The organism is Malacoplasma penetrans HF-2 (assembly GCF_000011225.1).
Taxonomy (GTDB): domain Bacteria; phylum Bacillota_I; class Bacilli_A; order Mycoplasmatales; family Mycoplasmoidaceae; genus Malacoplasma; species Malacoplasma penetrans.
The window spans coordinates 922,745-980,415 of the sequence record NC_004432.1 but is presented as its reverse complement, the minus strand read 5'-3'; the positions used below and the strand labels follow the sequence as shown (position 1 = coordinate 980,415).

Here is a 57,671-nt window from a genome sequence, read left to right as displayed (position 1 = left end):
GAAAATGATGAAGGCAAAAAGATAGCTATGTTAAATTATGGTATTCCAAATGATAAACCTATTTTTTCTTTAATGGAAACAGACTTTGGAATTAATTTAAATATTTTTAAAAAATATATAAGAGACTATACAATTACACAAAATGAAAAATTAATCATAAACAAAGAAATTGATATAGCTAGAAGTTTTGAAATATTGTATCAACAATATGAATCACTGCTTCAAAACAAAGCTGAGATTAAACTATTATATGTAGCACCTGAATATCGTGGTAAATCATTAAGTAAAATTTTGATTAGAAAATTTTATGATGATTTAACAAGAACACCTTATGATAGTTTTTATTTGTTTACAACAACAGAACACAATTATAAATTTTATGAAAAACTTAAAATGAAAGCACTTGATTTGATTGTTTATGATAACAACAATGCACCAGAATATTTTAAGTACAAATTTAAATTACCTTATAAATCAATAGTTTATATGGGTAATAAAAAAGAAACAATTTTATAATTTCTTTTAATTCAAATAGTAGATTTAAATGTTTAATCTACTATTTTTATTTTTTATTTAAATTAATTAGCAATAGGTTATAAAATTTTTAATGCTTTTATAAGCAATTATTATTTATAATATTGTTTGTATAAAAAGGAGAAAATCATGGAAAAACTTACAATTGAAAATCTTCATGTATCAATTAATGAAAAAGAAATATTAAAAGGAATTGATATTGAAGTAAATAAAGGTGAGGTAGTTGCTTTATTAGGACCAAATGGTCATGGTAAATCAACTTTATTAAAGGCAATTATGCATCACTATACAACTGAAATTACTGATGGAAGTATTAAAGTTGATGGACAAGATACTGCAGAATTAGAAACTGATGAAATTGCAAGATTAGGATTATTTTTAGCACCACAACATTCTGAAGAAATCCCTGGTGTTACAATGTTAGATTTTTTAAGATCTGTATTAAATGCAAGATCAGAAGAAAAATTAAAATTATCTCAATATTTCCCAGTGTTTGAACAAAACTTAAAGAGCATGGGATTAGACAGAGAATATTTAAACAGATTTGTAAATTATGGTTTTTCAGGTGGAGAAAAGAAAAAATGTGAAATTCTTCAAATGAAAATTATTCAACCAGATTTTGTTTTATTAGATGAAATTGATTCTGGATTAGATATTGACTCACTAAAAATGGTAGTTGATCAAATTAATAATTGAAAGAGTGAAGATAAAGCTTTAATTGTAGTTTCTCATCATGAAAATCTATTTAAAAAAATTATTCCTAATAGAGTCTATGTAATTATTGATGGTAAGATCGCAATTTCTGGTGGAGTAGAAATTTATGAAAGAATTAACAGGGAAGGTTATAAATGAGTAACTGACCTAGCTTCTAAATAAATTTAAAAAGGAATTGTTATGAATAAAAAAAATAATGTATTCTTTTTAAATAAGAAAAACTACTCAAACAAAATTTATTTAGATAGCAATGAAAATTTAGAATTATCAATAATTGATATTATTAAAGATGATGTCTATGTAGACTTAGATATTTATTTATTAAACAACTCAACTTTCCATTTGGTTGTTTCATCGCTAAATGATAATTTTGATAAAACTTTTAATATTAATGTTCACCATCAAGGTAACCAATCAACAAGTATTTGTGAAGTATTTGGAATTAACAAAAATCATTCATCTACTAAATTCTATTTACAAGCTTATATTAAAGATGATTCAAAAGATAATTACTGTGAGCAAAAAATTAGAGGTGTTCTATTATCTGATCATGCAGAAATTCAAGGAAAACCTAATCTAATAATTGATACTAATAACATTAAAGCAAAACATGCTTTAGCTATTGGTAGACTTAATTTAGCTCATTTATTTTATTTACAAAATAAAGGAATTAAAAAAAGTGATGCAATCAAATTATTATTACTAAGTTACTTCAATGTTATTCTATATAAAATTGAAGATGAACACTCTAGAGAAAGATTGATGGAAAGAATCTTTTCTGAGATAGGAGATATATCTTAAGATGTTAAAAAATTTAAGAAATGAGATTGAATGATTTAAAAACAATCCAGATTATGTGTATTTAGATAGTGGTGCAACAAGTTTAAAACCAAAGTCTGTAGTAGATAATATGGTTTACTATTGCAATAATGTTTGTACTAATCCACATAATGATGATTCAACTTTTGCTCATCAAGCTCACATCGTGATGGATGACACAAAGAATAAATTATCTAAAGTATTAGGAACCAAAAAAGAGAATCTTGTTTTTACTCCTAATGCAACTTATGGATTAAATTCAGTTGCTCATTTCTTAAAACCTTTTTTTAATAAAGGTGATGAAATTGTTTTGACTAATGCTGAACATGCTTCAAATATCTTACCTTGATATGATATTTATGAACAGTATAAAGCAATTCATCAAGAAATAAAAATTCAGTATGTTGAGGTTGATTATCAATCTGATAACATTGAGAATTTTTTAAAAAAAATTAATAAGAATACTAAATTAGTTTGTTTTGCAAATGAAACAAATTTAATTGGGAATTCAATTGATGCAATTAAATTGGCATCTGAAATTAAAAAAATTAATCCAAATATTTTTATTTGTGTTGATGCAACTCAATACATGGCCCACAATAGAATGAATTTAGAAAATTCTAATATTGACTTTGTGGTTGGTTCAGCTCATAAAATGCTGGGTCCAACTGGTATTGGTTTTTTATATATTAGCAGTGATCTAATTGAAAAAATGAAACCTAATATTGTTGGTGGTGGAATGAATTTTGAAATCAAAAGAAACTACTACTCCTTATTATCAGGGACTGCAAAGTTTGAAGCTGGTACAGCAAATATAATGGCAATTTATGGTTGAAATAAAGCATTAGATTATTACTTAGATGATGATTTAGAAAATGCAAAAAACAAAATATTTGAATTAAAAAAATACTTAGATTTTGAACTTGGTAAAATTGAAGGAATCAAAGTACTAAATAAAGGCATTAATGCCTTTAATTCCATTTTTATTAAAGAGAATATTTTTAGCCAAGATTTTTCTTCATATCTTGGAAATAAAAAAATTATTGTAAGATCTGGTTTATCATGTGCAAAGTTAGCAAATGAAATTCTAAACCTTGATCATGTAGTAAGAGTCTCATATCATTTTTATACAAATAAAAGTGATATAGATAAGTTAATAAAAGCTGTCAAAGAATTTAAAAAAGGAGATATTTTAAATGGGTTACTTTAGTGATGACGAAGCTCAAAGCAGAAAACTAATATTGGACCATTATGAAATTCCAGATAATAAAATTTCAGAAGATGAAGCTTCTAAATTAAATGACATTTATGTATCTTTTAATAATAGAACAGCATCTTGTATTGATAATTTAACTTTATATTTAAAAGAAGAAAATGGAATTATAGTAGATGTAAAATTTAGTGGAATTGGATGTGCAATAAGTACTGCATCAACAGATATTTTTTGTACAATGATTAAAAATAAAAAAGTGAATGATATCAGCGATTTAATTAGAAAATATTTTAATATGATTGATGGTGATTCATTTAATGAGGAAGAGTTACAATATTTATCAGTATTCAAAAATATTAGTAAACAACTTAATAGAATAAAATGTGCGAAAGTGGGGATTGTAGCTATAGAACAATTAGTTACAAAATAAGATTATGATAGAAAAAAAAGAAGTAGATCAAGAGTATAAATATGGTTTTAGTGATGGAGAAAATTCCATCCTTAATACTAAAAAAGGTTTGTCAGTTGATGTAATTAAACAAATTTCAAAAATTAAAAATGAACCTGAATGAATGCTTGATATAAGATTAAAAGCTTATGAAAAGTTTTTACAAACTCCTAATCCTGATTGAGGTGCAGATTTATCTAATATCAATTATGATGATATTATTTATTACACATCTTCAACTAAGAAAATGGAATCATATTGAGATAAAGTTCCAGAACAAATTAAAAAGACTTTTGAAAAATTAGGAATTCCAGAAGCTGAAGCTAAGTTTTTAAATGGTGTTTCTGCTCAATATGACTCTGAAACAGTTTATAAAAAACTAGAAGAAGAATTAGTTCAAAAAGGTGTTATTTTCACCAATGTTGAAACAGCAGTTTTAAAATACCCAAAACTAGTTAAGAAATTTTTTGGAAAACTAGTTCCATATGATGATAATAAATTTGCAATGTTAAACACAGCTGTATGAAGTGGCGGATCATTTGTTTATGTTCCTAAAAATGTTCATTTAGAAAAACCATTACAAGCATATTTTAGAATTAATGGAATTTCTAGTGGTCAATTTGAAAGAACATTAATTATTGTTGATGAAGGTGCTTCAGTTCACTATGTAGAAGGATGTACTGCTCCAGTTTATAGTGAGAGTAACTTACATGCAGCAGTAGTTGAATGTTATGTTCATAAAAATGCAAAACTTAAATATACAACTATTCAAAACTGATCTAAAAATGTTTTAAACTTAGTTACTAAACGTGCTATTGTTCATGAAAATGCAAACATGTCATGAATTGATGGAAACATTGGTGCTGGAATTAATATGAAATACCCTTCAAGTGTATTGGCTGGTAAATATGCTTCAAGTGATTGTATTTCTATTGCAATTGCTTCTAACAATGTTGTTCAAGATGCAGGGGCAAAAATGATCCATTTAGCACCTTATACTAAATCAAGAATTGTTTCTAAATCTGTATCATTTAATGGTGGTGATACTAGATATAGAGGATTGGTTAAAATGGAAAAAGATGCAGTTCACTCTCATTCAAGAGTTGAATGTGACACTTTGTTATTAGATGAAATTTCTAGAAGTGATACTATTCCATTAGAAATTATTAAAAACAAACAATCATTCTTAGAACATGAAGCTAAGGTTTCAAATATTTCTGAAGAACAACTATTCTATTTCATGAACAAGGGAATTAGTAAAGATGAAGCGGAATATTTAATTGTAATGGGATTTTTAGAACCATTCTCAAAAGAACTTCCAATGGAATATGCAATTGAGTTAAACCGTTTAATTAAATTAGATATGGAAGGTTCAGTTGGATAATATCCAAGAATTTTAATTAAAAATATATTTAAAAAGGTAGAGTTAACAATAATTAACTCTACCTTTTTTATTTTTATCTATTTAACATATTTCATTTATATATCAAAAACACTATATATAGTTAATAAATAATTTTGAAAATGAAATAAAATACATATATTTTTTGCATTTTGTTTTGATTTTGTACAAATAATTATTGTTACCTCTACTTAATGATTTTCCTCTATTTAACTAGTAAATTTGTCTTTTTTAAATTTCAAATTTTGAAAGGTAATAATTATTAACTAAATATGAAAATTAAAAAAATTAAATTATTGAAAGCTCTTGCATTAACTGGGGCTTTTGGAATTGTTGCAACAGTTCCAGTAATTGTATCTTCTTGTTCTTCAACAAGTGAAAATAATAATGGAAATGGGAATGGTGGTGCAGACCAAACTCAAAAAGTTACTCCTGTATTAAAAGATGATGTTTCTTTAGAAGGGGCATTAAATAAAATTTATGATACTTCTACAACTGATAGAAAAAATACTAACACTTTGATAGCTGATGATATTAAAGCAAACCCTGAAAATTATTTCACTAATGGAGCAGAATTAAAAAATGTAATTAGTGATGCAACAGTTACTGTAGATGGGAAATTTTCAAATGCAAGTTGAGCAAGTGGATTGTCTTATGATGCAACTACAGGAAATTGAAAAGATGATACTACTACAGTAACTATTCAAGATTCTAATAAATTAGTTTATGCATCAAGTTCTAAACAAATTAATATTACATCACTAGATGGATTAAAAACCGAATTAGAGAAAACAGATGTTTTAAAAAATGCTTTAGAAGCAGCAGGAGCAACTACTATTGCTAGTGGAACAACTTTAACAGTTGAAAATAAATTAGGTTTTACTAATGATGATTTGATTCACATTAATGTTAAAGCTACACCAACAAGTGGTGCAGAAACAAACTATGATCTTCAAATTCCTACTTCTGACATTAATTTATCAGTTACTGATTTAAGTGTTACAGTAACTGGAAATAATATTGAAGCAGCAACAAAAACAACTACTAACTTTACATACAACATAGGGATTGACTCTGAAGTTCACTTTAACCAAGGAGCTAATTTAACTGCTGCAAGTGAAGATGATGCTAAAGATGTAAATAAAGTTTTAGAGCAATTAAAATATGGTTCAACAACTGGAAGCACTTTCTCTTTAGACAATAATGCAATAATAAAAGGGTTAGGAATTTATAATGTTAATTTTTCAAATCCATCTATTCAAGAAAAAACAGTTTCTAGTAGAGCAACTTCAGAAAAAACATATACTATTACTCTTGATGCAAAACCACAAAGCAGTGAGTATGTTTGAGCTGATGGTTCTGATGTAAACACAGCTAAGAAAATATCTTTTGATGTAAAAATTGATGTTACTACTCCTTAAAAATTTAAAAAGCTTTAGAAATTAAAAAATAAACAATAAATAAAAAAGGTAGAGTTAATTGAAATTAATTCTACCTTTTCATTTTTTCATTTAACACACCTTATTAATAAGTCTTTATATTTTCAAAACTGGTAATAAACAATTATTAACAACAAATAAAATACATTTATTTTAGGTATATAAAATCTAATTTTTCATACTTTTAGTAAAGATAATTTCAATTACCTCTCCTTTTAAATAGTTTTTATTTAACCAATAAATTTGTCTTTTTTATATTCCAAAATTTGAAAGGTAATAATTATTAACTAAATATTATGAAAATTAAAAAAATTAAATTATTGAAAGCTCTTGCATTAACCGGGGCTTTTGGGATTATTGCAACAGTCCCTGTAATTGTTTCATCTTGTTCTTCAACAAGTGAAAACAATGGAGGAAGTGGAAATGGTGGCACAGGAGATAACCAAGGTGGAGGTGGTTCTGGTGGTGGAACTACTGACACTCAAAAAGTTACTCCAAAATTAAAATCATCAATTAATTTAGTTGGGGCTCTTAAAGATATTTATAATCCAGCATCTGGAAAAACAACTAAAGATTTATTAGCTCAAGAAATTAAAAATAATCCAAGTTTAGCTTTTGAAGATTCTGAAAAATTGAATGGTAAAAACTTTGATGTTTCGGTAGAAGCTACTTTCTCAAGATCTTCTTGAACAGATAAAACTTATGATACTGAAAAAAAAACAATGAGATGGTGTATCAATAGATGAAACAAATAAACTACATTATTCTTATAATTCGCCTCAAATTGATATCAAATCTTTAGATGATCTTAAAACACAATTAAGTGATCAAACTAAATTGAAAGATGCATTAAAAGAAGCTGGTGCAACTGTTGATGAAACTGCAACATATACAATTAAAAATCAACCAGGTCTAACTGATGATGATTTAATTCATGTTAATGTTGAATCTTCAAAAGCTAGTGCAACTGCAACAAATTATGATTTACAAATTCCTGCATCAGATATTAACCTAGTTATTTCAGATTTAAATGTTAAAGTTTCAGGTGCTGATGTTACTGAGGTAAATGAAAAAGTAAACTTAAATTACAACATTGCAATTAAAGATGAAACTTCTTATACAGGTCCAGCAGATATTAAGAAAATGAATGCAACACCTACTGAAGATTCAGTAATGCAAGAATTAGGGTTTAAAGCAACTACTAGGACTAAAAGAAGTACTGATGCTACACCTGCTGCAACAGTTGCGCTAAATAGTGAAAAAATAGGTGAAACTTTAGGTGTATTTAATACAGAGTTTTCTAATCCTGTATTAGAATTAGATAGCACTAATAACCCAAGCTCTACTAATAACTTCTTTACATATAAAATTACTGTTACAGGAACACCAAAGGAGGGATATCACTTTGAGGGTGGAGAAACTTCTAAACAATTTTCTTTCCTTGTTAAAATAACTGAAGTTACTGCTTCATATAGCACTACAAACATTGGTGAATATAATAAGTTGAGTTTTGCTTGAACAAATTCAGGAGTAAATAACCCAACTACATCAAATAAAAATACTTTAAATACCAAATTACAAAATCATGCAAATGGTACTGCAACAGATGCTAATATACAAAAAATGTTAGATGAAATGACATCTAAAGCAAAAGAGCAAAAAATCTTGGAAAATGCTGACTTTTATTTATCTGATGATGATAAAACAAATGGCTATATTAAGTTTGAATCAAATAAATGACAAGTTAGAGTTATTGCTAAAGTTAAAGCAGGATATGAAGCAAAAACTGGAATTGATTTTACTAAAATGAAATTATGAATAACAATAACATTTGCTCAAGCTAGTTAATTTTCTTTAAACTAATAAAAACAACTTAAACAACTAATAAACAAACAAAAGTTAAACAACTTCAAATAATTGATTTATTTGTGGTTGTTTTTATTAATCTAAAAATTAAAGAATAATAAATTTTATAAATCTTATAGTTTTATATACCTTAATTTTCATTGCAAAATTATATGCATTTTATTTCCACTCCTGCATAAATTACAGTAAATTAGATCACTTTTCAATTTAATAATTAAATTGATATAAGTAGGTAGAACCAAGGGAAGCAAATTCTATTTACTTCTACCTTATATGTTTTTACCTTGTTTTATCAAATATTTTTTTCTTATTAATTAATAAGCAAAAATAAGAAAGGTAATAATCATTAACTGAATATGAAAATCAAAAAGATTAAATTATTAAAAGCTTTAGCCCTAACTGGAGCTTTTGGAATTGTATCTGCAGTTCCTCTAATAGTTTCTTCATGTTCTTCAACAGATAATGATGAAACTAACAATAACAATAATGGACAAGACAATCAAGGAAATACTGAAAATCCACAAAATCAAAAAGTAACACCTAAACTAAAATCCTCTATTAATTTCTCAGGTGACTTGGGAAAAATTTATGACAGTAGTTCAGGGACTAATAGAAAAACTACTGATACTTTACTAGAAGAAGAATTTACTAAAAATCCAGATTTGATATTTACTAATGCAAAAGAATTAGAAGATAAGGATTTTAAAATAGAAGTGGATGGTGGTTTTGATACTAATAATGCTTGAACTGGGACTCCATATTCAGGAACTGGAGGATGAAAAACTTCTGTTTTAAGAAGTGTATTTTATGCAGAAAGTTTGAGTTCAATTGATATAACTTCTTTAAATGATTTAAAAACAAAATTAGATAATGCTACTATTTCCAAAATAATAACTGCAGCTAGTTTACAATTTAGTAACACAACATATACAGTTCAAAATCAGTTAAGTTTAGAAAATGGTGATTTACTTCATGTAAATGTTTTGGGAACTATAGGGAATAGTTCTAGATCCTTCACATTAGATCTACAAATTCCAATATCAGATCTTAATTTGGTTATCCCAAATTTAAGTATCTCAGTTTCAGGAACTGATGTTGAACTAATTGATAAGCAAGAAGTAAATTTAGATTTTAATATTGGAATTAATGAAAACACTAATTTCAACCAAGGTGCTACTACACTGACTAAAGATAATGTGGTGGATGCTGACAAAGCTTTAGTTGCATTAGGATATGCGACAACTAGCAATAATGTTACTACATTAAATAATACTAAAATATCTAGTGCAATTGGAATCTATAATTGTACATTTAGTGCAAGCACAGTAGTTTTAAAATCAACTGATACTAACACATATACAATTAATTTAGTAGCAAAACCAAATACTGAATATGTTTGAGAAGATGGAACTAATACTTCTAAAATAATATCTCTTGATGTAACAACCAGTTAATTATTGTTTATCATTTTTTATTTATAAACAGGAATTAAACTAATAGGTTTAATTCCTGTTTTTTATATTCAAGGTAATAGATAAATATTATTTTTATCCCATTATTTTTGTTGCTAAAGTTAATTTTTTATAAAAATCATTGCATTTTTTATGACATTGGCCTCAAAAATTAACATTAATATAGTGTATTGATATAGGATAGAGCAGCAAAGCAATTTTCCTAATTGTTTACTTTGGTGCTTATCTTTATTGATGGTTTTAAAAAATGTTTTTATGATATCCATCATTAGTCTTTGATGTTTTAACTAAATTAAATTTAAAAGATTTGTGTCAATACAAAATCCATATTATTAAAGTTTAATAACCTTTAGGGTCTTCATTTGAAAAATCATGATTTTTTTTCAATCTACAAGCACACATTATATGATTTGTAATTTATAATTAGTTTATATATTTACTAATTTCTTTACAAACCCAATTATGTGTCTTAAGAAGTCTCTTAAAGTTGGTTGTTAAACAGAAAGGTATTTATATGAAAAATGATTTGAAAAAAAGCATTAAAACTAATGCTGAAAAAACAAATAAAAATTTATTTTATGACTCTTTCAGTGGAAATATGAAAACAAGCGCTTTCATCAGTAGAATTAGAGATTCTGAAACTGTAAATCTTAAAGATTATAGTGAGAAAGTGATTGATTCTTATATTGATCAAGAAACCAATGAAAGAGTTAAGACGGTGAAATTTAAAGCAAAATCAATTGAAGGGAATATCATGATTAGAGAAAACAACCCATCTCCAGATATTTTGGAAGAAATTCTTAAACAACTTAAAACAATAAGCAGTGATGTAGCTCAACTGAAAACTGATATGGTTGAAGTTAAGGCAGACATTACTCAGTTAAAGAAAGATGTTTCTAGAATCATGAAGTGTCCAACAATTGTAAGAGAATTAGCTGAAATAAACTAATTAATCGGCACCCAATTTATTGGGTGTTTTTTTATTGCTGGTGATTTAGTTTTATGAAAATTGTTGAAAATCATATTGATTAATTAAGGTGTATTAACATATTATTTAATAGAATATCTATTTTTAAAAAACGAATTTATATTATGACTCTTTCAATGGAAATATGAAAACAAGTGTTTTCATCAATAGAATTAGAGATTCTGAAACTGTAAATCTTAAAAATTATAGTAAAAGGTGATTGATTATTATATTGATCAAGAAACTAATGAAAGAGTTGAGACAGTGAAATTTAAAGCAAAAACAATTGAAGGGAATATCATGATTAGAGAAAATAATCCATCTCCAGATATCTTGGAAGAAATTCTTAAACAACTTAAAACAATAAGCAGTGATGTAGCTCAACTGAAAACTGACATGGTTCAAGTTAAAGCAGACATTGTTGAATTAAAAACAGATGTTGCTCAACTGAAAACTGATATGGTTGAAGTTAAGGCAGACATTACTCAGTTAAAGAAAGATGTTTCTAGAATCATGAAGTGTCCAACAATTGTAAGAGAATTAGCTCAAATAGACTAATTAATTGGCACCCAATTTATTGGGTGTTTTTTATTGCTGGTAATTTATTAGTTTTATGACAATTATTAAAAGTTATATTGATTTATTAATGTGTGTTAACCTATTATTTAATAGGATATTTATTTTAAAAATTTATATTATGACTCTTTCAATGGAAATATGAAAACAAGTGTTTTCATTAATTGAATTAGAGACTCTGAAACTGTAAATCTTAAAGATTATAGTGAAAAAGTGATTGATTCTTATATTGATCAAGAAACCAATGAAAGAGTTAAGACAGTGAAATTTAAAGCAAAATCAATTGAAGGGAATATCATGATTAGAGAAAACAATCCATCTCCAGATATTTTGGAAGAAATTCTTAAATAACTTAAAACAATAAGCAGTGATGTTGCTCAACTTAAAACTGACATGGTTCAAGTTAAAGCAGACATTGTTGAATTAAAAACAGATGTTGCTCAGTTGAAAACAGATGTTTCTAGAATTATGAAATGTCCAACTATTGTAAGAGAATTAGCTGAAATAGACTAGCCAAAAAGCACCCAATTTATTGGGTGTTTTCTTTTCTTTCTAGTTTATTCATTTCAACTTTGATATTTCAAAAGATTTTATTATGAAAATAAAAATCAATTTATGTATAAAAAATAACTTAATAATTAAGGGAACTATGTGTTTTAATTTTTATCTGTTTAATGCATTAAGTATTAACTGTTTAAGTTTTTTATATCCGCCATAAAAAAATGTGTTTAATAATTTTAAAAAAAATCAGTTAAATTGAAATGCCATAATTAAAAAAATAAAAAAGAGATTAATTTAAAAAAGTATAGTTAACTAAAATTATCTTCTCTTCTTTTGTTTAAAACCTTTCAAAAGAACACTAAAAATGTAAGCATATTATTAAACATCAATAAAAGAAATTCTATTATTTGTTAATTGTGCAACGCAATAATTAGGTACGTTAAATAGAAGCATGTAAAAAAGTAGAGTTAATTTTAGTTAACTCTACTTTAAATAATGCTTCTTTTTTAGCTAATGAACTTGTCTTTTTTATATTTAAAAATTCAAAAGGAAATAATTATTAATAAAATATGAAAATTAAAAAAAATAAATTGTTGAAGTCTCTTTTATTAACAGGGACTTTTGGGATAGTAATAACAATCCCAGCTATTGTTTCAGCTTGTTCTTCTATAAAGGAAAAAAATGATGGAAGTCAAAGTAATAATGGAAATAATCAAGATAATAGTAAAGATCAAGGTAGTGAAGGATCAGGAAATGGGGGAATAACAAATCAAAAAATAGTTCCTAAGATTAATTCTTCAGTTGATCTAATTGGTTCTCTTACTGATATATATGACTCAACAGGTAATAAAGATATAAATGTTTTGCTTGGAGAAAAATTGAGTAATAATGCTTCCAAAATATTTACAAATGCAGATGAATTAGAAAATAAAAATTATGCTATTGCAGTTAAGGGAAATTTTTCTAGAGATTCTTGATCTGGGGATCAGTATGATGCAGGAAATAATAAATGAGGTTCTGGTTCTAAAATAGATCCTGCTAACCAAGTTGTTTATTCATCAAAATCTAAGCAATTAAATATTTCATCATTAGACGACTTAAAATCTCAACTAACTAATGATTTTCTAAAAAAAGAATTAGAGAAGGCAGGGGTTACAGTTAATCAATCAGCAACATATGCAGTTGCCAATAAGTTAGGTTTAACTGATGATATTTTATTACATGTTAATGTTACTGAAACTGCAAGTGGTACAACATCTGTTTCTAAAAATTTTGACCTTCAAATTCCTGTGTCAGACATTAAATTAGATATAAAAGATTTAAAAGTTATTGTAAGTGGTAGTGATGTTGAACAAATCGAGTCAGATATAAATTTAAAATTTAACATTGGGATAAAAAGTAAAACAAATTATTCTCCTAGAGATATTAAAAAATTTAATGTAACCCCTAATGTTGATTCAATTATAGCAACTTTAGGGTTTAAAGATTCTTCTGTTACATCAACTGAAGGTGTTGCTCTAAATAGTGAAGCTCTTGGGAAGGCACTAGGTGTGTATAATACAACATTTAGTAAACCTGCATTAACTTTAAACTCTGATATTAAACCAGATGTAACAGGAAGTTTCTTAACATATACTGTAATAGTTGACGGAAGTCCTAATCAAGGTTATTATTTTGATGATGAAACTGACTACTCTAAAAAATTCATTTTTAATATAAAAGTTACAGAGACTACAGCTACTTGAATTACAGGGAGTGGTCTTACTGAATTTAATAAACTATCATTTAGTTGAACAAATGTTGGAATTAAACCAAACAAATCAAATGATTCAGATTTAGAAGCAAAACTTGCAGCACATGCAAATGGTGCTTCTGATGTTACAGTTGAAAAATTTTTAAAATTAGCAACTGATACTGCAAAATCAAGAACATCTAAAGTTTTAACAAATTCACACTTTGTATTAAAAAAAGATAGTTCAGATGGTTATATTAAATATTCAGAAAACAGATGACAAATAAAAATTGGTGCAGTCCCCAATGTGGGCTATGAGCAAAGCACAGCACAAGGAGCACAACAATTATCTAGTTTTGAACTTTGAATAACAGTAAGCATTACTACTTAATTATTATTTATAAAACAAACTATTAATGAATTTAATATTATTATTTCTTTAAAAATAGAGTTATTTTTGTATAACTCTATTTTTGTTTGTAACCATGTTCATTTAATTGTCAATATTGAAATGAATCTTTAAAACAAATAATATTTTTATATATTGTATAGATTGCGAATAATGATAAATAATGAATAAATTAAGTAAGAAAATAATTTTATCATCCATATGCTCAACATTAAGTGTTGGTATGGGTTTATCAATTGGATTGTCTTTAAACAATTTAAATTCTTCTTCTATTATTAATACAAAATCAATTAATCAAGCTACTTCATCAAGTGATTTGATTCCTTCTGAATCAAATGACCAAAATGCAAATTTATCAACAACAAGCGGACCTGTAACTTTTACAGGAAATAAAATTTCTGCTCTTGATTGATATGGCAATCAGTTATGAACATTGGATTTGGCTCAAAACATAGCTGATGCTAGTGGTGCAAAACCAGGTACAAGTTATAATGATGGTTCATGACAACGTGCTTGATTTAACTGAGATTATAATAGAGCAACTAATTTAATATGAGTATTAGGTTTTTGATCTAAAACAACCAAAACCCAACCAATATTAGGAATAGATGCATCAACTGGTGAGATTAAACACTCACATGATATAAGTTATTCATCTGCAGGATTAAATATAACTGCTGTTAATTCATCATATCGTTTCATTACAGCTTTATCTTCTGGGAAAGTTATGGTTTATGGCGGGGCAGCTTTTCATTATGAAGCTAAAGGTTTATTGTATGACCCTACAAGTAATTCTGTTTCTTTAGTATCTGGAGATTCAGCAGACCAAAGTATTTTACCCAAAGGAGATACAAGTTATGGTTCAAATTACAGATGATATTTTTTTAATTTAATGCCTATCGCAGATAATAAAAACATAGTAGAAGTTGTTAACTATGCAAATTCTAGTGGTTTAACTGGTGACCAAGGGAATGGATTAGCAAACTATAATACATATTTCTTGTTGGTTGATGACAGTCTAAATATGATTTCAAAAACTGATTCTACTTGATCTAAGCCAGTTAAAGTTGCTGATGGTATGCAAAATTATAGAAACACTGCAATTACACCACAACGTGATTACTACATGATGTTAGATGGGAAGGTTGTAACAGTTGTTTATAATACTGCAATTGTAATTGATGCAAGTGGTTCCAGTGTTCAAGTAGGTACATACCCAATGTCTGAAAGTAAATGAATTAAATCATGAGCATTTGATTCAAATCAAAATTTATATTTTAAATTCAAAGATGAAAAGAAAATTTATAAAGTATCTGGAAATGTGTGAAATTCTTTAAATGGTGGAACAGCAACTACAGTTACTCCAACTACATATTTGGATTTAGATGGTTTTGCTGATACTAAACCATGTGCAGATAACTTAATGATTTACAATGTGTATGGTTATACTGGGCAATTACTTTTGATAAATTCGCATTATAGTCCTTATATTAATTTAACTACCAACCCTGAAATAACTAGTGATAACAATTCTAGTAATTATGGTTTAGCTTTTGCAATTACTCAGAATAGTAATCAACAGGATAAAGGTGATTATAAGGGTACTTTAAATGGTCCTAACTCTTTCCAAAAAGCAGCTGATTTTGATATTAATGCTTCAGTATTAAACTCTAAACTTCCAAGTGAAATTACTAGAAGTGATTTGGAGTTACAAAATGGTGGAATTTTAAAAGAAGCTGATGTTGCAAAATGACCTCCTTTTACAATTTCAGAAATAAATGATGAAACAGGTACATTTAAAGTAACTGTTAACTTATATCAAATTCCTTGATTTGTAGATACTTTGCCAAGCGATGCAACTCCTAAAACTATAACTAAAAGTTTTACTGCTCAAAAGATATCTACTAAGGTTAGTTGAAAAACATTATCTGAAACTTCAGATTATGACTTTTTAAACATGAAACCATCTACTATTACTGCTCAAGATGTTACAAATTTAGATCCTTTCCAAGTTTCATTCCAATCTCAAACTATTACAAACTCACAAGGTGTTCAACTATATCCTAAAAAAACATATAGTGTTGGAACTACAAATGATGCTACAGGTGAAGTAGAAGTAAAAATTAGTTATGAATATGTACCAATGGGTGTAACTTATACAAATAGTTCATCTGTTAAAACTTATACTTCAAGTACAAAATATACAGTATTTAAAACTACTGACACTGCAACATTTAAATTTGTTGGTCAAACTGCTTCTTCTTCAAGCACAAGAATTGATGTAACTACAACTCCACAACTTAAAAATTTATTAAGTGCAAATACATTACCATCTTCATTTGATAGTTTAAATAGTTCAAACAATTCTACAAATTCTAGCTTTTTACAATTTGTAAATACTAGTGATAGTAAAGGGTATCCAATCTCTAAAATGAATTTTAGAGTAAGTTCAAATGATACAAATGGTGAACTAACAATTACTGCAACTATGCCTAGTCAGTATTCTCCAAATGGAAGTGCACAAACATTTAGTGTTACTTATACTAATTTAAATAAATCTTCTAATTATGGTTTCAACTTTAAAACAACTACTAACACAATTGATGGGAATGCATTTTCTACAATGTTGCCTTCTGTTGTAACTGAAGGGAATATTATTAATAACCTTATTGAATATACTGGTTTTAATTCAAATGATTTTACAATTACAAAGACTGCAAATGATGCAGAAGGAACATTAGTAGTTTCAATAGAACTTAATAGAAACTATGCTAGTCAAGTTGGAAATGGAAACTCTGGTTTTACAAATTATACAGCCTCATATACTTTTACTGGATTTATGAATAGTGACCAGTTTAATCAAAGATTTAATGTAAGCTTTGTAAGTGATACTAGTGAAAAATTATTAGCATTAAAACAAATGCAAGTTTCACAAATTTATAGTGATTTAACAGATGCTAACAAAACTTTAACTTTAAGTGATGGAAGCACTTATAAAGATGTAAAAGAGTTAATGGAAAAATTATTGGTTGAAAGTTTGGGAACATCAATTCCACAAAATTGATCAAGTCAATCAAGTATAAGTGCAACAATGTATGTTGATAACTCTCAAGGTACAGCAAGTTTTTATTTAAATATTCCAAAAGACTTAATTGATGGATCTGAAACAGATTTAAACTTGGTTGTAAACTATACAGGATTTGTTAAAGGTAATGTAGATAGCACTGATGACAATTTATCATTTGTTGCAAACAATATGCTAAAAAGTTTCTTGGTAAGTAATGGTAGTTTTACTGCTGAACAATTTGATAATTTAACTCCACTAGAATTCTCTAATTGATTAAAAGAGAATAATAATGAAAATGCTTTAAAATTAATTTCATATAAGAGTGGACAGTATCAAACAATCTTAAATGGAACAACTGGATATACAGTTTCTGTTATTACTAATGAAACTCAAAGAACAGTTTCAATTTATATAAATTTTGATGGTATTACAAATAGCCAATCATTATCTGAATATTCTATTCAATATAGTATTTAGTTAGTAAATTTAATTTATTTTTATTAATAATTAAAAGAAAAAAGTACTCCTTATTTATTTTAAGGAGTACTTTTTTAGTTCAAGTTAATTTTAAAAAAGATTATTTAAATATTTATTTAATATTGAGATTACAGGATATTAATCTTTTAAACAACCAATTGGAACAATATGAATATTTTCTTTGTAAGTTAATGCATCTTGCCCAGAGTGTAATACAATCAATGCACTTGGTAAATCCATTAGATGAGATTTATCTTTAACATTTTTGTTATGTTCAATAATTTTATTTTTAAGTTTCAGTAGTTGTTCACAAGCGTTTAAAGCTGAATTAAAACCTAGTTTAATTTCTATTAATGCATATCTTCCATCTTTTAAAGTTAATACAGCATCAGCTTCTAATCCATATCTATCCTTATAATAGTAAACCTTGCCATTTTGTTTAGAAGAATAGATTCTTAAATCCCTGATACAAAGATTTTCAAAAAATATACCATAGTCAATTGGTCTTTCTTCTAGTTTTTGTGGGGATAAGTTCAATGCTTGAATTCCAATAGAATGGTCAACAAATAATTTTTTTGGAGTAGATATAACATTGGTTTTAGATCTTATAGAAGAACTTCATGAAGAAGCTTCTTCAATTAAATATGAATCAATAAGAATATTTTTGTATTTATTGAAAGTTGTTCTACTTAAATTAAAATCATCTGAATTTAAATCATTAAGCATTGTTTGATTTTTGGTTAAAGTGGATACATTCCTAGAATAAATCCTTAATATTTTATTCATAATTTCAGGATCTGTATATTGATTAGATTCATTTTCTTCCAGAAAAGTTTTTCCATTGACTGTGGAACTAACAATTGTTTCCACAACATTCAATGCATATTCTTTTTTTAAAGATAAAGAACTTGGTCAACCACCACGACATGTTGCAAAAATTAAATCTTTGTTAGATAGTTCACTTTTAATTCCGGTTATTTTAAAAGAAGGATCAAATAGGGACAATAAAGAAATTGAACCATTTGATTCACCTGATTCATATAGAGACATTGGCCTCATTATTAAATCATGAATTCTCCCTATACCACTATGATGAATAAATTCTTTTCTTGTTTCTGGAGAAATCTCTTTTGACCCAGTTAAAAAATATTGATTTGGACTTCCAAAATTTCTATCAATATCTCCCCTTATATCATCTCAAATTTGAGGAAATTCTTGTCATTCATCAAACAATATAGGTTTGGGGCTTTTAAAAACTTCTAAGTAATCAAAATTGTATTTACTTATAAAAGCATCTCTAAAAGGTTTAACACCTAATTCATAGACAGTTTTAGAATGCTGTTTAGCTGTAGTTGTTTTACCTACTCATTTTGGACCTCTTAAATATATAGCACCTGATATATTTGAATAAAAATCTATAACATCATCTATAATTCTTTTTTTATAAATAAATTCCCTATTTTGCATTTCATTTTTTCCTTTTAATTAATGAAATTCTAGCATAGCTTTTCAACTTAGTTGTATTTTAATGGTCAATTTAGTTGTAATTCACTGGTCAATTTAGTTGTAATTCACTGTTCAATTTAGTTGAAACTCACTAGTCAATTCAGTTGTTACAAAATATTTACATAATAGTTTTAAAAAAGTATTTTATTTAGTTAAACAAGATTTATTAAGAATTCATATTTACTTTATTCTTTAAAATATTTAATAATAATCATAGCAAAACAAGAATGCATGCACTTTGAATCTGCAAAAATATTTAGTAAAATAGAATAACTTAATTTTTATATTTGAGGACATATGAAAAAGAGAAATAAAAAGCTAATTTTATCTTTCACAAGTGCAATATCTGCAATTGCAGCAAGTTTAGGTATTGTTTTGCCTGCTTCAAATACAGATTTAAATTCTAAAATTACTAGCATTTCAAGTACTAATCAAGCTACTTCATCAAGTGATGTTATTCCATCTGAAGTTAATGACCAAAATGCAAATTTATCTACTAAAAATGGGCCAGTTACTTTTATTGGAAATACAATTACAGCTTTAGATTGATATGGCAATAGTTTATGAAGTATTGATTTTACTAAACATGTTCCAGATGTTAATGGGAATAAAAATAATGGAAGTAATTCTGCATCACTTTCATATGATGGGGCTTGACCTCGTGCTTGATATAACTGGGACTATAATAGAAACACTAACTTAATATGAGTGCTAGGTTTTTGATCTGGAAATACTAGGAAACAACCACTTATTGGAATTAATGCATCCACCGGAGCTATTGTTTATCAACATGATCTTGATTATACTGGTTTAATAAATTCAGTTAATGTTGGTTCTGCTTATCGTTTTGTTTCTGCATTATCATCAGGTAAAGTAATGGTTTATGGTGGCGCTGGTAGTGCATATGATGCAAAAGGGATATTATATGACCCAACTACAAACACTAGAACATTATTAACAGGGAATTCTGCAAACACAAGTATTTTACCTGTTGGTAATTCAGAATTTGGTAATCAGTATAGATGATATTTTTATAATTTAATTCCTATTGGTAATAATAGAAATTTAGTCTCTGTTTTACCTTATTCTACACAAGTTGCATCTAATGATGCAGGTTATCCAAATGCGAATTATGATATCTACTTTTTATTAGTAGATGACCAATTAAATATGGTTGCTTCAAGTGGTATTTGAGCTAGCAAAGTTAAAGTTGCAAGTGGTATGGTAGGGTATAGAAATACTCAAATTACTCCACAACGTGATTACTACACAATGCTAGATGGGAAAGTTGTTACAGTAGTATACAATACTGCTGTAATAATTGATGGAACTGGAAGTAATGTAACTTTAAATTCTTATCCAATGTCTCAAAGTAAATGAATTAAATCATGAGCATTTGATTCAAATCAAAACTTATATTTTAAATTTAAGGATGAAGCAATAATTTATAAAGTTTCTGGAACCTCATGAAATAGTCAAAGTAGTAATGGGTCAAATAGTGCAATTTCTCCTACTACTTATTTAGATTTAGCTGGAATTAATGATGCAAAACAATATGCTAATAATTTAACTATTTACAATGTTTATGGTTATACTGGTCAATTGATGTTAATTAACTCTATTTATAATAATAGAGTTAATACTACAAATTCATCTACTATTACTGTAGAAAACAACCCCAATAGTTATGGGTTAGCAATTGCAGTTACTCAAAACTCCACACAACAAGATCAAGGAGATTTTATTGGGTTTTTAAATGGAACTAATAGTTTCCAAAAAGCATCAGATTTCACAATTGATAATTCAGTTTTAAGCTCAAAAATTCCAAGTGAAATTACAAAGAATGATATCACTACATTAAATAATTCATTTTTAAAAGAAAATGATAGCAATGGTTTTAAAGTAACAACAATTGATGATGTTAATGGTAGCATTACAGTTACTTGTGATTTATATCAAATCCCATGATTTTCATCTACTTTACCAAGTGATGTTTCTCCAAGAGTAATTACTAAAACATTTAATACTACTAATAAAATTAATAATAAAGTTTCATGAAAAACATTATCAACTTCAACTGATTATGACTTTTTAAATATGGTACCCTCTAAAGTTCAAGTTGCAGATATTAATGCTTTAGATCCTTTCCAAGCATCTTTCCAATCTCAAACAGTAACTAATAGCAGTGGGACTCAACTTTATCCTAAAACTACATATAGTATTACAAGTACAAATGACAACAATGGTCAAATTACAATTAAAGCAGTTTATGAATATATTCCAATGAGTGCTTCATTGAGTAATTTATCTCAAAGTGTAAAAACTTATGAAGCTACAACTACTTATACTATTTTTAATAAAAGTAATACAACACCATCATTTAACTTTATGGGTGCAAATAGCAATAACTCAACAGTAGATATTAGAAATGTAGCACAACTTAAAAATCTATTAAGTGCAAATACACTACCTTCTTCTTTTACTAGTTTAAATACTTCAAGTAGTTCTACAAATTCAGAGTTTCTACAATTTGTAGATACAAATTCAAGTAAAGGTTATCCAATTTCAAAAATGAGATTTACAGTAACTGCAAATGATACTCAAGGTACTCTAAAAATTGATGCAACAATGCCTAGCGAATATTCACCAAATAATACTAGTGAATCATTTAGTGTAACTTATACAAATTTAAACAAAGTAACAAGTTATAGTTTTGGATTTAATAATCCAACAACAGTTGGTGGAACAAATATGAATTTAATTCTTCCTTCAGCTATCACTGATGGAGACATCATTAACTCATTCATAAGCTATACTGGTTTTAGTTCAAATGATTTTACAATCACAAAAACTGCAAATGATGAAACTGGAAGTTTAACAGTTGCAATTTCATTGAACAGTAACTATGCTTCTGAAATTGGAAATGGCAATGTTGGTTTTACAAATTATGTAGCAACAAGAACTTTTACAGGATTTATGTCAACAGATGAATATAACCAAAGATTTAATGTTGAGTTTGTTGATGATAGTAGTGAAGCATTAATTGAATTCAAACAAATGCAAGTATCTCAAATATTTAATAGCTTGAATGGAAGTAGTCCTAGTTTAACTGTAGGAAGTACAACATATACAAATCTAAAAGATTTAATTGAAAACCTTTTAGTAACTAGCATGGGTAATGCAATTCCAAAAGGGTGAAAAGACAATAGTAATATAGATGCTTCAATGTATTATGATGATTCACAAGGTACAATTAGTTTCTATGTAAAAATTGATCAATCAGTAGTTGATGGATCAAACACTGATTTAAACTTGGTTGTAAACTATACAGGTTTTGTTAAAGGTAATGTAGATAGTACAAATGATAACTTATCATTTGTTTCTGACAATATGTTAAAAAGTTACTCAACTAGTAAAGGTTTTGTGAGTGAAGAAGATTTTAATAATTTCACTCCAACTAGTTTTGCTAATTGATTACAAAATAACAATTATCAATATGCAAAAGAATTGATTACTTATAAAAGTGGACAATATCAAACTATTTTAAATTCTAATAACAATTACACTTTTACTATTATTCCTAATGAAGCTCAAAGAACAGTTTCAGTTTATATTCATTTTGAAGGAATTACTAATCAACAATCATTATCTGAGTATTCAGTTCAATATAGTATTTAATTATTTATAATCTTTAAAATATTAAGCAGTTTCTGCTTAATATTTTTTACCCCCCCCTTTTTTTTGAAATTTGCTAGAATCAATTTATTTGAATGAAAGGTTTAAAAAATGGATAATAATAATTTTCAAAATATTTAAAATATGCAAAGCAATGTTTCATCAAATAAAACACTCGAAAATCAATCTAATAATTCTAAATTTTCAAACCCATTAATTTATTTTGCTGTGCATTTAAAGCATTTAAGAGAAGTTAAATATCAAGCATATACAGGTATTATTTGTTTCTTTATTCTTACTTTGTTATTGTTTGGTTTTTTAATTATGATGGCTGTCACATCTTCTGATAGCAGTAGTTCTAATTCAGATGGTGCATGATTATATATGAGTATAGCATTAGCTGTGGGGATTTATATTGTTCACGGAATTGCAACAACTGTATTTATTAAAAAAGGGTTTTTGTGAGAATGTGATAATCTTGAAGTTAATAAGCACCATGAATGAATGATAATGGTTAGTTTTTTAATTCCTATTACAGGAATAGTTGCTTACTTTTTTATAGTTATCAAATTCTGAAAACTAAAAAAAGAATATTTAGCAAATAAAGATGAAATTGAAGCAATTGTATCTGTAAGAAGAGAAAAGATTAATAGTAAATAGTTAAAAAAGTATTCTTGACCAGTTTAATATAATTGAATATTGAAATTAGTAACCAAATATTAAAAATAGTATTAAGTTTTATTGCTTAATACTATTTTTATTGTCAACAAAATTTTTTATCAATAGAAATATCTTCCAACAAAACAATATTATATTTTTTATTTTTTAAAATTTTTAATAAACATTTGTATTAATGAATAATTTAGACTTTAGTCAAAAATGCAGTCTATTAATTAGTTATATTTTCAATCACATTTAACGCTTAGTATTATTAAGTTAAAAATAATACTGAATAGAAAACCCTATTCAAACATTTAAAAACATAAGGAGAATTTTTAATAGCAAAAATCTATTAGAACTTTGGTTAAATGACTATGTTATTTTACTAGCTAATTATTATGATGCTTTAATTAAAAATTACAATTCTCTAACTTAATTTTGGATAAACTTTATTATTTTTTACTAATAGAAAAATATTGATGTGAAATTACTTAGATTAAGTTAGTCAAAATTGATGAATGGGTGTTTTAAAACTAAATAATTTTTGTCCACCTAAATCAAAATGTAAATTGTAATTCCTTTATAAGAAGGGAATCATTTTCATAAATTTTTAATTAAACATTAAATATCTAAATAGTTTTTTGTGATTAAGTTATTTAATTTAAGAATTAAAAAATATGACTTTTAGTAACAAAGAAAATTTAAACAATATAAATTCTGAGACAAATACTTTAAAGAAATCAAAAGAATTTAAAAAGATAAAAAAATATAAATTTAATAAACCAAATAATAAAACTGTTTCAATGGCTTCATCAAATAGAAATGAATCTAATATCATTGATAAGTTTTATCTTTTTTGTTATGAATTTTTCTCTAAAAAAGTAAATACCTCCAATTTAAAAGAAAAAAGCTCAGGACACTACAACCATGCTATTGAAGTAAAAAATTTGTACATGAGATATGGTAGTAAAAAGAAAGATCCCTTTATTAAAGATTGTAATTTTAATGTGGATGAAGGTGATTTTCATGTGATTATAGGTCAAAATGGTGCTGGAAAATCAACACTAATCAAAATGATTATTGGTTTAAATTTAAACTATCAAGGTGATATTTTAATAAATGGAATCAATAGAAAAAAATGTGATCCAAATCAAAAACTTACATTTGTTCCAGATAAACCAATTTTCCCAAATGAGTGAAATGTTTTTGATTATCTGTTAGAAATTTGCAGAATGTATGATTCAAGTAATATAGAAATTTTAAAGAAAAAAATAAATGGATATTTGGAAGATTTTGACTTATTAAATGATGCAGATAAAGACCCAAATAATTTATCATCTGGTCAAAAACAAAAACTTTTGATTATCAAAATTTTGTTACTTAAAAGTAAAATTATTGTCCTAGATGAACCAACTTCAAATTTAGATGCTATAACTAGGAAACAATTTTTAAGTTTGTTAAAAGAACTTAGCCAAAAAAACAAAGTAACTGTTTTTATTTCTACACATGTTTTAGAAGAAATTAAATACTATGCTAATAGTGCAACTTTTATTGATAAAGGAAAAGTGCTTTGGAGTGGCAAAGTAAGTAATGAAGAAATTGTTAATAAACATAATGAAATATTTAGGGTGTAACAAAGATGAAAAACATTAATGTAACAAAGCTATATTTCCAACAGTTAAAAAAATCCTATGTGTTTTGATTTGTTATTTCATTCTTATTCTTGATTCCGGTAACTGCTATAGTAAGTCTTTATTTTGTGAATAATAATTATTATTCAGTTCTGTATTATTATTGCTTGATTCTTTTTGTAGTAATGCTTTTAAAAATCATTCTAATGACCCATATAATATCCACAAACAATATTAGAAATTCAATTGATTTTGATTTAATTACTCAATCAGTATCTAGAAATAAAATTTTCTGATCAAAAGTACAAGTAATATCCTTTATTCAATTTGTAACTATTCTATTTAATACATTAGTTGGTGGGACTATCTCTGTAGCAATTTCTAATAATGTAGGTGAATATACAACAATATATTTAATAAACTTTTTTGGTGAAATTCTTATATCTGCATTTTTCATCTTTCTATTTCTTTTCTTAAGTTATAGAATGTCTAATATTACATCTATCATTACAAACTTTTTAGTAGTTTGTGTAATACCAGGTTTATCTCTTGTTAGTCATTTAATATTGCCAGTTAGCAATAGCATGGAATATTCAAGCTCTCAAAAATATCAATACCAAAATATAAATATTTTAGATAGCAACAGAAATATTACTAATGAGTATGTAGCTATTAAAACGAACTATGCTATTAGAGACTATTCTCAAAATTTATCATCTAACTTTAGTTCTTCAATTACACAATTAAGTTTTTGATCAAATATTAATATAGCTGATTGATTCTTCTCACCTTTTTATGTGATTGGTAAAGATCATTTAAATTTTAAAGATGACTACAACAAAATAAATAGCTTAAATAAAAATGGTTATTCTGGATCACTTGTTAGATTTGCTTTAGATGAACAAAGACTAAATAGTGAATCTTATTCTAATGACTATATTTCAAATAATAACTTTGGAGATATAAATATATTTAAATTAAGTCAAGATGAATTAAAACAAGAAATATTTAATTCACTAGATTATTTAAGTAGATTAAATTCGGTGGTGAGTTTAAATGATTCAGCACAATTAAATTCTTTAACATCAATTGTTAAAAATAACCAAATTTGAAACCAAAATTTATTTTCTTCGAATGAACTAAATACAATCTTATCTTTATATGGATATAATGAAGGAACCAATTTATTTCACTATTTGTATAAAAACAAAGAATTTGTAAGAGATCAGATACCAAATATATTTGATCTTATTTCACAAAAATATAATAGTTTCTTAAGTGACTTAATTAATTATTTATATTTTGATAACAATGCAATTTGAAATATTGATACATTTCAAGGAGTATTAACTTCTCAAGAAATGAGAGAAAAATATACTGATATCAAAACTAAAAATCAATTAGCTGCACCAGTTGTTAGTGATTTGCAATTTGTTAAAAACACATATGTTAAACATGATGGTAGTGGTTTTAAAATTTTGTCTCAAAACTATACTTATACAGATATTGATTTAACAAGAGTTGATTCTTCTATTACTAGTCAAACAGATTGGGAAAATTATGTTGATAAATTAATCTCATTAACAGATCTTGATAATTTGGTTAATACATTACAACAAATCCAACCTAATGCATATTTATTTTATTCATCAGCAAATACAAGTGATATTAATTCATATGATTTTTTTGGTTTACCAAAAAATGAAACATGATTCACTTTTTCAACAGTAATTTTTGGTTTATATATACCATCACTTTTTATTGTTTGTCCACTGTTTTGAAAGTTTTCAGTTTCAAAAAACTTTTACTAAAAAACTATATTTATCAAGGAGTCAAATATGATAAAGAAAAAAAGTTTAACAAAGGTAATACTAGCCACATTTAGTGGAGTTTTATCAGGAACTATTGTAGTTACATCCTCTACATCCTTTTTAGCATCTAACCGAGTTACATATAAGTTTGGGGATAGGGAGTTTAATAATTTAAATGAACTACAAAATTATGCTAAATCTAATCTTACTTCTCATACTGAAGAATCATTAAATAATAAATATTGATTAGTAAATAAAAATGGTACTTCTCAAAAGTTTTCTGATCCTTATTACTTTAAACAAAGTATCTCTAGCAATATAGAAACTATTCCTGTAAATTCTTCTTTAAATTTAAATGAATATATTAAAAATAATACTGACTCACTTGGGTCTACCCCAAATACTTTGGTTGGTAAATTATTACCTGCAGAAAATGAAAAAAGCAAAGAAACAACAAATATTTATAGAGGGAGAAATAATAAATATTATTTCACAGAAGAGGAAGCAAAAAAATCTTATTTAAATGTTCATAATGCTTATTACTTTAATAACATTTACTTTCCTAATAAAGAATCTTTAAATGCTTATTTATTGAATAATTATGATGAATCAAATTCAAATTTTAACTTTAAACTGTCTCAATACAAATCTTTAAAATCACCAGATGGATTTGTTAGTAATCCATTAGAGTTTTCAAGTATAGCAAGTGAAAATCAAAAGAATACTCAATTAAAAAATGATGTAAATAATTTTGTAGAGAACAATGCTAAAAAAATTTATGGGTTTAAAGATGCAAAAGACAATTACTATAACTTTGCCAATGGAATGAGTGAAAATGATTTGTTTAATAGTTTAACTATTGATAAAACAGATCCTGCTGCTTTTTATAGTAATCAAGGAATGGGTTCATATATTGTGGATACTAGTGTTACAGATGAATACAACTTATATGGTCCATATTTTTACAAAGGTTCAGCTGATATATTAAGTATTACAGATAAAAGTTTATGAAAAGAAGTATCAAGTTCAGATAGAGATTTATTAGTAAACACAAGAGAAAATCAAATGATTGGTTCATTCTTTAGTTTGTTAATAAAAGATATGGCTACATCAGATTCATTATTTGGTATAGATGAATTAAAGGATCAAACTGCTCAATATAATTCTTACATGAGTTCAAATTATCCTGAAATATGGAAAAATATTTTGGACACTAAAGATATTTTGGAAAGTGGTAAAAGATATAATAGCTTTTACAAAATCCCAATTTTGTATACTTACATTACTGAACAATTAGCATTAAATGGAGCAAGTAATAAAGCATTAACTGTAACAAAAAAATACTTCTTACAAGTATGTGAACTTTTTGATAAAACAATTAGAGTTTTCTTACCAGAAAGTATTATTAGACCATCTGATAAAACATTAGATGATAGTACAGTTGGAGATGATGGATTATTATCTATTTCAAAACTGTTTGGTTTCAAAATAAAGAACTTTGATTACAACAGTGACATTAACTACTATACAGATAAGATTAGACTGCACTATAAAAATATTATTACTGCAGGTACTATTGCTTCTTTTGCAAACCAAAACAGTTCAAATATGAATGGGTTGATAAAATACAATTCTAGTTACTTTGCTTCTTTAGTAAAATACTATGATTATTCACTTGTAAGTAGTTATCAATATATATGAGATATTTTTTCTTGTAATGATAAAGATATGATTAACAGCTTTTATCAAAAATACCAAAGCATTATTAATGTCACAAAAGAAGAATTTGAAAATATTACTGAAGGATACATTTTTAGAAATTTCTTAATCTACAATTCACTTAGATTGGAATTTGAAGACCAGTTATCAGTATACTTAAAAGATTATTCAAAAGCAAGTTCTTTAAGCTTTTTCAGTGGTTTAACAAACATTAATACTTTGTTAAATAAAACTGGAAATTCATTCCCTTTATTTTCAATCTTTAAGAATTTGAGAAGTTTTTCATTAAATCCTGATTCTAATATTTCACACAATGATCTAACAACTCTTTTCAATTCATTAGAACAAACTGGAGTTTATAACATTGACCAAATTAAATTAAATAATAATTTAACTAAAACTTCTAACGCTTCACTTTCTCCTTCTTTAATTAATTCCTTTATTTGATCTGCTAATAAAGTTAATGCAGCAACAAGCACTTCATTAGAAAGACAAGTATTTACAATTGCTGAAAGAGTTAGTGTTGCAATTAAGAATTTTAGATACGTTATCAATGATGTTGCAAAAATTAAAGAGACATATCAAAAGGTTTTTGACTCTTCTTCTAAGTTTGTAACTATTGCTAATGGGTTTTTAAAATGTGTTTACTTTTTAAACTCAGCTACAGCTTTAGGTGGGGCAGTAACACTTTTACTAGATGCTTTTGTTCCTTCTTATCAACCAAGATCTTATGTATATGAATCTAATGGTGTTAAATACATTTGAGATGGAGGTTTTAAAGAAACAATTCTATTTGGACTTGTAGAAACTAATAGAAGAACAATACAGGAAATGGATATTTTAAAACCAATTAAATTAAATGAACCAAGATCTACAAATTTCTACTATTTAAACGGAAGAAACTACAACATTAATGTAGAGACTGAAAGTTATTTAAGAGCATATGCAAAAGCACTTTCTGATGGACAAGTTGATTCAGAACAAATTAAAAAGTTCTACACTTTTTCAAATCAAAAATTTGGAAGTTCTCAAACTTTACCAAATGGAGTTTATGAAAATTTAAGTCAGTTACAAGATGAAGTTTTCAAATCTGCATTTATTAATTTTGAATCTAAATATGTAGATTCAAATACAGTTTATAAATATGCAGATGGCAAGGATTTTGTTGCTAGTTCATCTGGTAATAAAGAAGCAATTATTAATAGTATTTTGGAAAACATTAAACCTACAAAAGTTTCAATGCTTCCAAACCTAGATCAAAACAATTATCCAATTAAAAGAGATGATGATTTAAATGATGGTTCAATCAATAATTATGTACTACCTGGAACTAGTTATGATATGAAAACTGGTAAAGAAATTCCATATTCTTCAAAAGATAAAAATAACTTATTTAGGTATGTGATTATTGATCCTAATCAACAACAAAAAACTGGCAATAATAAAACAGATGTTGATGTTGATGCAGAAACTTTACTATTACAAAAGTTTTTAAGTTCATTTAATGTAGAAAATAAAACCATATATAAAACTGACACAATTGGGAATGATTTATTTACAGATTTCTCTAATCAAGCAAACTCATTTAATATATTCAAAGCAAAAACATCAGTTGGAGAAGTTAAGTATTTCTTATCACAAGAAAATGCATTCCAATGATTATTAAATAATTATGAATATGAAACATTTGTTAGCAACCAGCAGGTTGTTTATTATTCATACAATTATGAAGAAAAATTTTATTCATTAGATGATTTTTATAAATGAGTAAAACAAAACACTACAGAGTTGAGGAAATAACTATGAAATTAAAAAATAAAAAACTTATCTTATTGCCTATAGCATTAGTACCAGCAGCAGTTGCATTAGCTGCAATTCCTACAAGCTTAGTTTCAACTAAAAACAGTTCTAGTGGTGAAGTAAAAAATTCACCTTTGACTGAAACAACAAATAAAGGAATTTATTTTGATAATGCTTATTACAGTTCTTTAGATGAAGCAACTAATAGTGTTTTACTTAAAAACCAAAATATAAATGAAAAGTTTTTAATTGGTGATTTAGCAGATTCTATTCAAGATACATCTACAAAAATTTTAAATACTGAAAAACTTAAAACTTATGATGTTTCAAAACTTTCTAAAGCTTATAAAACTGCAAATGGTTCATATACTGATAATTATGATGATGCAAAAAATTCATTTGTTAACAATGGTTTAATCAGTGAGGCATATGATGATTTAAATGGAAATATCTTTTATAGTGAATCAGAAGCTAGAGAATCTTTAAGAAAACAAACTGTTGGAATTCCAACTCCGTATTATTTAGTTACAGATGAAAATGGATATGATGTTAAATTAAATCCTTTAAATAAAGATGATATTAATAGATTTAAAAAGATAGCAATCAGAAGTCTTAAGGGACAAAAGAGTAATAATAATTTCAAAATGGAATTGTATGTTAAAGATGATAATGGGAATCTAGTTAAATATAATGATAAAAATTCTAATGTCTTTAGAAGTAAAGAAGAATTTTTAAATAAGAAAAAACAAATTGATGATTCATTAAGAGAAGCTTTTAATGAAGAATTTAAAAATATCTTATCAAAAATAAAAATTAATTTTAATGTAGGTTTTAAACATTTTCCAGAAAAAAACTGAAGATGAGATTGAACATTTATTGAAAACTATAGACCAGGAAAAACAATTAACATTAATAAAACTAAAGATAATAAAGATTTAACTTTATTAGATTTATTACAAAGTAGAGAAGGACAAGCAAACACTATATATACTTTCTTAGATCCTAATGTTTTATCAAGAAGTGGAAGACATTCAGTTAGAAGAAGTCCATTAGGGTATGAATTTGCTTCAGAATATTTTGATATCAATGTTTATGGAAGTAAGTTTGATATTTGAAATATTGGTAACAACACTATTGATAGAGCTCCTGGAATTGATTTTGAATTACTTAAAAAAGGTAATACAGGTTTATACATGGGATATGATATTGGATCAACTAGATTTGATATATCTTTAACAACTGGATTGAATTTAAGAAATGAAGTAGAAAAATATTTAAGTGATAATAATAACCTAAGTACTTTGAAACAAAAATTTGAAAGTAAATTAAAAGAAAAAGATGGCGGAGAAATTGATCAAAAGCTTTTAGATAAAATTGAACTAAAAGACCTTAATCAAATATTTACTGATTTCATAAAAACTAAAAAGAATCAGTGAGATGCTTCTTATAAAACATTTAATGCAGACTACACTTATACTGCTGATAGAAATGCAAATAATGTAGCAGTAGAATTACAAAAACAAAAGCAACAATTAAATAACTTTAAAAGTTCTTTAGATTTTAGTAGTGACAGTATTAATAGTTATGATGTATTAATTCATAAATTGTATGGAGTACAAGAAACAAGTGATTCAAATTTCAAATATGATAAGGAAAAAGTTGAACTTATTATTTCTTATAATGACTCACCTGTGTTTTCTTTAAAAGACCAAGTTGAACTTAAAGAAAATGGAATCACTAATTTAAAAGATTTATTTGATGAAAACTTAGATAATTTAGTAAACAAATTAGATAATGAAGATATAGCAGTAGAAGCATGACAAAATATTTCATCTAAGGTTGTTAAAAAACAAGTAGATGGAAAACAAGTTTTAGAATATACAAATAAAAATAATAATTCAAATAATTTAATCTTTAGTTCACTAAATAAAAAGAATGGTGGAATAACTTATATTACAAAAGATGATGTTTTGAATTTATATAGTTTGTTCAATACTACTAGAGATCAATTTAAAAGAAATTTAGAAACTCAATCTAACTTAACAAAAATTTCTGAAAATGCTAAATTAAGTTCTTCTTATGGAATTGCTTTAGGATTATATAGTTATGCAAAAAGACTTGAAGAAATTGGTATAAATGAAATTAGACTAAATCCATCAAAATATAAAGATTTAATATCTAACTTTAATGATGATGTTTTAGTATTAGCAAAATCTAGTAATAATTGAAACACAATGTATTATGCAGAATACTTAGGTGGTAAAAATTCAATCAATTCTGCTTTAAGTAAAAACTATGTTTCTATTTATGAAACATATAAAGAGAAATCAAATGCTTTAAATCAAAACAATTATTTAAGACCAGCAAAAATAATTTTAATCTATGACCTAAATGGAAAGATAGTAAACATTGATACTATTGTTACTGATAACTCTAATTATGCTGATGGAAGTTATGATGATAGACAAACAGTAATAAACAATGCTTTAAATACTATAATAGTAAACCAAGGAAAAGACTTAGTTTTCTATAGTGATAAATCAAATAAAATACTAATTAAAAATGAAGTTAACCAAGTTTATGAACTTTCTATAGACAATAGAACTTATTACTTTTTAACATTTGATGATGCAAAGAACTATTTAAAAAATCATATAAAGAACTTTGCTGTTTACTCTTAATGTATAAAGCAAATTAACTAAATGAAATACTCCTTTTAATGAAGGAGTATTTTTTTATTTAAGCAATTTACTATTAAATTTATTGACAAAAAATTCTTAAAAAAGCAAGAGTATTAATAAATATTTAATATGTTTTTTAACCAATTATTATAACCACAAAAAATGCAAAAATCTTGTACTTTATAAAGTTTATATAAAATATTGTTCCACTGTTTAAATTATTTGTAGCATGGATTTAATGCATTAACTAACTGCCTTAAATAAAAACTAAACAAAAACCAATATCTAAAATATTGTATATTGAAATTAGTTTTTATTTAAAAGGAGAATTTTTTAATAATGTCAAAATTTGTAAGAACGATACTAGGAGATATTGATCCTAGTCAATTAGGGATCACAGATTGTCATGACCACTTAATTAAAAATGGTGGCCCTGAATCTCATGAACACCCTGATTTCATCATGCTAAGCGTTGACGCAGCAATTAAAGAATTAGAATCATATCACCGATTAGGAGGACGTTCTATGTGTATCATGGATCCACCTAACATCGGTAGAGATGTAGTTAAAACTTTACAAATAGCAGAAGCTTTAAGAGGTAAAGTTAACTTAATAATGTGTACAGGATTTCACAAAGCTGCATTCTATGATAAATACAGCTCTTGATTAGCTGAAGTTCCAATTGATGAAATTGTGAAATTAACAGTAGCTGAAGTTAATGAAGGAATGGATCTGTACAACTATAATGGTCCATATGTAAAAAGAGGTCCAGCAAAAGCTGGAATGATTAAAGCAGGAACAGGATATGCTGCTATTGATAAACTAGAATTTAAAGCATTAGAAATTGCTGCTAGAACTTCAATAGAAACTGGTTGTCCAATTTTAGTACATACTCAACTTGGAACAATGGCATATGAAGCTGCAAAATATATGATTGATTTTGGTGCTAACCCAAGAAAAATTCAATTATCACATTTAAACAAAATCCAGATAAATACTACTATGAAAAGATTATTTCTGAACTTGGAGTAACAATCTGTTTTGATGGTCCAGATAGAGTTAAATATTATCCAGATTCAACTCTAGCTGAAAACCTTAAATGATTAGTTGATAGAGGTTACTCTAAAAATATTACATTAGCATTAGATGCTGGAAGAATTTTATATCAAGAAAATTATGGTATTGAAAAAGGAAAATTAACTTTTGGTTTCCCTTACTTGTTTGAACGTTTCATTCCATTACTAAAAAAAGTTGGTGTGAAAAGTGAACATCTAGCAGACATGTTAATTAATAACCCTAGAGAAATTTTAACTTTTGATGAACCTAGAACTTTCAATCCTCACTTAGTAAAAGAAAGTGCTTTAGAAATTAAAAGAAAATTAAATGTTAAATAATTAAAAAAATTTAATTATTTGGAAAGGTTAAAAAATGAGTCAAAATTTAGACTTAAAAAATTCTGAAACTCCTGACATTAGTACCACGTCAGAAGAACTTTCAGAAAAAAAGAAAAAATGAAAATTCAAAGATCACTGAAAATCTATCCTTGCATGAAGTTTAGTGGTTTTAGTAATTGTTTTAGGATATGTAATTGTTGCAGCTGTTGGAGCACCGGAATATAAAAATGGGACAAAAGTAATTGCAGCAGTTGCTGGTAATTTTAGAGATGCAGGGAATGCATTTACTTGATATTTAAATGCTGTATGAATTGATAACTTCTTAGGAGTTCCAGCTATATTATTAGCTGTACTAAGTTTTATTGGATATATTGTGCTTAAACGTGGATTTGTAGATTCACTAATAGGTGCATTAAAAACAGCAATTGGTGTACTATTACTAAATGTTGGTAGTACAGCTTTAAGTGGAATTGCTTCGCCATTATTTAATGGTTTTAGAAGTTGAGGTGGAGCAACTGTGGTACCTTTAGACCCTTATCAAGGATGAAATAGTGGTCTTAACTTCTTAACTAGTTTTGCAACTGGAAATAACTATACTTCATGAGTTAGTTATGCACTTCTTGTTGGTTTTGCTTTCAACATTCTTTTGGTTTCTTTAAGACGTTGAACAAACTGTCATGCAGTGATGACAACTGGTCACATTATGTTCCAACAAAGTGCAGTTGTAGTTCCTTTTGTTTACTTATTATTCTTTGCTAACACTGCATTAAGTGGTGGAAGTATAGTAGAACCAAGTGTTGAAGTTGGAACTGTATTATTTGCTGGAATCTTCTTAGGGTCATACTGATCTGTTGGTACAACTATGACTATTAAAGCAACTAACAAAATTACTGAAAATGCTAATTTTGCAATTGGTCACCAACAAATGATGGGAATTACTGCTGCTTTCCATTTAGGAAGATTCTTTAAATTTACTAAAAAAGGTCAAGAAGTAGTAAGTGCAGAAAATAGAAAACTAAGCAAAAAATTCAGAATATTTGAAGATAATATTTTTGTTCAAAGTGTTTTAATTATCTTATTATTCTTAGTTTTAGCTGTGGTATTAGAAGTAGCAGCACCAACTGGAAGTAAATTTAGTGATATTGTAGGTAGCAACACTTGATGACCAAATGGAACTATTGGTTCATTCTGAGTAGTTAAAATCTTCATGGGTGCATTATTCTTAGTTGCTGCAATTCTTGCAATTATTACAGGGGTAAGAATGTTTGTTACTGAGTTACAACAATCTTTCCAAGGTATCTCTGAAAAAATTATTCCAGGTTCAGTGGTAGCTGTTGATATTGCTGCAGTTTATGGTTTTAGTCCAAATGCAGTAACTTATGGATTTATTTCTGGTACTATTGCACAATACATTGGTGTTGGAATTGTTATTGGGCTAACTGCAGCTGGTTTACCAACTGTTGTTGTATTCCTTTATTCATTACTTTATTCTTTAACTCTGGAGCTGTTGGGGTTAATGCAAATGTTAATGGTGGTTGAAAAGCATCAATTATTGTTCCTGCAATCTTTAGTTTCATTGAAATTATAGTAGTTGCATTTGCATTAGGTTCTGTTCAAGAATTAGCACAAGTAGCAGGTGCTAATGGTGCAGTAGCTGGAAAACTATCTGATGGTTCATACATTTCTCCAATTAGTACTGGATACAATGGAATGGTCGACTGAAACTTATTCTTTGGTTTCCCATTAATCTTTGCTGCAATGCATCCAATTGCTGCATACATTATTCTTCCATTAGAAGTAGTAATTATGCTTCTTGCAGTTCAATATGTAGATAGTGGATTAAGTAGTAAAGTACCTCCATTAAAGAAAGTTTTACCAATTAACAAATTATTTAATTTTAAAAACAAAAATGCTGAACCAGTTATGGTTTAAATAACAAACAAAAAATATAAAAATTCAAGGAGATTGAAATGCTTAAAATTGTAGCTGCTTGTGGTAACGGGATGGGAACATCTATGATTATCAAACTAAAAGTGGAAAAAATCTGTAAATCATTAAATTTAGAAGCAAGTGTAGAAGCTCTATCAATGGGACAAGCTAAAGGATTAGTTAATTCTGCTGATATCATTATTTGTTCTACACACTTAGTAGATAATTTTGATGGTTCAAGAAAAGCCAAAATAGTTGGTGTTAGAAATTTAATGGATGAAAAAGAAATAGAAGCTGCTTTATCAAAGGTTATTAATGAGTAATAAAGTAGATTTATTAGAAAATCTAATAAAAAATGATTCCATTAAAGTTGGTTTAAGTGCTTCTGATTATAAAGAGGCAATTAAGTTATCAATGCAACCACTAATTGATAAAAAAAGTAATTGATGAAAATTACTATTTATCAATTCTAGAAAGTTTAAAAAACTATGGTCCTTATTTTATCATTGCAGATCATGTAGCAATGCCACATGCTCAAAATGAAGTAGGTGTTTTTGATAATGGGTTTAGTTTAATCACATTAGAAAAAGAAATTTATTTTGAAGGTGATAATAGACCAATTGATATTCTAATAGGATTAGCTAGTGCATCTTCTGATATCCATGTAGGAGTTGCTCTTCCTCAAATTGTTTCAATTTTTGAAAATGAAGAAAATATTGAAAAAATTAGAAAAGCTAAATCAAAAGAAGAAGTTATTAATGTTATTAAATCTGTTGATTTAAAAAAATATTTATAAGGAGAAAATATATAAAAATGAGTAAACCAATGTTACAAATAGCATTAGATAATCTATCTTCAGATAGTGCTATTACCGATGCTAAAAAAGCTGCTAAATACTTAGATGTATTAGAAGTGGGAACTATTTTATTAGCATCTGAAGGAAAAAATGCTATTAAGAAAATTAAGGAAGAATTCCCAGATAAGATCATAGTTGCCGATGGAGAAATTGCAGATGCTGGAAGTGTCTTTGGAAAAATGTTTTTTGAAAATGGAGCAGATTTTACAACAGTTATTTGTGCTGCTGAAACTTCAACATTAAAACAAACTATAGAAACTTCAAAAAATTATCCTAATAAAGATGTTCAAGTAGAAATGACTACTCATTTTACTTGAGAACAAGTAAAAGAATGACAAAGTGTTGGATTAAAACAAGTTGTATGACATCGTAGTCGTGATGCTCAAAAAGATGGAGCTAAATGAGATGAAAAGAATATCAACACAGTTAGAAAATTAGCTGAAATGGGATTTAAAGTAACTGTAACTGGTGGTATTGAAAAAGAAGATATCAAACTATTTAAAGGAATTCCAATTTATATTTTTATAGCTGGTAGAAGTATTAGAGATGCAGCAAACCCAGAGCTTGCAGCTAAGGAACTTCAAGATGAAATTAGTAAATACTGATCTTAAAAAATATAAAATTGGAATCTATGAAAAAGCTATCAATACTAAATTTGATTGAGATCAAAAATTTAAAATTGCAAAAGCTGCAGGTTTTGATTTTATAGAAATCAGTATTGATGAGCAAGATGAAAGAATCAATAGATTAGATTGAAATGATCTTGAAATATACAAACTACTAGAAACAGCAATTAGAAATAGAATGTATATTAATTCAATGTGTTTATCTGCTAATAGAAGATTCCCATTAGGTAGTAAAGATGTAAAGGTTAGAAAGCATGGATTGGAACTAATTCATAAAGCTTTTATATTTGCAAAAAAACTAGGAATCAGAATTATCCAATTAGCAGGATATGATGAATACTACAATCCAAATGATGAAATTACTAAAAGTAATTTTATTGAAAGTATGAAAATAGTATGTGATTTAGCACAACACTATAGTATTCAAATTGCATTTGAATCAATGGATACTTTCTTTATGGGTGATTTAACAAGAATCTTAAATGTAGTAAACACTTTAGATTCACCAATGTTATCAATCTATCCAGATATTGGAAACTTAACTCAATTTGCAAAAGAAAACTTTGCAAGTGAAATTGAGTTGGCAAAAAATAAAATTGTTGCATTTCACTTTAAAGATACAACTCATGATACTTTCAAATGTATTCCATTTGGAAAAGGAACTGTAGATTTTGTAAAAGCATTTAAAGCTATCTTTAAGATTAACTATTGTGGTCCTTACATGATAGAAATGTGAAACAAAAATGAACCTAACCAAACATTTGAAGACAATATAAAAGAAATAAGAGATGCACATGATTTCTTTGAACAAAAATATAAAGAGGCACTAGATGACTTTAAAAGATATTAATTTACAAGAATTAAAAGAACTTAAAGAAATTGTGTATCAAGCTAATATGTTACTTTCTGAATATGGATTAGTAATCCATACTTGAGGTAATGTTAGTGCTATTAGTAAAGATAGATCTTATTATGTTATTAAACCAAGTGGTGTAAGTTATAAAACTATGAAACCAGATGATATGGTAGTAATGGATTTAAATGACAATGTTATTTCTGGAACTTTGAACCCATCAACTGATATGCCAACACATTCTATTTTGTATAAAACATTTGATAAAATACAAGCAATTGTTCATACCCACAGTCCTCATGCTGTAGCATTTGCACAAGCTGGAAAAGATATTCCTTGCTTTGGAACAACTCATGCTGATAACTTCTTTGGTCCAGTACCATGTGCAAGAGATTTAACTAAAGAAGAAATTAATTCTGAATATGAAAAAAACACTGGTAAAGTGATTATTGAAAAATTTAAATTAAATAATTTAGATTATGCAGCAACACCCGCTTGTTTAGTTAAAGAACATGGTCCATTCTGTTGAAGTTTAAAAAATGCAATTGATGCATCTAATTTAGCACTTACTTTAGAAGAAGTTGCTAAAATGGCAATTTATACAATGCAAGTTGATAATAAAGCTACAGAAGCTAAAAAAGAGCTACAATTAAAACATTATTATAGAAAACATGGTCCTAATGCATATTATGGACAAAATAAAAAGTAATAATGAGCAGTAAGAAAATAAAAATTAATTATATCAATAATTTGTTTTGATTAGCACCATCTATCTCTTCATACTTTAGAGGAAGAAGTTATGGTTATGCTCCTTTTAAAACTCTTGAAGATTTAGTTAAAGCTAAAAACTTAACAAATGATAATGTTTACTTTTCCTTTAATGGTTTATTAGACAAAAACTTTGATTTTTTCAATTCATTAAATAGAATAAAAAAATTAGAGTTTAGACTAAATAAAGAAAACTTGTATAAGATAGAACATAATCAGTTTGTAGATGATACAAGCATTAGTGAACATCTAATTATTAGATGAGACCAAAAAGCAGTTAACTGAGTTAAAAAAGGTTTTATTCCTTTTTATAGCTTAGACTGATATCTTATAAATTTTGTTAAAGATAATAGTGAAAATCCAGAAAATAAAAAAACTATTATTAAATGAAACAAAAATGATTTTGATCTTGTTGAATAAGTAAGTTAAATATAAACAATTATTGTTTAATCTTCCATTGTATATGCAGTGGAAGATTTTTTTATGAAAACAAAAAGACAGAGTAAATTAAGGCTGTAATGCAAACGGGAATAGAAATTTATTTTAATTAAAGCATTAAATAATTATCAAAGCATTAAACAATTATTTTTATAATTTTTACAAATTTGTTTGTAATTTTATTTGGCTTTCTCCTGATATTAATAATATTAAGTTAAAAAATATAAGTGTAGATATAAGTTAAATTATTTCTACTTCTTTTATGAATTATTTAAGCATCTTATCTTAGTTAACAAGATATTAAGTAAGTAATTAAAAAAACAATTATTAATTTATTACTATATAATGTAACTTAAAAAATAACTAAGAAAGGCGAAATAGAAAATGAAAATTTGAAAAAGATTATTATTAGGAACTGCAACTTTATCTGCTGCAGTTTCAGTTCCAGTTTTATTAGCTAGCTGTTCAACTTCAGCTGACAGTGGTTCTTCAGATCAATATTCTAGTGAATCTGCTGATGTTGAAGCAAGTGTAATGGTTTCAAGTGGAACAAATGATAGAACAATGAGTTCTAGTCAAAACACTACTCAACAAGGAAGATTTCAATTAGCAAGAACTGAACTTCAAACTTTACAAGGTTGAGATCTTTCAAATGCTGATGACAATACTAAATATATTGATAAATTAACTGAATTGACTAGTACAGCTATGACTATTTCAACTAAAGCCACTGATTTTAGAAATGAAGCATTAACAATAGAAAGTACTAGTGAAACTACAGAAGAAAATAATACTACAAACCAAGAACAAAATTATAATACTTTTTGAAACAAAGTAGCTCAAGAATATAAAACACAAAATATTGGTTATATGTTTGTTTCTAAAGAACAATTTTTAAGCACTTATAAAACTTCATATGTGACTCTTTTATCACTTAATAGTGATGTTGCTGGTCAAGATACAAATAATGATAATCAGTTATATAGTACATTTATCAGTGATTATTTAAATCTTGCTTCTTTAAAAGAACAACTATTAATTTATGCTTATGCTAAAAAGATGGGAACTTTAGATTCAGCACAAACACAACTCCTTATTTTGGCAAAGATTTCATAGAAAAAGAATATAGATACTTTACTCATAACATTAGAAAAGAAGTAAATGGTCTTTGATTCTTAGTTGATTATGCATTTGGTGCATAATTTAAATTATTAAATGTAATAAAAATTCTCTCTTTTATATAAAAATAGAGAGAATTTTTTCTGTACCTAATAGCTTAAGAGATAATAGTAAAAATGTTTTAACTTTGTAAGTAAATAAAATAGATAAATAAAATCACCTGCATAAAACTTAATTATTTGTAATGTAGCAAATTTTGTATAAGGTGAATTTAAAAAACATTTATATCGATGTCTTTTGCAAATAAAAAAAGGTAGAGTTAAATTAAGTTATCTCTACCTTTTCTATATTTTGTAACTTAACAATAATAATCTTAATTTATATCTAAGCAAAATTTTCATTAAATTTATAAAAAATATAAAAAAGAAAATTTTAAATATTTTGTTTATTGTTTAGTTTTCATTTTATTGTAGAGATAACTTAATTTATTTCTACTTTGTTTTGATTGTTTCAGTGTGAACATTTTTTCACATTGTTTTTGGTAAAGTTAATTCCCCACCCTTTCGGTAAAGTTAATTCCCCACCCCTTAGTATAAATGTGGGACTTAACTTTTTTTATTTAAAAGGGTTTTATTTAACATTATCCTTTCATTCAATTTCTTCTTTTAATTTTAAAGACTCATAGTTTCTATAAGATTTTCCAGCAATGCTAACAACATGGGATTTATGTAATAATCTATCCAATATTGCACTTGCTATAACTTCATCTTGGAATAGTTTTCCCCATTCTGAAAATAGTTTATTTGTTGTAATAATTGTTGAGCTTTTTAAATATCTACTATTAACCAATTGAAAAAATATATTTGCTTTTTCTTGATCCATGGGAAGAAATCCCAATTCATCAATTATCAGTAACTTGTACTTAGAATAGTGTTTAATTCTTTGAGCAAGTTGGTTTTTAAATTTTGCTTCTTGTAAATTATTTAACAACCTATTGCAGTCAATAAAATAAACACTATATTTTGACTCTGCAGCAGCAATCCCAATAGCTGTGGCAAGATGAGTTTTTCCAACCCCTGAAGTACCTTGAAAAATTATATTTTGTTTATTTTTTATAAAATCAAAATTTAAAAAATAATTAATTTGATTTTGATTTATTTGTGGTTGAAAAGTGAAATCAAATTCTTCTATAGTTTTTATTATTCCAAATCCTCCTGTTTTAACTTTTAAATATTTTCTTCTTTTAGTTTTGAAGTTTACCTCCTCTCTTAAAATTGATTTTAAAAATTCAACAATTAAAGGACTAGAATATCTTTGATCCATTAAAAGATTAAATACCTTTTCATTTGTTGTTCATTTAACTTCATTTAACAAATTTTCAATTTCTTTCATTTTAGGTCTCCTGATTTTTCTGATTAAAAACTTTTAGTCTATACTGCAAGTCTAATGACTCAACAGTTTCTTTTGCCATTTTCCTAATGACTTCTTCTGAAATATTGTCACCCCTTTTTAAAAATTCATACTTTAAAATTTCTGAATGAATTTCTGTTGTAGTAAAAGAATGCTTAGCTACTTTTAAACTGTTTTCATATGTTGCAATTATTGTTCCATTATGTTCTATGTAGACATTAGAATCATCTTGATATATTTGCACATATTCATTTAGATATAAAGGTGGTAAGTAGTAAAAATTGCTTAAAAATGCTATTTTATAGTCATTTTTTACCATTCTTGTTTCTTTTGAATTTAAATAACCTTCAATAATTTTTTTGTTAGGTAAAGGTTGAAGTGTATGCAATTCTTGTTTTAAAAAAGATTGAATTGGTTTAAACCCCACACCATTCTCACTGTTGTTGTATTTAGATTCTATGTTTTTAACAATTTCTATTAAGTGATTTTTGTTTTCAATTACTCCAGTTCAAGCTTTTATTTTTTTTGCAATTCTTACAGCACTTTCAACCTTAGCTTTTTGTTCTGGTGAAGCTGGATCACATGGAATAATCTCTATACCAAAATCTCTTTCAAAATCATTTCAATGTTTTTCTAAAATTGGCTTTTTGTTTAAATAGTTTTGGTTTTTAGAAATAATAGATTTCATGTTGTCGCAAACTAAATAAAGAGGGCTGCCTTGGAATTCTGCCAATGCAGAGACTAAAAACTTCAATACAGTTTGAGAACTCTTTTCATAAGAAACAAATAACTTCATATATCTAGAATACGAGAACTTTGTAACCAAAATATTAATTTTTAACTTTCCATCTTCCTTTGTATGAATGACAATATTTTCAGCCCAGTCTATTTCCAAAATTTTTCCAGGATAGGTTTCCTTTATTATTTTTTTTGGAGGAGTAATAGCTCTTGAAGAATAATCATAATTTTCTTTTAAAAATGATTTAAAAGTAGAATAGGAAATTTTATTTTTAAATTCAGTTTTAGATATTTCAAGCTTTGAAGGTAAGTAATCCAAGAGATGTTCATAAATTGAAAATATTGATGGTTTAGTTCCATTGGTTTTTTCTTTATAAGATTCAATTCTCTCTTCTATAATATGTTCAATTTGTGATAAAAAATTCTTAGATGGTTTTTTATATTTTCTTTTGAAGTCACAAGATTTTAATTCTGGGTTATTACTTAAAATTCTTAAATACTTCCTAACAGTTTTTCTGTCTATTTGTAAATCTCTAGATAAAGCCTTAATGTTTACTACTTGTTGATTTTTTAACAATTCTTTAATTTTATCTATCATTCTTATTTTGTTAATTTTTTTCATAATTCCCCCTATTAGAGAAATTATAAAAATCCCCATTTCTTTAGTTAAGTCCTCACGGGGGGTGGGGAATTAACTTTGCCGAAAGGTGGGGATTTAACTTTACCGATAACACACATAGAGGAATGTGTTTTTGCATTTAAAAATAATCATTAATCTTTTTATATGTAAGTGTGACTTAAAAAAGACAAATTTTAATAATTAAATATAGAGGTAAAAACATGAAAATTTGAAAAAAATTATTATTAGGAACAGCTACTTTATCTGCTGCTGTTTCAGTTCCTGTTTTATTGGCTAGCTGTTCAACTTCAACTGACAGTGGTTCTTCAGAACAATATTCTAGTGAATCTGCTGATGTTGATGCAAGTGTAATGGTTTCAAATGGAACAAATGATAGAACAATGAGTGATGCTCAAAATTCTACTCAACAAGAAAGATTTCAATCAGCGAGAACTGAACTTCAAACTTTACAAGGTTGAGATCTTTCTGGTAGCAATTCAGAACACTCAACTGAATATGTTACTAAATTAACTGGATTTACTACTACAGTTACAACTATTTCTGGAAAAGCAACTCAATATAGAACTGAAGCTTTAGGAATAGAAAGTAGTAGTGGAAGCACTACTGAAAATTCTACTACTGAAGAAAATACTGGAAATAATACAAATCATGACACTGCTTACAATGCTTTTTGAAATAAAGTGGCTACTGAATATAAAACTCAAAATATAGGATATTTATTTGTTTCTAAAGAACAATTTTTAAGCACATATAAAACTTCATATGTTGAGTTTTTATCTACAGGTAGTGCTACTGGTACTACTACACAAGATACAAATAATGACAATCAATTGTATAGTACATTTATTAGTGATTACTTAAATTTAGCTTCTTTAAAAGAAGAACTATTAATTTATGCTTATGCTAAAAAAACAGGTACATTAGATTCAGTACAAAATACAATCCCTTACTTTGGTAAAGATTTTATAGAAAAAGAATATGGATACTTTACTCATAATATTAGAAAAGAAGTAAACGGTCTTTGATTCTTAGTTGATTATACATTTACTGCTTAATTTAAATTTTTAAAGACAATAAAAATTCTCTCCTTTTATAAAAAAAGAGAGAATTTTTTTGTGCCTAGCAGTTAAAAAAGTAGAGTCAACATGTTTTAACTTTGTAAGCAAATAAAATGGAAAAAATAACATTACTTACATAAAAATTAATTTTGGTACTGTAGCAAATTTTGTATAAGATGAATTTAAAAAATACATTAGTATTATTTAAACAATCCCCCTATTGCAAGATGCAATGGAGGAATTTTTTATGAAAAACAAAATAGGAACATTAATTATTAAACTTAAATTAGTCTTAATAATAATTGTTGGAGAAAAAAATATTTACAATGAACTAATAAATTATAAAATTTGTAATAAAAAACTAACTTATGATGGTTCTAATAAACATTCCACATATCTAACTTATATAGTTAAAAAAGTTTAGTTAATATACAAGGTAAGCAAAAACAAAATAAGAATAGTAAGAAAACTAAAGAAAGAACTAAGAGAAGAATTACTTAAAAAACACTATAAGATGAAAAAGCAATAAAAGAGTATTTAATAGACATAATTGACATTATTTCTAAAGTTAAAAAAATTGAAATAGATAAAGAATATCTTATTAATGAAATTAAAAATAAAAGGAAAAAAAGAGAAAAGCTAGTGGAAACTCTTTTTTATAAAACTTATTTGTTCATTAATAGGGGTGTCTAAATCTTATTTTTATGAAGCAATACAAAAAAGATATTCAAAAAATAAAATAGAAAAATAGAAAAAGAGAAAAGTGTCAGAGAAGATAAGAAAAAAAATAAAAAAATAATTTTTAATATTTGATTTAACTCAAATCAAAATTATGGTATTTCAAAAATAAAAATAACAATTAATGATAAATATAAAATAAGTATTAGTCATAGAACTGTACGTAAATACATGGTTGAACTTGAGATAAAATTAAAAATTAGCTTAAAAAATTCTAGGAGAATTGATTATAAAAATACAAAAGATAATACTTCAAATTTGTTAAATCAAAATTTTGAAATTAACCAAGATAACAAAGTTTTGTGCAGTGATGTAACTTGTTTAAAAGTAAATAATTATTTTATTTATTTAAGTGATGCTATAGACTTAAGGAGCAACCTGGTTATTGATCATTCTATCTCAAAAGGAAATTTTAAATTTTGTGATGGAAACTTTTAAAAAAATGATTTGAGTGATTATGAAATGGTTCACAGTGGTCATGGAATTCAATACACAAGTAATAAATTTAAATCCATGTTAATTAAAAATAATTTGTAACAATGAATGTCAGAAGTTGGGAAATCTTTACATAATAGACTTATAGAATAATTTTGATCAATATTTAAACAGGAATACTGAAATAATATTCTTACAAGCAATCTTAGCTATGAAAAAAATTGTCAAGAAATTACAAATGTAATTAACATATACAATTTTGAAAGAATTCAAGTTGTTTTAGGGTCATTAACTCCTGCTGAGTTAGTCATATAAATAACTAATAAAATATTTAATATATAAAAAATCACATGAATTTAAATTCAGTCTGAAGATAATGTTTGTCAGGTGATTTTGGGAATAGTTTAGGCATTAAACAATTATTTTTATAAATTTGTTAGTAATTTTATTTAGTTTCTCCTATATTAATAATATTAAGTTAAAAAAAGAAGTGTTGATATAAGTTGAATTGTTTCTACTTCTTTTATGAATTATTTAAGTAACTTATCTTTGTTAACAAGATATTAAGTTAGTCATTAAAAAAACAATTATTAATTTATTACTATATAATGTAACTTAAAAAATAAGTTAATTAAGAAAGGCGAAATAGAAAATGAAAATTTCAAAAAAATTATTATTAGGAACTGCCACTTTATCTGTTGCAGTTTCAGTTCCGGTATTATTAACTAGTTGTTCAACTTCAGCTGACAGTGGTACTTCAGATCAATATTCAAGTGAATCTGCTGATGTTGATGCAAGTGTAATGGTTTCAAATGGAACAAATGATAGAACAATGAGTGCTAGTCAAAACACTACTCAACAATCAAGATTTGAATCAGCAAGAACTGAACTTCAAACTTTACAAGGTTGAGACCTTTCAAATGATAATGACAATTCTCAATATATTACTAAATTAACTGAATTCTCTACTACAGCTATGACTATTTCAACTAAAACTACTGATTTAGAACTGAAGCATTAACAATAGAAAATGCTAGTGGAACTACAAAAGAAAATAGTGAAAGTAGTAATACAAATCAAGAACAAAGTTATAGTTCATTTTGAAATAAAGTAGCACAAGAATACAAAACACAAAATATTGGTTATATGTTTGTTTCAAAAGATCAATTTTTAAGTAGTTATAAAACTTCATATGTGACTCTTTTATCGCTTAATAGTGATGTTGCTGGACAAGATACAAACAATGATAACCAGTTATATAGTACATTTATCAGTGATTATTTAAATCTTGCTTCTTTAAAAGAACAACTATTAATTTATGCTTATGCTAAAAAAATGGGAACTTTAGATTCAGCACAAAATACAACTCCTTACTTTGGTAAAGATTTCATAGAAAAAGAATATGGATACTTTACTCATAACATTAGAAAAGAAGTAAATGGTCTTTGATTCTTAGTTAATTATGCATTTGGCTCATAATCTTATTAATTAAAAAATAAGATAAGTTTTTAAAAGCAAAGTTATTTAAAAATAACTTTGCTTTTTTTGTTTAGTAATTAATCTATTAATGTATTTTTTAAATGCTAATAAGTTGCCCCTAACATTTAAGTTTATTAAATTTTTTTTAATTTTTCATTATCTAGCCAATACTTTATAACTTAATTCCTTACTTAAAGGATATTGTTTAATTATTTTGTTTGTCTTTGAATGCAACTTGTATTTGATTGTTCTAAATGAAATAATAAGAAAACTAAATCTGATAACAAATTTCAATAATTAAGAATTTCTTAATTTTATTTTTTATTACCACATTATTAGATTTAACAAAGGGGAAAAAATAAGAAAGGTATAAAAGGTAACTTAAAATATGAATTCATCAAGAAAAAAAATAAAAACATGAGGATTAACAGGAATCTTTGCAGCTTCAGCAGCTATTCCAGTTGTTTTGATTTCAAGGTATGTGTTATTTAGAAATTCATCAAGCATTAATAATCAAAATAGTGAAAGTGATAATTCTCAATTTATTACACCAAAGCTAAAATCATCTATTAGTTTATCAGGGACAATTGATAAAATTTATGACTCTCAAAAAGCAACTGTAACAAATACTTTAGTTGCTCAAGAAATTCATAATAACTTAGATCAAGTATTTGAAAACTCACAAGATTTACAAAAAGTAAATAATTTAAAAATAGCAGTTGAAGGAGACTTTACAAATAGTTCTAGTTGGAGTGGGGTTGATTATGAAGGGGATAATGGTTGAAAAGGATTAACAAAAGGGAATGTGATTTTATATAGTTCTAAATTTGGTCAGTTAAACATTTCTTCTTTAAATGATTTGAAAACACAATTAGATAATGATGCAAAAATTAAAGAAATTATTAGAGAATTTGACAGTTCTAAATTAAACCAAAATGCAATATATTCAATTCAGAATAAACCTGCAGTAACAAATGATAATTTACTTCATGTTAATGTGATTGCAATTCTTGGATCAAATACAAAATATTTTGACTTGCAAATTCCAACATCAAGTATAAATTTGAATATTTCTAATATGTCTATTTCAGTAAGTGGAAATAATGTTAAACCACTTACTAGTGCAGTAGCAAGCTTTAACTATAATGTTTCTTTAGCACCAAAAAGTTATTTCATGAATCCTGCTTCTACACCAGTTGCTAGTGCAAGTGAAGTTACTAATGCAAATAAGATTTTGGTTAAATTAGGACTTGCTGAAGTTACAACAAGAAACCAAATTGTTTTAACCCAAAAAGCTATCCAAGAGCAATTGGGAATTTATAATGTAGAGTTCTCTAATGCTTCTATTGCTCCAAGCGGAACTACAACTAATGGTAAATCTGGGTTATATCAAATATCTCTTCAAGCAACTCCAATTGCTAATGGAGATTTTGTTTGAGATGATGGACAAAATACTGTCAGAACTATTACTTTTGAAGTATGAGTAAATGTTGGAGAAATAACTCCAACAGTAAACTCTACTCTTAATATAACTGGACCATTTAGTAAAATTTTTGCTGCTAATACAGGAACAGGCAACAATAGAGTAAGAACAAATGATGTAATTGCTGATGATATTAAATCAAATTTAAGCAAATACTTTTCTAATGGTAATGATTTAAAAACTGTAGAAAATCTAAATATAAGAGTTGAAGGTAATTTTCCAGAAACTTCAGTTTGAACAGGAGAACCTTATGAAGTTTGAAGTAAAACAACAAGATTTAAAGGAATTTATTCTTCATCTTCACAAAAAATAAACATTACATCTTTGAATGATTTAAAAACTAAATTAAATTCTATAGGTCTAGGTAAATTTTTACTTGACTCTAATCTATTATTTAGAGATGCAAGTTTTACGATTCTTAATCAACTAGGTTTCACAGGTGGGGATCTTATCCATGTAAATATATTAGTAAATTCTCCTTATACTCAAGGTACATTTACAGTTGATGTTGGAATCCCAACATCAGATATTAATTTAATTATTAGTAATTTAAAAATTGCTAGTTTTGGAGATAATGTTACTTTACAAAGTGTTCCAGTTAACTTTACTTATAATATTGGAATTAATGATTCTGTTGATTTTATTAAACCAACAACTGGGGTAACTCCATTAAGTGATGCAAATAAAAATAATGTTAATGAAGCATTAGTATCTTTAGGTTTTGCAACAAGAAATATTGATTCAAACCCTGGAACTTATACTTTAAATCCAGATAAAATTTCAGCAGCATTAGGAGTTTTTAATTGTACTTTTGAAGGTATATCTATTAAAGATGTTTCTAATGGTTCTAGTAGAAGTTTTACTATTTCTTTAATTGCTACTCCAAACAACAATTATTATTGAGAAGATGGAACAAATACATCTAAAGAACTTTCATTTACTGTTAATTTAACAGCTTCTTAATAAGTGCTTAAAATTTAATCTTTATAAACAAAAACAGAGTTAATTAAAATAACTCTGTTTTTTAATTCAACACAAGAAGATTAATTAAAAGGAATTTAAATTATTTAAAAGCTTTAGTAAAAAAATATAGTTAATAAATATCTAAAGTATATATTTGAAGTTAATATTTATTTTCTTACTAAATAATCATGTATTTATTTATAATTGCTACCTAAATAGATCATTACTTAATCAATTTCAAGAATAATAATTAAGGTGTAAAAATAGAGAAAAAAATTAAAGGTAAATAACTTGATTTCTTTTATATAGGTTTAAATTAATTTAGTTTGACTTATAAGCTTTTTATTTTAGGTTAACTTTATTAAACTAAAGAATTATATATAGAGATCATTTTAAATAAAAGGAACTATATATGAAAACACAAAGAAGTAAAATAGGAAAAGTTATAGCATTATCTGGTATTTTTACAGTAACTGCTGCAGTTCCTGCTGCTGTGTTATCTTCAGCTGCTTTAAATGGTAACTTTGCTAATAACCAATCTGGTGATGCTTTAATTCCTTCTAATCCTTCAGGACATGAAAATACAAAAGTTACACCAAAATTAAAATCTTCTATTCAAATGATGGGGTCAGAAGATTTATTTGATTTAGGCTCAAATAAAACAACAAATGAATTATTAGCTCAAAAAATAAAAGATAACCCATCACTATTTTTTGAAAATCCTGAAGTATTAGCAGGTAAAAATTTTGATGTTGTTGTAGAAGATAACTTATCTAGTTCTGCTTGAACAGGTCAAAGTTATGATGTTAGTAAAGGAAATTGAGGAAATACAATTGAAGAATCTAACAAATTATTATATTCTTCATCTTCTCCTAATTTTACTATTTCATCTTTAGATGATTTTAAAGCTAAACTAAATGCTGGTTCTAGGTTAAAAGATTCTTTAACAGCAGCCGGTTTAAATGTAGATAGTAATACTACACCATCAATTAAAAATAAAATTGGTTTATCAGATGGTTTATTTCATATTAATGTTGAAGCATCAGTTTCAAACAAAAAGGCTGACTATGATTTACAAATTCCAACTTCTAATATAAATTTCTCATTTGAAAACTTAAATATTAAAGTGACTGGTAATGATGTTGTAGAAACTAAACAAAGAGTTGCATTCAAATATTCTATAGGCATCAAATCTATATCAAAATATAATGGTTCTTCAGAAATCATGAAAATGTGATATGCATCAGAAAGTGCTGTAATGTCTGGTTTAGGATTTTTGTCTTCTTCTAAAAATGAATCATCAGAACTTATTTTGGACAATAATAAAGTTAGTAAAGCACTAGGTGTATTTAATACTACATTTAGTAATACTAAATTGGAACTAGATAATTCAGCAGTTAACGAAGGTAACTATTTAACTTTTAAAGTCACAATCACTGGTAATGCAAATGCAGATTATTGCTTTGAAGATGGAACAACTTCTAAAGAGTTTTCTTTCCCTGTGAAACTACTTCAAAGAAATGCAGCCTTCTATAAATATTCAAGTAATATTACTCAATTCCAAAATCAAACATTTGCTTGAAGAAACTCAGGGCTACCTACAGTTTCAAGTAAAGAGCAAGTGGAAAAAAGAATTGATGACTTTGCACAAGGAAAAAGTGATGACCCTTCTTTGAGGGCTTTACTAGATGAAATAAATACTACTGCTAAAAATTTAGGTATTTTAAAAAATGCTAGTTTTAAATTTTTGAAGTTTCAGGATTCATACTATACTTTAGAACATGGTTTAAGATGAAGAGTTTATCTATCTGCAACAGTAGACCAAGGGTTTGAGGTAGCATCTGGAAATCCTGAATTTACTAAAGTTCAACTTATACAAATATGAATTCCTAATTAATATAAGATTATAAAAAACAAACTCAAATTTCTTTACCAATAAAAAAGTAAAGTGATTTGAGTTTTTAATTGGTTAAAAATTGATTCTATTAAACTAATAAATCACTGTATCTGAATAGAAAGTTTACTAAACAAATCTGCTAATTCTATTATTAAGTGTTAAAAATATTATTAGTTTTTATCAATAAACAAAGCTACTAAATTTATTACTTATTTTCTTTATTTAATTTTATTATTAGTGTCTGAATATGTGTGGCTACACACATTGCTAGAGTGAAATAATTAAATTGTTAAATATGGTATAACAAATAGGAGTTAATTTTTGAATTATCTCATTCTATTTTTCAGTTTTAATACTTTAGTATATCTAAAGTAAAAAGTAGGAAAGGTTTTTTATTAATTTAAGGTATGAAATCAAAAAAAGATACGAAGTCAAAAAAAGGAAAATTTTGAAAGATTTTAGCAATAACTGGAATTTTTACAGTTTCAGCAGCAACACCAATCGCACTAGTTTCTAAATATGTAATATTTAAAAACTCTTCTAATGGTAATAGTAATAACAACAATAACAATGGTGGTGGAAATACAAACCCTCAAAACCAAACTATTACACCAAAATTAAAATCATCTATTAATCTATCTGGTTCAATAGATAAAATTTATAGCTCTCAAAATTCATCTGATACAAAAACTTTAATTGCTCAAGAGATTAAAAATAATTTAGATTCAGCATTTGAAAATTCAGAAGAATTAAAAAGTGTTAATAATTTAAATATTAGTGTTGAAGGAGATTTTGGAGATAATTCAAGTTGGGCTGGTATTGAATATAGTGGAACAAATGGTTGAAGTAGTACTGTAAGTGGAAATGAAGTTTTATATAGTACAGACTTAAATACACTAAATATTTCATCATTAAATGATCTAAAATACCAACTAACAGATGCTAAAATTAAAGAAATTTTAAATGCATCAGATAGTTCAAAATTAAAAACAAATGCAGAATATACTGTAAAAAATAAACCTGGTTTTACAAGTAATAATTTAATTCATATAAATGTTTTTGAAATTCTTGGTTCAAGTGTAAAAAATTTAGATTTACAAATCCCTTATTCAAGTGTTAATTTTAATATTTCTAATATGCAAATATCTGTAAGTGGAGATAATGTCCAAACAACTAACGCAACAACTACACTTAACTATAATGTAGCAATTAATACTGAAACTAATTCAACACAAATCGCTTCTAGACCAACTGCAACTGCTAGTGAAATTAGTGATGTAAATAAAGTTTTAGTTAAGTTAGGGTTTGCAGAAATTGGTTCTGACAATAATGTAACTTTAAATCAAAAAGCTCTTCAAGAAGAACTAGGGATTTATAATGTTGTATTTTCTAATGCTTCTATTGCTCCAAGTGGAACTACAACAGATGGACAATCTGGAGCATATAAAATATCTTTTGATGCTACACCAATTGCTAACAAAGGATTTGTGTGAGAAGATGGAACTTCTACTGCTAAATCAGTTTCTTTTGATGTAAATGTAGATGTTGGTAATATCACACCTGATTTAAACCAAACTATTAATTTAACAGGGTCAGTAAGTAAAATTTTTGATACAACAACTACAAGTGGCACAAGAAAAGATACAAACACTGTAATTGCTGAAGATATTAAAGCAAATCCAGAAAATTACTTTTCTAATGGAAGTGATTTAAAAACCATATCTGATTTAGCTGTAACTGTAAATGGGAATTTTCCTACTTCTACTTGAACTGGTTCACCATATGAAACTTGAAAAAGCACTGTTACTAGCACTAATGTAGGAATATATTCTCCATCATTGCCACAATTGAATATATCTTCATTAAGTGATTTAAAAACTAAAATAAATCAACTGGGCATTTACAATGTTCTTTTAACATCTGGGTTAACATATAGTGGTGCTACTTTTGCATTTCAAAATGAATTAGGTTTTACTGATGATGACTTGTTACATGTTTGTGTAAGAGTCACTTCAACATATGGGAATGTTAATGTTGATTTAGGTATTCCATTGTCTAGTATTAACTTAACAGTTTCTGCATTAGCTGTTTCAGTTAATGGAACAGGAGTTCAAACACTTACTAATGGAAATACAAATTATACCTATAACATTGGAATTGATGACACAGTTAACTTTACAAAACCAACTACTGTTTCTCCATTAACTGAAGAAAATAAAACTAATGTTAATGAAGCTTTAGTTTCATTAGGTTTTGCTACTAAAAATACTAATTCTAATCCAAACACTTACACTTTAGATTCAACTAAAATATCTAAAGCTTTAGGAGTATATAACTGTACATTTGAAGGAATTGCTATTCAAGAAGATTCTGCTAATAACTACACTATTACATTAAAAGCAACTCCAAATGCAAACTATAATTGAGATAGTGGAACAAATGAATCGAGAGAACTTACTTTTAAAGTAGATCTTGCTTCTTCTTAGTGATTATATAGTTAACAAATTTTTTGCAATTAATAGTAAATAATACCTACATATATTGTTATTTTTGGATTCAGTAGATTCTAATACCTTTGATTTCCTTATGTTTAAAAGTGTAAAATTTAATAGATGATATAAATAAGGTTTAGAGTGTTTATCAATCCTCAAAACTTTATTGATAAATCATCTTAAGTTTATTAAAGATAACAAGAAAGGTTTTATTGTTAATCTAAATTATGAAGTCCAAAAGATCCAAATTATTAAAAATTTTATCTGTAATTGGAATTTTTGCAGTTTCAGCTGCTGTTCCAATTACATTAGTTTCCAAATATGTAATTTTCACTAAAACTTCTAGTAGTAATGGAAATGTTGATGATAATAGTGGAAATAATAATGGTAATGATAATAGTAATCCAAATGATAATAATGGAAATAATGATGGTGGGAATGATTCTAACAATAACAACACAACACCACAAGATGGATCTATTGTTCCAAGATTAAAATCTTCTATCAATTTATCTGGAACAGTAGATAAAATTTATAATTCTCAAAATGCATCTGAAACAAATAATTTGATTGCAGAAGAAATTAAAACAAATTTAGAACAAGCATTTGATAATTCAACAGAATTAGAAAATGTTAATGATTTAAACATTACTGTTAATGGTAATTTTGCAGATACTTCAAGTTGAGGTGGGAATCCATATGATGGAACAAATGGTTGAAGTGGTTCAACCACTGGAAATGAAATTTTATATAGTACTAGTTTAAATCAGTTAAATATTTCTTCATTAAATGATTTGAAACACCAACTAACAGATGCAAAAATTAAAGAGATTTTAAGATCATCAGATAGTTCTAAATTAAATGAAAGTGCTGAATATACTGTCAAAAATAAACTGGGGTTTACAAACAATAATTTAGTTCATGTTAATATAATGGAAATATTAGGTTCAGGTGTAAGAAATTTTGATTTACAAATTCCTATTTCAAGTATTAATTTCAATGTTTCTAACATGTCAATTTCAGTAAGTGGAACTGATGTTCAAACAACAAATGCAACTACAAACTTTAATTATAATATTGCTATTAATAATACTGAAAGCAATACTCCACAACCAACATCTACTCCAAAAGCAAGTTCAAGTGAAGTTACAAATGCAGATAAAATTTTGGTTAAACTAGGATATGCAGATGTTGGAACAAATAATTCAATAGTTTTAAATCAAGAACTTCTTCAAGAAGAATTTGGAATTTATAATGTAGAATTTTCTAATGCTAAAATTGCTCCAAATACTTCTACAAATAGACAGGTTGGATCATATAAAATAACTCTTGATGCAACTCCAATTGCAAATAAAGGTTTTATTTGACAAGATGGAACAACTTCAACTAAATCAGTTTCTTTTGATGTTAATGTAGATATTGGTGAAATTTCACCAGCTTTAAATACAACTCTAAATTTGACAGGCCCACTAAGTAAAATTTATGATGTAGAAGGAACAAGTGGCTCTAGAAAAAGCACTAATACTTTAATTGCTGAAGATATTAAAGCAAATCTTGATACATATTTTTCAAATGGTAATGATTTAAAAACTGTTGAAAATTTAAGTGTAAGTGCAAGTGGTAGTTTTCCAACTACTTCTTCTTGAACTGGAACAGAGTATAGTACTTGATCTACTTCAGTCCAATATTCAGCAGTGTATGGACAATCTCTAGGACAAATAAATATTAGTTCACTAAATGATTTAAAAACAAAATGAAATTCTCAAGGAATTTATAATGTTCTATTAGGCTCAGGTTTAAGATTTAGTGATTCAACTTTCACTGTTCAAAATTTATTAGGGTTTACAGGTGGAGATTTACTTCACATGAATATATTTGTTAATTCTGGATATACAGCAAATTTTACAGTTGATTTGCAGATTCCAGCATCTAATATCAATCTAACAGTTCCAACTCTTAGAGTTACAGCTAATGGAAGTAATGTTGCATCTTTACAGGTAGATACTACAAACTTCACTTATAACATTGGTATTAAAGATACTGTTGATTTTGTAAAACCAACAACTGGAGTTACAGCATTAGCTCCTGCAAATAAAACAAATGTAAATGAAGCTTTAGTCTCTTTAGGTTTTGCAACTAGAAATACTAGTTCAAATCCATATACTTATACTTTGGATTCTGAAAAAATTTCAGCAGCTCTAGGAGTGTTTAATTGTACTTTTGAAGGTATTTCTATAACTGAAGATGAATCAAATCCAAACAACTACACTATTGTTTTAAAAGCATCACCAAATGCCAACTATAACTGAGAGAGTGGTTCAAGTGATCCTAAAGAACTTTCTTTCAAAGTTGATCTTGCTTCTTCTTAATAAATTATTTATTTTATAAAAATCTAAAGTTATTAAATGACTTTAGATTTTTTTATTATGTATGTTGGTACTATATTTTTATTTTCTTTAGTAAATCTAATTGCTTTAAATAGTTTTAATTCACTATCTTTGGAGACGTAAAATTTAATTGATGATACAAGGAGAAACTTTTAGTTTTTTAATAATAACTAATGAGTTTTATCAAATCATCTCTATTTTATAAAGATAGCAAGAAAGGTTTTGTTATTAATTTTAAATATGAAATCCAATGTAGCTAAATTATTAAAAATTTCTTCTGTAGTAGGAATTTTTGCAGCTTCAACTGCTGCACCAATTTCATTAGTTTCTATGTATGTATTTTCAAATAAAAGTTTAAGTGATAGTAACGGAAATGATTCTAATACCAATCCAGAAGATGGTTCTATTATTCCAAAATTAAAATCTTCTATAAATTTGTCTGGACCATTGGATAAAATTTATAATTCACAAAATGCATCTGAAGCAAATGATTGAATTGCACAAGAAATTAAAACAAATTTAGATTTAGCATTTGAGAATTCTGAAGAATTAAAAAGTGTTACTGATTTAAACATTCTTATTAATGGCGATTTTTTAGACAGTTCAAGTTGGGATGGTAATCCATATGATGGAAACAATGGATGAAGCAGTTTAACAAAAGAGAATCAAATTTTATATAGTGCTAGTTTAGAGCAATTGAATGTTTCATCTTTAACTGACTTAAAAAATCAATTAACTGATTCAAAAATTAAAGAAATCTTAAATGAATATGATAGCTCTAAATTAAATTGAACTGCTGAATATAGTGTAAAAAATAAACCAGGGTTTACCAGGCAACAATTTAGTTCA

The 57,671-nt window shown here is 26.4% G+C and carries 42 protein-coding genes and 2 pseudogenes (3 of these 44 only partly in view); 41 read left to right on the top strand and 3 right to left on the bottom strand.

Annotated features, from left to right (window positions below):
• From MYPE_RS03855 to MYPE_RS03785, 15 genes and pseudogenes are all read left to right on the top strand, one after another.
• Positions 1 to 516, top strand: the 3' portion of a protein-coding gene (locus tag MYPE_RS03855) for a GNAT family N-acetyltransferase (protein WP_011077569.1). Its footprint begins 171 nt before the window's first position; the window shows 516 of its 687 coding nt (coding positions 172-687); the start codon falls outside the window, past its left edge; the stop codon is at positions 514 to 516.
• A 147-nt stretch (positions 517 to 663) separates the two neighbouring features.
• On the top strand, positions 664 to 1,410 hold the full coding sequence (gene sufC / locus MYPE_RS03850) for a Fe-S cluster assembly ATPase SufC (RefSeq protein ID WP_011077568.1): 747 nt from the start codon (positions 664 to 666) through the stop codon (positions 1,408 to 1,410).
• Between the two features lie 18 nt (positions 1,411 to 1,428).
• Entirely contained in the window at positions 1,429 to 2,049 is a 621-nt protein-coding gene (locus MYPE_RS03845; protein ID WP_011077567.1) for a SufD family Fe-S cluster assembly protein, read from the top strand.
• Position 2,050: 1 nt separating this feature from the next.
• The gene (locus tag MYPE_RS03840; protein WP_011077566.1) at positions 2,051 to 3,277 is read left to right on the top strand and encodes a cysteine desulfurase; all 1,227 of its coding nucleotides are present in this window, start codon (positions 2,051 to 2,053) and stop codon (positions 3,275 to 3,277) included.
• The gene (locus tag MYPE_RS03835) at positions 3,264 to 3,710 is read left to right on the top strand and encodes an iron-sulfur cluster assembly scaffold protein (RefSeq protein WP_011077565.1); all 447 of its coding nucleotides are present in this window, start codon (positions 3,264 to 3,266) and stop codon (positions 3,708 to 3,710) included. The genes MYPE_RS03840 and MYPE_RS03835 overlap by 14 nt, the downstream gene beginning before the upstream one ends.
• 4 nt (positions 3,711 to 3,714) lie before the next feature.
• The gene (sufB, locus tag MYPE_RS03830; RefSeq protein ID WP_011077564.1) at positions 3,715 to 5,112 is read left to right on the top strand and encodes a Fe-S cluster assembly protein SufB; all 1,398 of its coding nucleotides are present in this window, start codon (positions 3,715 to 3,717) and stop codon (positions 5,110 to 5,112) included.
• Positions 5,113 to 5,402: 290 nt separating this feature from the next.
• A complete protein-coding gene (locus MYPE_RS03825; RefSeq protein ID WP_011077563.1) occupies positions 5,403 to 6,551 on the top strand; it encodes a P35 family lipoprotein in 1,149 nt (382 codons plus the stop codon).
• A 314-nt stretch (positions 6,552 to 6,865) separates the two neighbouring features.
• Positions 6,866 to 7,324, top strand: a complete 459-nt coding sequence (locus tag MYPE_RS05915) for a P35 family lipoprotein (protein ID WP_044891285.1) — start codon at positions 6,866 to 6,868, stop codon at positions 7,322 to 7,324.
• Positions 7,272 to 8,417, top strand: coding sequence for a P35 family lipoprotein (locus MYPE_RS03815; protein WP_011077561.1), 1,146 nt, complete (start codon positions 7,272 to 7,274; stop codon positions 8,415 to 8,417). Before MYPE_RS05915 ends, MYPE_RS03815 begins: the two co-directional genes overlap by 53 nt.
• 374 nt (positions 8,418 to 8,791) lie before the next feature.
• Positions 8,792 to 9,889 (top strand): P35 family lipoprotein, encoded by a 1,098-nt coding sequence (locus MYPE_RS03810; RefSeq protein ID WP_011077560.1) that lies wholly within the window; start codon positions 8,792 to 8,794, stop codon positions 9,887 to 9,889.
• Positions 9,890 to 10,421: 532 nt separating this feature from the next.
• Positions 10,422 to 10,856: a hypothetical protein gene (locus MYPE_RS03805; RefSeq protein WP_044891284.1), complete on the top strand. Its 435-nt coding sequence runs from the start codon at positions 10,422 to 10,424 to the stop codon at positions 10,854 to 10,856.
• 234 nt (positions 10,857 to 11,090) lie between these two features.
• Positions 11,091 to 11,432: a hypothetical protein gene (locus MYPE_RS03800; RefSeq protein WP_011077558.1), complete on the top strand. Its 342-nt coding sequence runs from the start codon at positions 11,091 to 11,093 to the stop codon at positions 11,430 to 11,432.
• 159 nt (positions 11,433 to 11,591) lie between these two features.
• Positions 11,592 to 11,963 (top strand): annotated as a pseudogene (locus tag MYPE_RS05910) (hypothetical protein).
• A gap of 557 nt (positions 11,964 to 12,520) precedes the next feature.
• A complete protein-coding gene (locus MYPE_RS03790; protein WP_011077556.1) occupies positions 12,521 to 14,074 on the top strand; it encodes a P35 family lipoprotein in 1,554 nt (517 codons plus the stop codon).
• Between the two features lie 181 nt (positions 14,075 to 14,255).
• Positions 14,256 to 17,636, top strand: a complete 3,381-nt coding sequence (locus MYPE_RS03785; protein WP_152023096.1) for a lipoprotein 17-related variable surface protein — start codon at positions 14,256 to 14,258, stop codon at positions 17,634 to 17,636.
• Between the two features lie 138 nt (positions 17,637 to 17,774).
• Here MYPE_RS03785 and MYPE_RS03780 read toward each other — a convergent pair whose 3' ends face one another.
• Positions 17,775 to 19,103: an ATP-binding protein gene (locus tag MYPE_RS03780; RefSeq protein WP_011077554.1), complete on the bottom strand. Its 1,329-nt coding sequence runs from the start codon at positions 19,101 to 19,103 to the stop codon at positions 17,775 to 17,777.
• 336 nt (positions 19,104 to 19,439) lie between these two features.
• Between MYPE_RS03780 and MYPE_RS03775 the strand changes: the two genes are divergently transcribed.
• The 16 genes and pseudogenes from MYPE_RS03775 to MYPE_RS03705 all read left to right on the top strand — a co-directional run bounded on the left by MYPE_RS03775 (position 19,440) and on the right by MYPE_RS03705 (position 41,099).
• The gene (locus tag MYPE_RS03775) at positions 19,440 to 22,820 is read left to right on the top strand and encodes a lipoprotein 17-related variable surface protein (protein WP_011077553.1); all 3,381 of its coding nucleotides are present in this window, start codon (positions 19,440 to 19,442) and stop codon (positions 22,818 to 22,820) included.
• 141 nt (positions 22,821 to 22,961) lie between these two features.
• Positions 22,962 to 23,477, top strand: coding sequence for a hypothetical protein (locus MYPE_RS03770; RefSeq protein ID WP_011077552.1), 516 nt, complete (start codon positions 22,962 to 22,964; stop codon positions 23,475 to 23,477).
• Between the two features lie 677 nt (positions 23,478 to 24,154).
• Entirely contained in the window at positions 24,155 to 25,111 is a 957-nt protein-coding gene (locus tag MYPE_RS03765) for an ATP-binding cassette domain-containing protein (protein WP_011077551.1), read from the top strand.
• Between the two features lie 203 nt (positions 25,112 to 25,314).
• On the top strand, positions 25,315 to 26,919 hold the full coding sequence (locus MYPE_RS03760; protein WP_044891283.1) for a hypothetical protein: 1,605 nt from the start codon (positions 25,315 to 25,317) through the stop codon (positions 26,917 to 26,919).
• Positions 26,920 to 26,946: 27 nt separating this feature from the next.
• Complete coding sequence (locus MYPE_RS03755) at positions 26,947 to 30,438, top strand: hypothetical protein (RefSeq protein ID WP_011077549.1); 3,492 nt, start codon at positions 26,947 to 26,949, stop codon at positions 30,436 to 30,438.
• Positions 30,439 to 30,440: 2 nt separating this feature from the next.
• Complete coding sequence (locus MYPE_RS03750; protein WP_011077548.1) at positions 30,441 to 33,119, top strand: hypothetical protein; 2,679 nt, start codon at positions 30,441 to 30,443, stop codon at positions 33,117 to 33,119.
• Between the two features lie 339 nt (positions 33,120 to 33,458).
• Positions 33,459 to 34,513: pseudogene (locus MYPE_RS03745) on the top strand (phospho-furanose lactonase).
• A gap of 34 nt (positions 34,514 to 34,547) precedes the next feature.
• Positions 34,548 to 36,101, top strand: coding sequence for a PTS ascorbate transporter subunit IIC (locus tag MYPE_RS03740; RefSeq protein WP_011077545.1), 1,554 nt, complete (start codon positions 34,548 to 34,550; stop codon positions 36,099 to 36,101).
• Between the two features lie 122 nt (positions 36,102 to 36,223).
• Positions 36,224 to 36,445 carry a hypothetical protein gene (locus tag MYPE_RS05590; protein ID WP_011077544.1) on the top strand — a complete coding sequence of 74 codons (222 nt, stop codon included), beginning with the start codon at positions 36,224 to 36,226 and terminating at the stop codon, positions 36,443 to 36,445.
• Between the two features lie 38 nt (positions 36,446 to 36,483).
• Positions 36,484 to 36,765, top strand: a complete 282-nt coding sequence (locus tag MYPE_RS03735) for a PTS sugar transporter subunit IIB (RefSeq protein ID WP_011077543.1) — start codon at positions 36,484 to 36,486, stop codon at positions 36,763 to 36,765.
• A gap of 104 nt (positions 36,766 to 36,869) precedes the next feature.
• Positions 36,870 to 37,238 carry a PTS sugar transporter subunit IIA gene (locus tag MYPE_RS03730; protein ID WP_011077542.1) on the top strand — a complete coding sequence of 123 codons (369 nt, stop codon included), beginning with the start codon at positions 36,870 to 36,872 and terminating at the stop codon, positions 37,236 to 37,238.
• A 17-nt stretch (positions 37,239 to 37,255) separates the two neighbouring features.
• Positions 37,256 to 37,909 carry a 3-keto-L-gulonate-6-phosphate decarboxylase UlaD gene (locus tag MYPE_RS03725; RefSeq protein ID WP_011077541.1) on the top strand — a complete coding sequence of 218 codons (654 nt, stop codon included), beginning with the start codon at positions 37,256 to 37,258 and terminating at the stop codon, positions 37,907 to 37,909.
• Complete coding sequence (locus tag MYPE_RS03720) at positions 37,884 to 38,774, top strand: L-ribulose-5-phosphate 3-epimerase (protein WP_011077540.1); 891 nt, start codon at positions 37,884 to 37,886, stop codon at positions 38,772 to 38,774. The genes MYPE_RS03725 and MYPE_RS03720 overlap by 26 nt, the downstream gene beginning before the upstream one ends.
• Positions 38,755 to 39,486 (top strand): L-ribulose-5-phosphate 4-epimerase, encoded by a 732-nt coding sequence (locus tag MYPE_RS03715; protein WP_011077539.1) that lies wholly within the window; start codon positions 38,755 to 38,757, stop codon positions 39,484 to 39,486. Before MYPE_RS03720 ends, MYPE_RS03715 begins: the two co-directional genes overlap by 20 nt.
• A 2-nt stretch (positions 39,487 to 39,488) precedes the next feature.
• Positions 39,489 to 39,965, top strand: coding sequence for an MPN499 family protein (locus MYPE_RS03710; protein ID WP_011077538.1), 477 nt, complete (start codon positions 39,489 to 39,491; stop codon positions 39,963 to 39,965).
• Between the two features lie 402 nt (positions 39,966 to 40,367).
• Positions 40,368 to 41,099, top strand: coding sequence for a hypothetical protein (locus tag MYPE_RS03705; RefSeq protein ID WP_011077537.1), 732 nt, complete (start codon positions 40,368 to 40,370; stop codon positions 41,097 to 41,099).
• Positions 41,100 to 41,732: 633 nt separating this feature from the next.
• On the opposite strand, the gene istB is transcribed toward MYPE_RS03705, so the two are convergent.
• Positions 41,733 to 42,494: an IS21-like element helper ATPase IstB gene (istB, locus tag MYPE_RS03700; RefSeq protein ID WP_011077044.1), complete on the bottom strand. Its 762-nt coding sequence runs from the start codon at positions 42,492 to 42,494 to the stop codon at positions 41,733 to 41,735.
• A gap of 1 nt (position 42,495) precedes the next feature.
• Positions 42,496 to 43,872, bottom strand: coding sequence for a DDE-type integrase/transposase/recombinase (locus tag MYPE_RS03695; protein ID WP_044891282.1), 1,377 nt, complete (start codon positions 43,870 to 43,872; stop codon positions 42,496 to 42,498).
• Positions 43,873 to 44,090: 218 nt separating this feature from the next.
• Between MYPE_RS03695 and MYPE_RS03690 the strand changes: the two genes are divergently transcribed.
• A complete protein-coding gene (locus MYPE_RS03690; RefSeq protein WP_011077535.1) occupies positions 44,091 to 44,945 on the top strand; it encodes a hypothetical protein in 855 nt (284 codons plus the stop codon).
• A 250-nt stretch (positions 44,946 to 45,195) separates the two neighbouring features.
• Complete coding sequence (locus tag MYPE_RS05710) at positions 45,196 to 45,372, top strand: hypothetical protein (protein ID WP_011077534.1); 177 nt, start codon at positions 45,196 to 45,198, stop codon at positions 45,370 to 45,372.
• A gap of 1,401 nt (positions 45,373 to 46,773) precedes the next feature.
• Positions 46,774 to 47,142, top strand: coding sequence for a hypothetical protein (locus tag MYPE_RS05815; protein ID WP_011077532.1), 369 nt, complete (start codon positions 46,774 to 46,776; stop codon positions 47,140 to 47,142).
• A 125-nt stretch (positions 47,143 to 47,267) separates the two neighbouring features.
• Complete coding sequence (locus tag MYPE_RS05810; RefSeq protein ID WP_011077531.1) at positions 47,268 to 47,600, top strand: hypothetical protein; 333 nt, start codon at positions 47,268 to 47,270, stop codon at positions 47,598 to 47,600.
• Between the two features lie 388 nt (positions 47,601 to 47,988).
• A complete protein-coding gene (locus MYPE_RS03670; RefSeq protein WP_011077530.1) occupies positions 47,989 to 50,046 on the top strand; it encodes a P35 family lipoprotein in 2,058 nt (685 codons plus the stop codon).
• Positions 50,047 to 50,458: 412 nt separating this feature from the next.
• Entirely contained in the window at positions 50,459 to 51,943 is a 1,485-nt protein-coding gene (locus tag MYPE_RS03665; protein ID WP_011077529.1) for a P35 family lipoprotein, read from the top strand.
• 407 nt (positions 51,944 to 52,350) lie between these two features.
• Complete coding sequence (locus tag MYPE_RS03660) at positions 52,351 to 54,429, top strand: P35 family lipoprotein (protein ID WP_011077528.1); 2,079 nt, start codon at positions 52,351 to 52,353, stop codon at positions 54,427 to 54,429.
• Between the two features lie 233 nt (positions 54,430 to 54,662).
• The gene (locus MYPE_RS03655; RefSeq protein ID WP_011077527.1) at positions 54,663 to 56,804 is read left to right on the top strand and encodes a P35 family lipoprotein; all 2,142 of its coding nucleotides are present in this window, start codon (positions 54,663 to 54,665) and stop codon (positions 56,802 to 56,804) included.
• Positions 56,805 to 57,062: 258 nt separating this feature from the next.
• Positions 57,063 to 57,671: the 5' portion of a P35 family lipoprotein gene (locus MYPE_RS05805; RefSeq protein WP_011077526.1), read on the top strand. It continues 6 nt past the right edge of the window; only the first 609 of its 615 coding nucleotides appear in the window; the start codon lies at positions 57,063 to 57,065; its stop codon lies beyond the right edge, outside the window.
• A protein-coding gene (locus tag MYPE_RS03645) for a P35 family lipoprotein (protein WP_324293363.1) crosses the window boundary here: on the top strand, positions 57,637 to 57,671 show its 5' end (the start). It continues 1,435 nt past the right edge of the window; the window shows 35 of its 1,470 coding nt (coding positions 1-35); it begins with the start codon at positions 57,637 to 57,639; its stop codon lies off the right edge, out of view. The genes MYPE_RS05805 and MYPE_RS03645 overlap by 41 nt, the downstream gene beginning before the upstream one ends.